This is a genomic window from Brevibacillus laterosporus LMG 15441 (genome assembly GCF_000219535.2).
In the GTDB taxonomy this organism is placed as follows: Bacteria; Bacillota; Bacilli; order Brevibacillales; family Brevibacillaceae; genus Brevibacillus_B; species Brevibacillus_B halotolerans.
Genome location: NZ_CP007806.1, coordinates 4,402,501 through 4,460,171, shown reverse-complemented (window position 1 = coordinate 4,460,171; position 57,671 = coordinate 4,402,501). Strand labels below are relative to the sequence as shown.

Below are 57,671 nucleotides of genomic sequence, written 5' to 3'. Positions count from 1 at the left end.
TATCTTTTTTTTGAAGCTCTCGTTTCCTTTTATTAACTCATCTAGTGTTACATTGTATAACTCGCTAAGTAAAATCAAATTATCAATGTCAGGATAGCTTTTGTCATTTTCCCATTTATAGACAGCTTGCCTAGTCACACCAATTTTTTGAGCTATATCTTCTTGTGAAAGAGACTTTAATTCACGGAACTTTTTCAATTGCTGACCTAAACTCATTTCATTCATCCTTTTTTGTATCATCATTGCATATAAAGAAATAATTAGTAAAGAAACCATTGGTAACAATGCATGTAAACTAGTGGTTTACATCAGCAAATCCTGCCAGTATCGACCAAGCGGGGGTTTTTTTCGTCAAAACCTCCATTTACTCGTCAAAGCATTGATAAAGCCGACATGTAATAACGTAATGAGGATTCTGATGGATACCTGTAGAAGATGAAGTAGGGATTCGTATATAATAGATTATAATCATTACTTATATGAATGTAGGGAGACCCCTTCAAAGAGCAAAAATACGCGTGAATATATAAAGTGGGAGGCTAAATAGCCCCCTCTTTATTATGTAAAATAAAGAATATTTCAACTAAAGGAGGTTCTTTTATGATAAATAACAATATTCCCAGAGTGGGTGTAGGAGCCGCAATCATAGATGACAATAGACGAATCCTGCTTGTCTTACGCAAAAAAGCACCAGAAGCCGGGTGCTGGAGTCTACCTGGAGGTAAGGTGGACTATATGGAAACCATTGAAGATGCCGTGATACGTGAAATAAAAGAGGAGCTTAATATAGATATCGTCATTGACAGCCTATTGTGTGTGACCAATCATATTGTTCAAGCAGAAAATGTCCATTGGATTGCCCCAACTTTTATCGCCCATATCAGCAGCGGCGAGGTTCAAAATCTGGAGCCGCACGCTTTAGAGAAAGTAGAGTGGTTCCCTATCGACGAGTTGCCGGATAACATTACGATAACTACCACGTATGCTATTGATCAGTTAAAAAATCGCTAAAGACTTTTCACATGTTTTCACTCTGAATATGAGTAAGGATATCATCAAAAACTTGTACATAAGGAAAGGTGATGTCAGTTGAGCGTTTTTCAGATAATGATCGCGTTACATATCTTAGCAGAGCATGCATCTAATCTAGAACAAGCATAATTTTTTATATCATTCAATAAAAAAAGGGGCCTTGCTCGCTCAGATTGTTAATTTGAGGAGCAGGCCTTTTTCTAATAGAAAAGATGTAATGATAATAGCTGTATTATATAGACTATAATTTGAAGAAGATTACAACGTATTCTACGTTTGTAATCTGCCTATTTTTTTTGCTAAAAAACTCTTTATCTAAACGAAAGGTTTACCGAATTTATAGGTAACATTGAATAGACCCTCTGTATCAATTTGGAAATACCAGCGTTAAAGACATACTATCGAATCGACGAAAACAATTTTCAAGGGGGATATAATGAAGGTCCGGGAAGTTAGGCTAGAAGATAATTTTGGTGTTACAAAACGTCGATATATACTCCTTAATTTAGATAACCAATCCATCGTACCCTGTCATAAAATATTTAAAATACCTAGACAATCTTGGAAAAGCTGAGAATACCTTAAAATCCTATTGTTATCATCTGATGCTGTATTTCAAATTCCTTAATGAGGAAAGGAAGGTTTATGAAGATGTAAGTCTTGATTTATTAAGTGATTTCATTGGTTGGTTGAGGCATGTCCAGGAGGATTTGGCACCTTGCGAGGGCGGCTTCATTTGCTCGAGCAACTGATGGACAAATTTGTAAAAGCGAATGACACATACAGGCGTAAAAACAAATCCCCACACACGTTAGCTGGGCATGGGGATTTCCACATCGGTGAGCAATTTAAATGAAGGGCCACTTTCCACTCGGAAGGTGGCTCTTTTCTTGCGTTTTTTAAGGGTCCCCAAAAATAGGCTTATGCAGGAGGAGCCAATCAAGGATGATCTTTCATACATGTAGAGTATATTCGCTGAAGGGTATTCGTGTATTGGATAGCTTCACCCGTTCGGCAAAAGTTACTAAGTAGCATATTTGGATACTGGAGGTAGTAATTATGGATGATTTCCAAAACGAACTTAAAAAGTTGAAAGTTGACAAATTCCAGGGTGGAGATGTATCGCCTTGGGAAAATGAAAGTCAGCAAGATGCAATGCTAGTTCAGAGAAGATGCGGACGGTGTCACCGCTGCTCGTGCAGTTGTTCCTGTAGCTGCTCATGCAGTTGTTCGTGCAGTTGTTCCTGTAGCTGCGTTTGCCTCTTCATCAATTGCTTCCGATGCAGTCGTTGTTCCCGTTGCTTCTAGGGTCCTAAAGGCAACTTTGAGCTACCTGAGAAAAAGAGATAGCCCCTGCATAGTCAAGGTGTTTGGCTTGCAGGGGTTATCTCTTTAAAAGTTGAGGTATGAGGGACAAATAGCCATACATAAGATTACGGTGAAGGGTGCTTACGCGTCATTTTGGGAACGGCTAACGGTAAGGAGGAGTGACATGACACGATTAGACTCTTCTATGCGTCTGAAAGTGAAAAAGGATACTTTTTTTCTCCCTGATGCAAAGGGAAATGTGTATTTTCGGAATAATGTAGGCTCATTTCGTATGGAAGGAAATGGGGTTGATCAGTGGATTGAAAAACTGTTGCCGGTGTTTAACGGGGAGAACACGTTGGGCGAGCTGACGGACAGATTGCCGAAAGAATATCGGGATCGTGTGTTTGAAATCGCAGAAAATTTATTCCAAAATGGTTTTGTTCAGGATGTGAGCCAAGATCGTCCGCATCAGCTTACGGACAAGATTTGCAAAAGGTATGCTTCACAAATTGAATTTTTAAGTAATCTGGCTGATTCTGGTGCTTATCGTTTCATGTCTTATCGTCAGGCTAAAGTGCTAGCGATCGGCTCCGGTCCGATCTTTGTCTCATTAGTTGTGGCGTTGCTTGATTCCGGCTTGTCCAGGTTCCATATGCTGATCAATCGTTCGCTGCCGACGGATCGACAACGGATAGTGGAGCTGGCGTCTCATGCCCGCGAAACGGACCCCGAGGTAGCCATAGAGGAGCTTGCGCTACAGGCGGAGGTAGTAAATACTTGGCGCGAGGTTGTGCAGCCGTTTGATGCGATTTTGTACGTTTCTCAGGAGGGCAATGTAGAGGAACTGCGGGTTCTCCAAGCCGTTTGCAGGGAAGAGGGCAAGGTGCTGCTGCCAGCGATATGTCTACAGCAGGTGGGGGTAGCGGGACCGCTTGTGCATCCAGACTCCGAGGAATGTTGGGAGTCGGCGTGGCGCCGTATACACCAATCCGTTCTCTGCAAAGACGAAAAGCTGCACACGTTTTCCTCTACAGCGGGAGCGATGCTGGCAAATGTAATCGTGTTTGAATTGTTCAAGACCATTACGGCGGTGAACGAATCGGAACCGAAGAATAAGGTCTACCTTCTTGATCTGGAGACGTTGGAAGGAAACTGGCATTCGTTCATGTCTCACCCGTTGGTGACAGGAAAAACGAAAGTCAAATGGATAGAAGATATTGATGAACACCTCGAACAAAAAAAGGACTCAAGTGATTCGAACGGTCTGATCCCTTATTTCAGCACATTGACATCAGCAGAATCAGGGATTTTCCACATCTGGGAGGAGGGGAACTTAAAGCAGCTTCCATTGGCCCAGTGCCGAATTCAGGCAACTGACCCGCTGTCGGAGGGACCGGCCGAGCTGTTGCCGGAGATGGTGTGCACAGGGATGACGCATGAGGAGGCTCGGAAGGATGCGGGGCTGACCGGAATAGAAGCGTATGTATCGCGTATGGTTCCCACGTTCTTGACGGGACAAATGCTAGAGCCACATGATTTTGTCGGAGTCGGAGCGGGGGAGACCGCAGTGGAGGGTGTCAGCCGCGGGTTGCAAAAGTGTTTGTTCCAAGAACTGAGCACGCAGCATATGGATCAAAAACCTTCTGTTAATCAGGTGCAATTGAGTACGGTAGAAGATGAGTATTGCCGGTTTTATTTGCAAGCATTGATCACCATGCAAGGAACACCGAGGATCGGAGTGGGAGCAGAAGTGTTCGGTTTCCCTGCGGTGTGGGTCGGTACAGGTGAACGCTGGTATGGCAGTGTAGGTTTAAATGTGACCATGGCGTTGCGTAATTCGTTGCAGTATGCCTTGCTAGTGGCACAAAATCAGGCGGAATTTCGCATGCCGCTTGCGTTGTCCCGTGCATCCGTTCTTTTGGAAGAACAGGAGCAAAACAGTCTTGCGATTCCCGGACTAGACGAAAAAGCGCAAACAGAGATCTTGCAGTCCGCTCTACAGGTTTTGAAACGGAATCAGAAGCGGCTCTTCCTCTTGGATTTGGCGCAGGAGTCCTTTTTGAAAAAGGAACTGGCAGGAGTATATGGGGTTTTGCTGCGGGAGGAGGAGTCCCGGTGAGTTCAGTCGTTTTGGTTGTCGGAGAAGGGCTCTTGGCGGATCTCGTGTGCAAAGAATTGTCTGGTCCATACGAGGTCGTTCGTCAGACGGATTTGAAGGCCCAAATACCGAAAACAGCGGAAATAGCTCTGGTGTTGCACGATGCTTGGAATCCTTTCGTACATCGAGAGGCGGAAGCGGTGTTGCAAACATCTGGCATCCCTTGGCTGCGCGGTTTCGTTGCGTTTGGTGAAGGCGTGGTTGGGCCGCTGGTGCGTCCTGGTACGCCGGGGTGTTCGCAGTGTGCTGATCTGCGATATCTGATGGCGGGACGTGAGCGTCAAGAGATATGGGAGCTGCAACAACGGCTGGGCGAGCAAGCGAATATCTCACGTGATGCATGGGCATCGCACACGGGGCTTTTGCAGATGACTCACGTGCTCGTGGCAGAGGTACAGCGGGTGCTAACAGGCGAGCAAGCCCACTTGGAAGGTCGGTTATTTTTGATCAACCTGAAAATGTTAAGGAGTTCTCGCCACTTCATTCTGCCTGACCCGTCATGTGAGGTTTGCGGTCAGATGCCCGAAGATTCGGCGCTTGCAGCTCGCATATCACTAAAACCTAATCCGAAGATCAGCGCCGACAGTTACCGCTCTCGCTCCATGGACGATCTCAAGAAGGTTTTGGGTAAAGAGTATCTGGATTACCGAACAGGCTTTTTGAATAAAAAACTGCGTGATCTGGTGTCGCCGTTTGCCGATGTAAGTGTAAGTCTGCCGTTGTTCACTGGGGACGAGGGGACAGCAGGGCGGACGCATTCGTATGAGGATAGCGAGATGACAGCCATATTGGAGGGCTTGGAGCGGTACTGCGGAATTGCACCTCGCGGCAAGCGGACCGTGATCCGCGACAGTTTCCACAATCTTGCGGATCAAGCGCTCGATCCCGTCAAGGTAGGGCTACACACCGAGGAACAGCATGAGAGACCTGATTTTCCGTTCGTACGGTTTGATCCTGACCGACCAATGTATTGGGTATGGGGCTACTCGTTCTTGCAAGAGCGCTCGATTTTGGTTCCGGAGATGCTTGCCTATTACGGGATGGGTGATAAGGATTGCTTTGTGTTTGAAACTTCCAACGGATGCGCGTTGGGCGGCAGTCTGGAAGAGGCGATTTTCTACGCCATTTTGGAAGTGGTGGAGCGTGATTCATTCCTGATGACCTGGTATGGGGAGCTTCCTCTTCCTCGTATTGACCCCTTTTCGATTCACGATCAGGAATTGCACTTGATGCTCTACCGTTTGCAGGCGGTGGCCGGTTATGATGTCTATGTGTTTAACGCGACGATGGAGAATGGGATTCCCAGCGTTTGGACACTGGCGAAAAACAGAAAAGAAAAGGGAGTCAATCTGATCTGTGCGGGTGGCGCTCATCCGGACCCTGTGCGGGCGTTGAAAAGCTCAATCCACGAATTGGCCGCTATGCTATTGACATTGAACGAGAAGTTTGAGGCTAACCGTGAAGAGTATGTGCGTATGTTCCACGATCCGTTTCTGGTGAAAAAGATGGAGCATCATTCTATGCTGTACGCTTTGACGGAGGCGGAAGAGCGCCTGCAATTTTTGCTGAATGATCATCGTCCATTGCGAACGTTTGAAGAGGAATTCATACCGAAGCCAAAGTATGGCGACTTAACGGATGATTTGAAGTCCCTTCTTCAGACGTTCCGCCGATTGAATCTCGATGTGATCGTGGTGGATCAGACGACACCTGAAATCTTGCGGAACGGACTGCATTGCGTAAAAGTACTGATTCCGGGGATGCTGCCGATGACTTTCGGACATCACCTGACCCGCGTTAAAGGACTTGATCGGGTACTACAAGTGCCCATGGAGCTTGGGTATACGAAACAGCCGTTAACGTATGAACAGCTCAATCCACATCCGCATCCGTTTCCATAAATCGTGATAAGGAGGGAAAAGGATGAGGCTGGATACGTTTCTGCACACTCTTCATTTCGACATAGAAAAGGCAATACCACTTGACTTCGAGGTGGACTGGGAAGACGCACCCTTGCCATTTAAGCTCTACCGTGGCTTGCCTGTCATCCCGTTGTCTGCGGAAATACCGCTTATGCTGGAGGAGCGACAAGCGAGCACGAAACCAGATCTGCGAGAAATAAGTCATTTTCTCTGGTACGTATACGGTCTGACTCAATTCAGCGGGTCTGTCTTTGATCTGAATACGATGGAACAAGCTTTTGGACCGATACAATCGTACCGACGGTTTGTTCCGTCTGGCGGTGCGAGGTATCCAAACGAAATATACGTATATCTGAAGCTGGAAGGTGCCCATACCGGTATCTACCATTATGATGTCGCTCACCAGCGATTGGTTTTATTGCGTAAAGGAAATTTCGATGATTATATGGCTCGTGCTCTTGGCAATCGCTGTGATCTATCGACTTGTTTTGCGACCGTTTTTGTGACGACCATGTTTTGGAAAAATTTCTTTAAATACAATAACTTCGCCTATCGCCTGCAAGGTCTGGATGCTGGCGTGCTGATAGGGCAATTACTCGAAGTTTCGAAACGGTTTGGCTATGAATCGGGGGTATATTTCCAGTTTCTCGATCGTGCGCTTAACCATCTGCTGGGGCTGTCAGAACAGGAGGAGAGCGTCTATGCGGTCATCCCGCTGTCGGTGGAGCCGGGGAGTACGTGGTTTGGGAAAGGAAATGGCGCAAATGAAAGCGTCACGGCCGCTGAATTGTGTCGGGAGTTGCTAAAGGTAGAGCATAATCACTACGTACGGTCGCAGCGGGTTTTGCCATACCCGATGCTGATCCAAATGACCGAAGCGTCCCAACTGGAATCTCTACAATCGTTTCGGCGGTTTGAAGGAGCAAAGAACATTACCTATGAGGGTAACACAGTGGCACTCCCTCAAGTAGGGCGGTTCTTTTATGATCTGGGCTCGGTCTGCAGAAAACGAGTTTCGCCAGAAATGGGTTTTGTTTTAGGCAAGGTAAGCCAACAGCAATTGGCTACTTTATTACAAGAGGCGACTGCTTCCTTCCAATATCGAAACGATTTGGATGAGGACCAGGAGAATCGCCAACCCCGTGTCTTCCTGTATTGCTGTTTGTACAACGTAGAAGACATTCCGGATGGTGCCTACCGCTATGACAGTGAAGCTCATGCGTTGCGGCAGATACGTCTTGGCGATCATCGGCTTTACCTGCAACAAGGCATGAATCTGGACAATGTAAATCTGTTTCAGGTACCGCTCTGCTTTCATGTGGCAGGGGATAAAGATCACCTCAAAGCAGCACTGGGGTACAGAGGGTATCGCATCCAGCAGATGGAGGCGGGCATGCTCGTGCAACGTTTACTTTTGGCGGCTACTGCTCTCGGCATGGGCGGGCACCCACTGCTTGGCTATGACGTGGAGTCTTGTGATAATCTCAATCGGATGGATTCGCATGGAAAAACCAGCTTGATCCAGATTCCGGTTGGTCCCTATCGTCCGAGGTCCCGATTGGAGGGGGGGTTGCATGGCTAGGGGTGAATGAGAAGAAGCAAAAGGTTGTCGAGACATCACTCGGCAACCTTTTTTCTGCGACCGATAATATATGGAGCCGGGTTCGATAGTTGAAAAGTGGCAGACACAACAGAGGCAGTCTAGGACTTTATTTTCTCTTCTTAGTCCGCCGTTGCGGTTATTGAAGGTTTTAGGAATAAAATAGGCTCTGTGAGGAGCCTTTTCCTTTTTAAAGTACGCATTTTATACTTTATATACATGTATCCAACGTTTAAAGCGTTGGATACATGTAAGTTATTTTAAATTAGTCATTGATAAATGATGAAATCTGTATTTTTCATTCCTGTGTCAAGCTGGAATGTTTCTGCCTGCAATGTATAAATTCCCTGAACAGACTATTCCCTCTGATTATTCATGGTTGGTGTTTGCCCGTTTCTCTGAAGCTGTAATGGTACCATCCTCTGCAATGGTAACACCTGAAGAGATTGACTCGATCCGCTTGATCAATTGACGCGAATTTTCTTCATTCATCGGAACAGCCTGACCAAGCTCTGCGTGGTATGGGATCATTTTCAGTTCCTTAACGCCTTCCTTCGTCAGGGTAGCTTGTAGCAACATGGTTTCCCAGGTTTTCGGCTGTGTGGCGCGGGTAAAGATGAAATTTCCCATGCTGTATGCAACCCATTTTCCATCAAGCTGCTCAAAGCCTTGGAGAACATGAGGATGACCACCAACAATAAGATCTGCCCCTGCGCTCACAAGAGCTTTAGCCAATTCCTTTTGGTGCTCTACAGGAAAATCTACCTTTTCCTTTCCCCAATGAGCGATGACAATGACTAGATCAGCTTCCTTTTTGGCAGCTTGTACGGCCTCCACTGCCCGTTTAGGATCATACATTACCGCTAGGCCTGTCTTATTTTTGCTGGCATACCAGCTAATTTCCGGAACGACACGACTAAAGCCGAAGAATGCCATTTTAATCCCATTACGTTCTACAAAAACAGGGGAATAGGCACGATCAGCATTAACACCAGCTCCTACATACGCGATCTTCTCCTTGTCTAACGTGTACATCGTATCTAATAATCCGTCTTCTCCCTGATCCATCGAGTGATTGTTGGCTAGATTCACGAGATCAATCCCTGATTTCTTCATAGCCGTGACTGCTTCAGGCGATGATTTATAGACAAACTGCTTGTTTGCGGCCGGAGACCCTTTTTCGGTGATAGGAGTCTCCAAGTTGCCGATTGTGTAATCGTCGGCTAGGAATATATCTTTTACATGCGTAAAGGCATGATCATATCCTTTATCCTTTAATAAAGTCTCCACATGTCCAGACATCATGATATCGCCTGCAAACGTAAGACGAACATTGTCAGGTGTAGGTTTTGTTGAGTCTGAAGATGCGCCATTTTGAGAGGAGAAGAAGTTGTCAATTTTTTCGGGAAGATAGATACAAGCGACGATTAGGAGGCCTACTGTTAACAGAACAGTGTTTGCCAAGATAAGCAGGCGGAGTCGCTTACGCTGTTCTTGTTTCTTTTTGTTACGTCTGATTTGAAGACGACTCGGTTTTTGTTGAACCATTATTCACCTCAAAAACTAGATTTATCAATTTATAAGACGGTACAGCTAAGAAAAAGTGACAAATGTAGGATGGAGAATAGATTTGGGTCACTAAACCTTTATTCTAAGAAAAAATTTATCCGGAAGGGTTACAAATATCTTACAAAATCCTTCTCTCAAAACGAAAAAAAGAGGCTTATCGGTAGCCTCTTCTCAAGCATGCTAAATCATGCATTCCTACTAGTATTTTTTAAGCTAAGCATCCTTTTTTAATCGGGCATCTAAAACAAAGGTTCCAAATGGGATAACCGATGCTAGCACAGCACCTATCGCACGAATGAATGACCATCTTAACGCAAAAGTAGCATGAGCAATAGCGAATAGATAGAGAACAAACAGAACACCATGCAAGGGCCCGATCACTTGTACACCAATTGGCAGATCAGCATAATACTTTAGTGGCATCGCGATAAACAGCAGAAGTAAGAAGGAAAGACCTTCTAAAAAGCCAACCACACGAACACGTCCCAAAACGGTTTTTAGCATAGATGGATTCGACCCTCTCTTTCTAAAATATAAAGAATATAGCTATGACTTTCGATAATTAACACTATTTTATTACAGTTTACTTTCGAAAGTCCACGTCTTGTCTGGTCAATTTGTGAAAATTTGGTGATCGGAAGAATAAGATTCCCGATAAGAGCAACAGGATAAGGCAAATGCTAAATAAGATTTCGCCACCAAAGGTAAGCAACACAATTCCGCCTAAAAAAGGACCAAATGTGCGTGAAATATCCCAGTGAATGCCGTGTAAAGAGAAATAACGGCCGCGTTCCTCTGGAGGAGCGATCTCGGAAATGTACGTATGCAAGCGTGTTAGTCCGATGGTTTCTCCCACAGTCCAAGATAGTTGAACGAGGATAAGGACGAGCATGCTTTTAGAAAATCCGTAGGCGGCCGCGGTTACCATAAAGCATGAGCAGGATAACAGCATCACACGCTGAAAGGATAATCGTTCTGTAAGCTTGACTAATGGGAGCTGTAATATCACAGCTAAAATGGCTTTAATGGTTGAGAGAGTTGCAATAATAGATACATAGTTAACAAAGCTTTCTTGCAAATAGATACGGAAGCTAGTCTCCGTTTGAGCATAGAAAAAACTGATTGGTAGAGTGTAGATCATCAGCTTGAGTACATGTTTGTATCTCGTGATCAGTGCAGTCATTCGATGGAATGAGAAGTAACGATGCTTACCCGTTCCTTTAGAAGCATGGCTTACTCCAATGCGCTCGGAAGATCTGGTTTCTTTCTCCGCTGTTTCCGACACCTCTACCTGATCAGACGAGGAAGAGGGAGCAGTAGCTGAGACAGGAGCTGTTTCGGGCAATTTCCACCAGCATACAAGCATGTAGATAAATATGGATAACGCTTCTATACCAAATAGCCAGGTAGGATCATACTGGTATAGCAGCATTCCCCCAACAGGGCCTAACGCAAGACCAGTATAGCTAATGGTATTGAGTAATCCGAACACTTCCACGCGTTGACTCTCTGTTGTTACATCAGCAATTTGGGCACGTTGGGCAGGAACAAACAATGATTGTCCCGCTCCATGCAGCATGTACAGCAAGGCAAAGCTAAGTACCGAGTCAGCGAACATAAAACCTGCCATTGCTATACTTTGCATAATCAGAGCAAGTAACATCACGGGTTTACGGCCTAATCGATCGGTAATGCCGCCTCCGAGCAGTGTAACCATGATGTCGGTTAACGGCTGTAATCCGACTATAAGCATAGGTACTAGCACAGCACCATTTAATTTATCATGCAGATATAATAATAAAAATGGGGCAAGCATTGAGCCAGATAGGCTGGTTATGAATGCTCCAAACATTCTGATCCAGATGGTGATATGATAGCGGTGAGTCCAATTTTTTTTCAATGGATGACGTAATTTCATAACTTGATCCCCCTTTGTTTTGCTGATTGTATGGCATAAGGGAGACAAGAAAAAGAGAAGAAGAGAAAGCTCTACTTTTTCCTCTTTTCGTAAGGGGGAGACCCCGAATCATTTATATCAGGAGTCAATGATGAGAAATAGAGGTTGTAGTGGTCGTTGAACAAGGGAAAAGGAAGAGTCGATATGTATATCATAGATGATTTTGTTCGATTTCGAACGGAATTGATTCATATTCCATTAAAAGAGCCTATTTCGATTTCTCTTGAGCAAATTGCTACTCTGTTGTGCTGCACTACCCGGAATAGTAGGTTTATTTTGCAGAAATGGATTGCTCTTCAATGGATTGCATGGATACCTGGCAAAGGAAGGGGAAATCGTTCACAGCTTTCCTTTCTAGTTGAGCCAGATGAAATAGTAGTCAGCCATGCGCAACAGATGATTTATTCAGGACAGGTAGCAGAAGCACTGACCCTTATGCAAAAATATACGGTTACTCTGCCAAGGGCTAATGAACGATTCCAGCGATGGTTTCGAGGACAATTTGGATTACAGTGGGAACGGGAGCAAGAGCAAGGCAAACGGATCGAGACACTGCGTCTTCCTCTAGGTGAACCATTATCTGTAGTTGACCCTATCCACGCTTATTTACGCTCCGAGTGCCATATCAGTCAGCATATTTGTGAAACGTTGCTTCGCTATAATAAGACATCTGGAAGAATGGAATCTCACCTAGCCTACCATATCGAAAAGAATGAATCTGGGGATCGCTGGACGATTTTTTTACGCAAAGGAATCTTGTTTCACCACGGGCAGGAACTACTAGCAAGCGATGTCATTTATAGCTTTCATCGCTTAGCAAGGGAGAATTCTCCTTATCAATGGCTTACGCGAGAAATAAGTGAGATGATCGAGCGCGACGATCGAGTGATTGAAATAAGGCTTACAGGTCCTAATCATTTGTTTGATCGTTATCTAGGAAATGAGCATCTTGCCATTGTTCCAAGGGATTATGTAGAGCAGGTAGGTACCGATTTTGCTAGGATGCCGGTAGGAACGGGGCCGTTTAAACTTATTCGCAACGATGATGGCCTGGTCATACTTGAAGCCTTTGAAAGCTATTTCGGTTTTAGACCCCATCTGGATCGTGTGCAGTTTATTGCGTTGCAAAAAAAGACTGATGAAAACGAACAGATAACAACGTATGGTATGTGGTATGAAATGGATGAAGTAGTTAATGTAGAGCAAACAGGAGAGGGGGACAGCGGGGAGTGGCAAAGGGCAACGAGCGATGATTGGTGTGTTCAGTATCTAAGCTGCAATCAGCGAAAAACAGGACCTACGGCAAATCTTTCCTTTCGACAGGCGCTGCAACTGATTTTATCCCCCAAACAGATGCTGCACGAACTGGGAGGGGCACGCCATGAAGTAGCTACGTGCTTTGCTTCTTGGAAAAGAGATAGCTTACCGAAAGAAGAGAGCCAACGAGAATCTGAGCTGTGTCTTTTTGAGCATGTGCGTTTGTTACTACAACAAAGCAATTATCAAGGAGAATCTCTTCGTTTACATACTTTTACCGATCGAGATCATGTGGAAGATTGCGAATGGATTAAAGAGCAGTGTGCGATGTATGGGATAAGCATCGAAGTTCATTATTATGCGGTGAGTGAGTTACTGCGGCCTACCACTATTGAGCAGGCTGATTTGATTCATGATAGCGCCACAGTGGGCGATGATACCGAGCTGTCTTTATTAGAAGTTTTTTTATCATATAACAGTTTTATTTATTCTCATATGAAGGATGAGGATCGGCACAGCATTGACAGGGCGATTACTCACCTACAAAGCCTTCAATCGGGGATAGATCAACAGAAGGCAATCGCCGAAATCGAGCAAATGCTACAGAAACAGATAGCTTATCTGCCCCTTTACCGTAATCGGATAGGGTTAATGGTTGACCCGCGTCTGCACGGAATCAGAATTAATCGCCAAGGACATGTGGATTATCGTACATTGTGGTACAAGCATAGGAGTTAAGAGAATAGGTGATACAGAAAAGGAATGAAAAGTGACAGCATAATACCAACTGCTGTGACAACTAAGAAGCCTAACACAATATATAATATTTTTTCTACCACCCAAGGCAATCCAGAGTTTTGGCAGCCTTTTTTCTCTCGGAAAAATGTCATGAGAACGACAGCACTGGTAAAGATAATGGTATATCTCAGCACACGAAGGATGTATTCCATCCAAGTCAGATCTTGAGTAGTCATCCGACCAGAATATAGCGTGATTTCGCGCTTTTCAGGCACCAAGAGAATCATGATTGCTAAGCCAACAAGAAAGCCATATGTTGCACTTTTGACTAATTTATCTTCCATGAGGGAACCTCCTAGTCTCATTGCATCTATGACCATTTTAACAGTTTTTTCCTTGGGATTCATAGGAAAATGCGAAAAAGATCGTTTTTTGTAGAATTCGAAGTGGAAGCATCGAGGCTAGGAATGTATTATGGAGTGGACATTGTTTTTGAGGCAGTGCCTGAGAAGGAGGACTTACCGTGGCGAATTATGCCGACAGACGAATTTATTCCCCTTATATGATTTTTTCAAGGGAAGAGTGGAGGGGCCTGCGAAATGAAACGCCCTTATCCATCTGTGAAGAAGATTTAGCTGATCTAGAAGGGCTTAATGAGAAACTATCACTAGAGGAAATCAGTGAAATCTATCTGCCTCTCTCCAGGCTGTTAAATTTATATGTAGCAGCATCACAAGAGTTGTACAAGGCTGCCGATACTTTTCTGGGGAATCGTTCAGAAAAGGTACCGTTTATCATTGGAATTGCTGGTAGTGTCGCCGTTGGAAAAAGCACAGCAGCACGGGTGTTGTTATCCTTGTTGAAACGCTGGCCTAATCATCCAAAGGTGGAGCTGGTTACTACGGATGGCTTCCTTTATCCAAATGAGATTTTGGAAGAACGCGGGCTGATGAAACGTAAGGGCTTTCCGGAAAGCTATGATACAACAAAGCTGATCAATTTTTTAGCAGACGTAAAATCTGGCGTAAAAGAAGTGAGTTGTCCACTTTACTCCCACTTGACCTACAATATTTTGCATGATCAGGAGCAAATCGTTTCGCAGCCCGATATCTTGATTGTGGAAGGATTAAATGTCTTGCAGGTAGGACGTACGATGGATAATGAAAATATGCCTCAGGTGTTTGTCTCTGATTTCTTTGACTTCTCCATTTATGTGGATGCCGATGAAAAAGACATACGCGAGTGGTACTTGAATCGCTTTTTATTGCTAAGACAGACGGCCTTTCAGAAGCCGGCTTCTTATTTCCATCGATATGCGCAGCTATCGGATGAAGAAGCGCTGGATGTAGCAAATAACATCTGGCGGGAAATCAATGCAGTTAATTTACATAAAAATATTTTACCTACTCGTTATCGCGCTGATTTGATTTTGACGAAGGGAAAACAACATGCCATTAAACAGGTGATGCTACGAAAGCTGTGAGCTGACGCAGGTTTTGTCACAGAATATACAACTGTACGACATGACCTTACAATGATTGTCTTTTCCAAAAGTTATCAGTAAGATAAAAGAGGGACAGGTCTCTTACAAGAAACAGGGACTTTTTGTGTATGTACATAGGCGGAGCAAAGGCTCACGCTAAACCATAAGAAGGAGTTGTGTCACATGTCAGCCAATGAAGCATTGCTCACGTTGGAAGGATGGTTTACCTATCATGACTTCCGTAAAATGAACTGGGAAAAATGGAAAAAAGCATCTAGCGAAGAACGCCAAGCGGCTCTTGACGAACTAACTTCCCTCACGCGTGTATGGAATGATGCAGAATCCGAGACTGGTGGTAGCACGGCTGTTTATTCTGTACTTGGACATAAAGCCGATCTATGCTTTATCTTCTTACGCCCTACAATGGGTGAGCTTGATGAGTTAAAAACAGCGATCAATAAAACTCGCTTTGCAGATTATACAGAGACGGATTACTCCTACATCTCCGTGGTAGAGTTAAGCAACTATGTAAACAATCCTGGTCAAGACCCTAAAGCGAATCCGCATGTACGTGAGCGTTTGTATCCAATTCTACCAAAATGGAATCACTTCTGCTTCTATCCGATGAACAAAAAACGTGGAGAAAAAGACAATTGGTATTCCATGACAATGGACGAGCGTCGTGAATTGATGCAGACTCACGGATTGACTGGCCGTAAATATGCCGGTAAAATCAAGCAAATCATTGGCGGTTCTGTGGGCTATGACGATTGGGAATGGGGCGTTACCTTATTTGCTCATGACCCAATTGAATTGAAACACATTGTATATGAAATGAGATTCGATGAAGTAAGTGCTCGTTATGGTGAGTTCGGGACCTTCTTGGTCGGTAACTATCTAAATGAAGAAGCTCTACGAAAAATGTTTGCACTTTAAATAATGAATGTTCCTTTAAAAGAAACCGGTGAGCAAAGGCTTATCGGTTTTTTGCTTTTTTACCTTTTTGCACAATATCAGGTGGTCAGACCTGTTGGAATGGGGCAAACTGGTATATGATAGATACATAAGTGAACTGACAATCAATACGGCTCTAGCTAGAGCGATCATAGGCGGGGGACTAACCATGAGTATCAGTCAAGAAACACGTCAGGAAAAAGATTTTCTGGGAACAAAAGAGGTACCATTGCATGCTTATTATGGCATTCAAACGTTACGTGCTGTAGAGAATTTTCCGATCACAGGCTATCGTATTGATGGGGAGCTAATTAAAGCACTCGGCTATGTAAAAAAAGCCGCGGCTCTAGCCAATATGGAAGTAAAGCAGCTTTCTTCCAAATTAGGTGATCCAATTGTACAAGCTTCTCAGGAATTGATTGATGGCAAATGGCACGATCAATTTATCGTTGATCCTATTCAGGGTGGTGCCGGCACCTCTATCAATATGAACGCTAACGAAGTAATAGCAAACCGTGCATTGGAAATCATGGGTGCGGTGAAAGGCGACTATTTTTCCCTAAGCCCAAATACGCATGTAAACAAAGCGCAATCTACAAATGATGCGATTCCTACAGCCGTACATATTGCGGTTCTGCGTTTGATTAATCAGCTACTCGGTACTATGGAAGCGTTGCGAGATGCATTCATAGACAAGGCAAAGCAATTTGATCATATCATTAAAATGGGGCGCACTCATTTACAGGATGCTGTTCCGATTCGGATGGGCCAGGAATTCGAAGCATACAGCAGAGTATTAGATCGAGATATTAAACGAATTGGGCAGACTCGTCAGCACCTATATGAAGTAAACATGGGGGCAACAGCAGTAGGTACAGGGCTAAATGCCGATCCAATCTATATTGAGCGGGTCGTTAAAATTCTTGCAGAGCTGACCGAATTGCCATTGGTAAGCGCAGAAAATTTAGTCGATGCAACGCAAAATACTGATGCTTATACAGAGGTATCTGCGGCTCTGAAGGTCTGTATGATCAATATGTCTAAAATCGCTAACGACCTACGCTTACTGGCTTCCGGTCCTCGTGCTGGATTAGGTGAGATTAGCTTGCCTGCTCGTCAACCAGGCTCTTCCATTATGCCGGGGAAAGTAAATCCAGTAATGGCAGAGGTAGTGAATCAGGTAGCATTCCAAGTGATTGGGAATGATCATACGATTTGCTTAGCTTCTGAAGCGGGTCAATTAGAGCTGAACGTGATGGGGCCTGTACTTGTATTTAATCTGATTCAATCCTTGACCATTATGAATAATGTATTTACCGTATTCCAGAAAAACTGTCTGGAAGGTATTGAAGCAAATATAGAGCGGTGCCGCCAGTACGTAGAAAATAGCGTGGGCATTATTACTGCACTTAATCCGCATTTAGGTTATGAACCAGCAGCGCGTATTGCCAGAGAGGCAACCCTGACTGGTAGATCGGTACGTGAGCTGTGCCTAGACTACAATGTATTGACGGAAGAGGAGCTCGACATTATTTTAGACCCGTATGAAATGACGCATCCGGGAATAGCTGGGGCATCTCTTTTAGATCGCGAATAAAACGAAAAAGCAATATAATAAAAGTAACAACGCAACAATGAATGGGCGGTCAATTCCGATAAAAAACACGGAAATGATCGTCTATTTTTGTACTTGCCTAGAATAAAAGGACAAGGAGCGAGGCCAGATGCTTACTTTACAGCAAGCAGCAGCGGTACAGGCAACATTTGCTCACGAACTGATAACCGGAACAATGGTGCATGAAGCAGAGTTTTCGATACGTCAGCAACAGCTTCGAATGACAATTCGTCCTGAGCTTGCATTGGTGATATCACTCGATCGTTATCCTGATTTAGCAGTGAATCGGCCTGCTGGCTGGCGCCAAGAAATTGGACAAGAGTTACTCGTGGTATTGCATCAGGCTTTAGCTGTTCCTTTTGTATGGTGCTGGGTCTCAGAAGGTGTTATTGTCGTATTACTGGAGCTACTCGATGAGACAAAGAATAGGCAACAGCCTTTTGCTGATCAAAAGGCACGTCAGATTGCCTCTCAGATTGTTCAGCATGCTGATGAGAAAAGGATATCCGTCTCCATTGGCATGGGGGGCTTCTATGAAAATCCGCTGTATATGCAGCATTCCTATGAAGAGGCACAAATGGCTTTAAAGGATCGTTTTTTTCAAGGAAATCAGTTGATTTTGCCCATAAGAACGAAGCGAGATCGGGATAGCGGAAGCAGAAGAAATTCCTCTATACCTAGCAAAAATCGAGCAGATGTTATCGCAAGTGTGAGAATTGGCGATGAACACGCTACGCTAGAAGCCTTGCACAGGTTGCTTCAAGATAGGACGATGGTCGATCAGCAGGATGTGGAGAGCTTTCAATCGGAGGTCGTTGAAGTAATAACAGCTATGTCGAGAACGGTTCTGGAGCTAGGGGCAGATGCTTCCACTATTTTGGCGGAGAATGCACGATTTATTCAGGATCTCTATCAAACAATCCGCTATGACACTTTCCTGAAAAAAGTCGAGCGGTACAGCATACATTTGGTTCGGCAAGTAGAACAGCTAGGCATGAAAAAATATTCCCCTGTGATTAGAAGTGCTATTACGTATTTGAAGGAGCATCTGGGTGAAAAGATAGGATTGAAAGAAGTAGCACAAAATTGCTGTTTGAGTGTCTATCATTTTAGCCATCTTTTTCAACGAGAAACGGGATACAGCTTTCTTGAATACGTTCATCGCATGAAGCTGCAAAAGGCTGTTATCTATTTGGAAACAACAGATTTATCTATTAAGGAGATTGCCTTTGAACTAGGATTTGAGGATGCCAATTACTTTAGTCGCCTATTTAAAAAGCAAATGAACATGAGTCCGCGTGAATATCGTACAGCAAGATTGTGCTAGTTTTTCGCAAATTAGGCTAGATGCAACGTAAGCGCTTTCCGGTAAACTGAAATAAATAAACAGTTTTTTAGGAAAAGTCGCATAATTACAGACGGTGCTAGGCAACCATCCTAAGGGAAAGGGCTTTGATATCATCTGCTTCGATCCACTTAAAGGCTCATGGGAAGTGACGGTACGAGCTTTCCGAAATCAAAATATGTCCTTCTAAGCGGAATGTGCCCATCAATCGACAGTTAGCGAGCCCGTTGTGTTTGTAAGTCAATGTTTGCCTATACGAAAGGGGAATGTAGTATGACAACAACCAATAAAAGAGTAGTGCGAGCTCCGCGCGGCAATGAATTAAACGCGAAAGGCTGGGAACAGGAAGCGGCTTTGCGCATGCTGATGAATAACTTGGACCCAGAGGTTGCAGAATGCCCTGAGGATTTGGTTGTGTATGGAGGGATTGGTAAAGCTGCACGTAACTGGGCTAGTTTTGACAAAATTGTTGAATGCTTAAAAGAATTAGAAGCAGACGAGACATTGTTAATTCAATCGGGTAAACCAGTAGGAATATTCCGTACCCATTCTCAAGCCCCACGTGTGCTGTTATCGAACTCGGTGTTGGTTCCTGCTTTTGCAAATTGGGAGACATTCCGTGAATTAGATCAAAAAGGCCTGATGATGTACGGACAAATGACAGCAGGTAGCTGGATTTATATTGGAACACAAGGAATTTTGCAAGGTACGTATGAAACCTTTGCAGAAGCTGCACGCCAGCATAATCATGGCACGTTAAAAGGCACCATCACTCTAACAGCAGGCATGGGCGGCATGGGGGGAGCTCAACCATTAGCTGTTACGATGAATGAAGGTGTGGTCATCGCAGTTGATATTGACGCTGCTCGCATCCAACGCAGGATTGATACTCGTTACTGCGATGTGATGGTGCATGATTTAGATACAGCATGGCGGATGGCAACAGAAGCGAAGAACGAAGGCAGAGCCTTGGCCATTGGCTTGGTCGGTAATGCCGCAGAGATTTTTCCAGAGATGGTTGCACGTGGGCTAACGCCTGAATTCGTCACCGACCAGACCTCGGCACATGATCCTTTGAATGGATATGTACCCATCGGTTATGGATTAGAAGAGGCAAAATCATTAAGAGAGAGCGATTCAAATCAATACATTCAATTAGCAAAACGTTCAATGGCTACCCAAGTACGGGGCATGCTTGATTTACAAAAGGCAGGGTCGATCGTCTTTGATTACGGGAATAACATTCGTCAGGTTGCTTTTGATGAAGGGGTTGAGGATGCCTTTCAGTTTCCTGGATTTGTCCCAGCCTATATTCGCCCATTATTTTGTGAGGGCAAAGGGCCGTTTCGTTGGGCTGCTTTGTCAGGCGATCCACAGGATATTTATAAGACAGATGAGCTTGTGTTAAAGCTGTTCCCAGAGAACGAGCATCTCCGCCGTTGGATTACGATGGCCCAGGAAAGAGTAGCATTCCAAGGCTTGCCCGCCCGTATCTGCTGGTTAGGGTACGGAGAGCGTGTCAAAATGGGGCTTGCTATCAATGAAATGGTACGAAGCGGTGAGATTTCAGCACCAATCGTCATTGGACGAGATCACTTAGATTGTGGTTCTGTTGCTTCTCCAAATCGGGAGACAGAAGCAATGAAGGACGGCAGTGATGCAGTAGCAGATTGGGCTATTTTAAATGCGCTGGTCAATACCTCTGCGGGTGCAAGCTGGGTCTCCGTCCATCATGGCGGCGGTGTAGGAATGGGGTATTCCTTGCACGCAGGAATGGTAGTGGTCGCAGATGGTTCGTTGGAAGCAGAAGAACGACTGAAACGTGTACTTACAACCGATCCGGGCATGGGAGTTATTCGCCACGCTGACGCAGGCTATGAATTAGCCGTTAAAACAGCGAAAGAGCGTGGGGTTCGAGTACCGATGCTTGATATGTAAAAAGCAACGGAGTAAAGGGGAATAGGAGGAAAGCGTGATGTCGCAAATCGATTTGCTTGTTCATAATATCAAAGCACTCGTCACAATGGCTGGGCCAGCCGGGGCACGTTCTGGGGCTGAGATGAAAGAGATTGGATTAGTTCAAGACGGGGCAGTAGCCGTGGTAGATGGACGAATTGTGGCAGTTGGACGAGAAGAGGACGTGCAAAAACAAATCCAAGGGGCTGACATTTCTACAGAATGGGATGCAAAGGGAAAGCTAGTTACACCTGGATTAGTCGAGCCGCATACGCATTTGGTGCATGGGGGCTCTCGTGAGCATGAATTATCCCTTAAATTAAATGGGGCCAGCTATCTGGAAATTTTAGAAAAGGGCGGGGGAATCTTAAGTACGGTGCGAGCTACGCGTGCGGCTACTGAAGAGGAACTGTTTGTAAAGGCAAAGAAGAGCCTGGATCAAATGCTGCAATTCGGTGCAACTACCGTAGAAGCAAAAAGCGGCTATGGCCTTAGCGTGAAAGAAGAACTAAAACAGCTTCGGGTAACCAGTGCGTTACAAAAACTGCATCCAGTCGACTTAGTCTCTACTTTTATGGGGGCGCATGCAGTCCCCACCGAATATAAGGGACGAACAGATGAATATGTTGCTTTGGTTATTAACGAAATGCTACCTGAGGTAAAACGTTCTGGATTGGCTGAATTCTGTGACGTATTTTGCGAGCATGGGGTGTTTAGTGTAGAGCAATCGAGGGCTATTATGCAGGCAGCTCGTAAGCTTGGCTTTAGATTGAAGCTTCATGCAGATGAAATTGAACCGTTGGGGGGAGCAGAATTAGCCGCCGAGCTAGGCTGCATTTCTGCTGAGCATTTGTTAGCGGCAAGCGATGAGGGATTACTTGCGATGAAGGAAGCAGGTGTTGTAGCAGTCTGCTTGCCAGCAACCTCCTTTAATCTTCGACTGAGTAAGCATGCTCGCGCTAGAAAAATGATCGAGTTAGGTGTTCCTGTTGCCCTTTCCACTGATTACAATCCAGGCAGTTCACCTACAGAGTCATTGCAGCTTGTGATGACGCTAGGCTGCCTAAATCTGGGGCTGACACCAGAGGAGGTATTGACGGCCATGACGATCAATGCCGCTCATGCGATTGGACGTGCAGAACAGGTTGGAAGCCTTGAAGTGGGTAAACAGGCGGATTTGGTCATCTATGATGCGGATAATCTTGCATATCTGCCTTATCATTTTGGCATCAATCACGTCAAAACCGTTGTGAAAAATGGGCAGATTGTGGTGCAGGATGGGAAAGTGGCTTATGAGTAAAACGGAAAACACATAAAGCTTGAGAAAAAGACGTCAATTCTTGAAAAGGGATTGACGTCTTTTGGTAGTTCTTCCTTTCACTTTCATAGCGTGTGTAGGCAACGGAGTCCCAGCTATTATCCTTTTGAGTTCTTGCTAGCTTTCTATTTTTGTGAAATCCTCTTCCAATATTACTTTTAAAAAGGTTACTTATTTTCTATGTAATAGTCGGCATATATCAGCAAAGGTTACAAAATTGCCGAAATATATTTTTTATTCCAGAAAGGCTCAGCCCGAATTGTGAACATGTTAAGAGAAAGTGTTCACTCCTCTTATGAAATAGGCAATAGGAAACAGATAGAGAAGGATATATAATTTTACTTATATCTTTTTAACATAAAGGAGCGTTTCAGTGAAAAAACAAATTGCTTGGGTAACAGATAGTACGGCCTATATACCTGCTGACCTTCGGGAAAAGCACGATATTTATGTCGTGCCACTCGAAATTATTTTCTCCGACGGTACCTACCGAGATGGCCTCGATATGACGCCTGAGCAACTGTACGAAAAAATCGAGAAAACGCAAGAAGTTCCGAAGACCTCTCAACCCTCGCTGGGCAATTTTGTGGAGTTATATGAGACTCTCAAACAAAAATATGATTGTGCGATTGCTGTACATGTATCGAGTAAGCTAAGTGGAACACTTAATGCCAGCCAGAGTGCGGCCAAGTTGGCGGAGTTTCCAGTAGAGGTCGTAGATTCTAAAACGATGTCCTATCCCATTACACATATGATTCTGCAAGGAATGAAAATGGCAAAAACGGGAGCTACACCAGAGAAGATCGCAAGCTCGTTGCGTCTTATCGCTGAGAAAACGGAGAGCTACATCCTCCTCGGAAGTCTTGATCAATTTTATCGCGGGGGACGGATGAATGGAGTACAGTTTTTCATGGGTAATCTACTTCAGATCAAACCAATTCTGCGTATCAGAGATGGTATTTTTGAAGTCTATGAAAAAATTAGAACGGAAAACAAAGCGATTGTCCGCATGCTAGCACAGCTTGATCAAGCAATGCAGAAACAACAAATTAAGAATGTACAAATTCTACACGGGAATGTAATGGAAAAAGCTCAGGCTCTCAAAAAGCGAATAAAAGAGAAGTATCAGGATGTAGAAGTGATGATTGGACCTATTAGTTCCACGATTGGTGTGCATGCCGGGCAGGGAACAATAGCGCTATCATGGATTAATGAATAGTCTGAATACAGTATATTCATGAATAGTAAAAGGGAGCGAATATGCTCCTTTTTTCTTTTGTTTTAGGCGAAATTTCTTTTATTACTTCTGATTTTATGAGACAGAATTGTCGTTATAAAGCAGTTTCTACCAGTGATCACTTTCACTTGACACCCTATCTGTGACCGGGTATATTTGTGTTGTAAGATTGTGAAACCGGTTACATTTATGAAAAAACGGAACACTATGAGATTTTATGCATGTATTTTTTGGATTTATTTGGTCTTATATCGTTCATATGAAACCGGTTACACATATAGATGGTTACGAATGTGGAGTGACGGATGATGGCAACGATTCGCGATGTAGCAAAGCTGGCAGGTGTATCTGTGGCAACCGTTTCTCGTGTGCTTAACAAAACAGGCTATGTAAATGTAGAGACGGGTCGCAAGGTTGAAAAAGCAATTCAACAGCTCCAGTATGAGCCCAACTCGGTCGCGCGAGGTCTGGCGGGTAAGCGCACAAGTACAATTGCTTTTATTTTGCCAGATATCACGAACCCATTTTTTTCAGAGATGGCGCGCGGTGTGGAGGACAAAGCCAGAGAATTAGGCTATACGGTGATCTTATGTAACTCTGATGATCAGGGGCACAAGGAAAAAACATATATTGAAGTTCTCAAGAAAAAATATATTGATGGCATCATTATCGCTTCCCAAACCTTGAGCAGTGAAGACATTCAAAAGATGCAACAGGATCAGATTCCCCTGGTGGTCATGGACCGTGCCCCCGAGAATCAACATTGTTCTGTTATTAGATGTAACAACTACGTGGGGGCAAAGGAAGCTGTAGCTCATTTAGTGGAGCAGGGCTGTCGCAAGGTTGGACACATCTATGGCCCGCAGGAATTAATTACTGCCAGGGAGAGAATGCTTGCCTATGAAGAAAGCGTTCAAGGATTTTCCTGGTACTCGCCAAGCTTAATGGAACCGGGATATTTTCAATTAAATGGTGGCCAAGAAGCAGTTAAGGAATTACTGAGAAGGCATCCCGATATTGATGGTATTTTTGTCGGAAATGATTTAATGGCCATTGGAGTGCTAAAAGGCTTGAATCAGCTTGGCAGAAGAGTGCCAGAAGATGTAGCTGTATGCGGATTTGATGGCATTGCTCTGGCCTCAATGACGATTCCAGAATTAACAACAGTAGCTCAACCGATCTACGAGATGGGGGAGCTAGCAGCACTTACGTTAACTCAGCAAATAGAGAGCACAAAGCCATTACCGAGTGTATTTGAACTAGAGCCGATTTTTATTGAGCGCAGTTCAACCAGAAGGGAGCCATTAGCATGAAACCACCACGCATAGCTGTCATTGGCAGTCTTAACATGGATGTTGTAGTAGAAGCACCTCGTCAGCCAAAAATGGGAGAGACAATCAGCGGAGATCATGTTCATTTTATCCCTGGGGGGAAAGGAGCGAATCAAGCGGTTGCTTGCGCACGTTTAGGGGCCCAGACATCCATGATTGGTTCATTAGGCAGAGATGCATTTGGAGATTCCTTGGAGCAAGCGATGAAGCAGGAAGGAATTCAGGTAAGTACGATAAAACGTGTTGAAAATGCTCCGACCGGCATCGCCTCCATTTTACTCGCTGAAGGAGATAACCAAATTATTGTAGTGGCAGGGGCCAATGCGCATACCTCTATGACGGATGTTGATCTGCATGCTGATACGGTAAAGGCGGCGGACATTGTGCTACTACAGTTGGAAATCCCCATCGAGACAGTTGTTCACACGGCAAAGCTAGCTAAAGAAGCCGGGAAAACGGTCATCTTAAATCCGGCGCCAGCGCAGAAGCTTCCAGATGAATTATTTGGCTATATCGATGTCATGACACCTAATGAATCAGAATTGTATCTTTTGACAGGGCTGGAACAAAATCAAGCGACAGACAAAGCAACAACACGGTCTGCTGCAATGAAGGCACTCCATGCAAAAGGAGTGAAGCATGTGGTTACCACACTTGGAGCCACGGGTTCTGCCTACTTAATGAATGGCGAGACCTTTGGGACGATTGCTAGTCATAAAGTGCAGGTCGTCGATACCACAGGGGCCGGTGATTCTTATAACGCAGGGCTCGCCTATGCACTAGCCTCTGGACAGAGCATTCCAGAAGCTGTTGAGTTTGCTAGCATTGTCTCGGCACTTGCTGTAACGAAGCTGGGAGCACAGCAGGGAATGCCTACAATGAAGGAAGTCCTAGCGTTTCAATCTAAGGAATAGCTTCTTGCTAGACGTGACAGGTTGGGGTCGCAACAGCTACAGCTACAGCTAGGGAAATTCTTACACAGCTAAAGGGTGAGAAACATGAAGAAAATCGGGATCATGAATAGTGAAATATCAACTATCATCAGTAAGCTGGGACATACAGACCGCATTGTCATTTGCGATGCGGGCCTGCCGATCCCAGATGGGGTGAAGCGAATTGATGTGGCCCTCAAGGCAGGCTTGCCAAGCTTTCTGGATGTGCTGCAAGTAATATTAGAAGAAATGCAGGTGGAGCGTATCCACTATGCGAACGAGATGATCGAGGTTAGCCCTGCTCTTTATGAAAAAATGAAACAGGAGCTTCCTCACGTAGAAGAAAACATCATCAGTCATGAGGAATTTAAAAAACGGACGAATGAAGCGAAAGCAATCATACGTACCGGAGAGTGCACGCCATATGCCAATGTGATTTTAGAAGCTGGAGTTACTTTTTAAAGGCGGTGTGAACGTATGACAGATCTATTGTTAGAAATGAAAGGAATCTGTAAGTCGTTTCCGGGTGTCAAGGTGCTTGATCAGGTTGAATTGACAGTGCGTCCAGGTGAGCTGGTAGCGCTAATGGGTGAGAATGGTGCAGGTAAATCTACTCTTATGAAAATCCTAGGTGGCATTTATACCAAAGATAGTGGTTCTATCACGGTTAAAGGTCAGCCTGTACCGGAGATGACCACGAAGTTAGCCGCTGAACTGGGGATTGGAATCATTCATCAAGAATTGAACCTGATTTCCCATTTATCTGTAGCCGAAAATATTTTTTTGGGACGCGAATTTACCTATGGAAAAACCAAATTTGTGAATTGGAAAAAGCTACGACAGGAAGCAAAGGTATATCTAGACAAATTAGGCATTCAGGTTGATCCCGATACCAGGGTGGGCGATTTATCGGTTGGCCAGCAACAAATGATCGAAATCGCTAAAGCGCTTTCATTGCAGGCGGACATCCTTGTATTAGATGAACCAACCGCAGCTCTTACCAATCGTGAAATCGATGCTTTGTTTGAGGTCATTTTCTCTCTTAAAAATAAAGGGGTAGGCATGATTTACATCTCGCATCGGATGGAAGAAATCTTTCAGGTTAGCGATCGCATTACAGTTCTTCGTGACGGTCAGTATGTTGGCACGAAAGTAACGGCTGAGACAAACATGGACGAGCTGGTCAAAATGATGGTAGGTAGAGAAATTACAGATCGCTTTCCAAAGGTAAAGGTGTCCCTTGGCGAAGAGAAGCTGCGCGTAGATCATCTATCTGTTAAAGGCAAACTGACGGATATCTCCTTTGCAGTAAAAGCTGGCGAAATATTGGGATTTGCCGGATTAATGGGAGCAGGCCGTTCGGAGGTTGCTAAAGCTATTTTTGGACTTGAACGGGTGGAGGCAGGGAGCATAAAAGTAGAAGGCAGGTCTGTAGCTATCAACAAGCCCAAGGATGCTATTGCGGCAGGAATTGCCTTTGTAACGGAAGATCGAAAAGAAGAGGGCTTGGTTCTGTCCTTATCGGTTCGTGAAAACATAGCGTTGCCTAATCTATCCAGTCTCTCATCCTTTGGGGTCCTTTATAAGCAGAAGGAAGTGCAACTAGCAAGAGAGACAATCGATAAATTAGTAGTGAAAACGCATAGCAGTGAGCAACGGGTTGGTTCGTTAAGCGGGGGCAATCAGCAAAAGGTTGTGATTGGAAAATGGCTGGCTACCGCTCCAAAGATTTTAATTTTAGATGAGCCAACGCGCGGAGTAGACATTGGAGCCAAGAAAGAGATTTATGATTTGATGAACCGTTTGGCACAGGAAGGTGTCGCGATCATCATGATCTCTTCAGAATTGCCTGAGGTCTTAGGAATGAGCGATCGAATTATCGTTATGCATGAAGGAAAAATAACGGGTGAATTCTCAAGAGAAGAAGCTACTCAGGAAAGCATTATGCACGTAGCAACAGGAGGAGGTCATTTCATTGCAAGCACAAACGAAACCAACGCTTACGCTTAAAGGCAACTTTTTGCAACAAATGGGACCGTTACTGGGACTGTTTCTGTTAGTGATTATCCTGTCCATCGTCAGCTCTGATTTTTTAACGGTAAGCAATATATTTAATGTCCTACGCCAGGTTTCAATTAATGCGCTGATTGCATTTGGAATGACCTTCGTTATTTTAACAGGAGGCATTGATCTGTCCGTAGGCTCTACCCTAGCTTTATCCAGCGCATTGTCAGCAGGGCTGATGGCTAGTGGAGGCGATCCGTTCCTAGCAATTGTGGTTGGACTATTGGCAGGCTTGGTAATGGGGGCATTCAATGGGATTTTGGTCGCAAAGGGAAATGTAGCTCCTTTTATCGCGACATTGGCAACCATGACAGTTTTTCGAGGATTAACGCTAGTTTATACAGAGGGCAAACCAATCACAGGACTGCCAGATAGCTTTGGATTGGTAGGAAAAAGCTTCTTTTTACAAATTCCGATGCCAGTTATCTGGATGTTACTTTCCTTTGTCGCCTTGTATTTCATTTTAAAACATACAACATTTGGCCGACATGTCTATGCTTTAGGAAGCAATGAGGAGGCAACTAGATTATCAGGGATTTCCACCACGAAGGTTAAAATTTGGGTATATTCTATCAGCGGCTTGTTCGCATCCTTAGCGGGTATTATTTTGACCTCCCGTCTTAACTCTGCTCAACCAACGGCGGGAACATCTTATGAGCTAGACGCCATTGCGGCAGTTGTTCTAGGGGGAACCAGTCTGTCTGGTGGTAAAGGCTGGCTTGTTGGTACCTTAATCGGGGCCATGATTATCGGTGTGCTAAACAACGGTCTGAACCTGTTGAATGTATCATCATTCTATCAACTGGTGGCCAAAGGGGCAGTCATTTTGATTGCCGTTTTGCTGGATCGTTCTAAAAAATAAATGAATGAGAAAAAGGAGAGGTTTCGACATGAAGAAGTACGTGAAAGTAGCATTGGCATCCACTATGCTTTTATCTGTACTAGCAGGCTGTTCCACCCAATCCAGCTTAGAGGACAACAAGGCACCAGCTCCTGATGCGAAAAAAGAAGGTGTCACCATCGGGCTCTCTATCTCTACTTTAAATAACCCATTCTTTGTAACATTAAAAGAAGGCGCAGAAAAGGCAGCCAAGGAGGCAGGGGTAAATCTGATTGTCGTAGATTCTCAGGATGATACTGCTAAGCAAATTAGTGGAGTAGAGGATTTAATCCAGAAAAAAGTAGATGTCATCTTGGTTAATCCAACCGATAGCGCAGCTATTTCCACAGCAGTTGAATCAGCCAACACAGCGAATATCCCGGTAGTTACGGTAGACCGTGCTGCAGAAGGTGGGAAAGTAACCGCACATATCGCTTCCGACAATGTGAAGGGCGGAGAAATGGCTGGTCAATTCATACTAGATTCCCTAGGCGGTAAAGGGAACGTGGTTGAGCTGGAGGGTATCCCTGGTTCCTCGGCGGCGCGTGATCGGGGTACAGGCTTCCACAAGGCGGTAGACAATAAAGATGGTCTAAAAGTCACAGCTTCTCAACCAGCAGATTTCAATCGTGCAAAAGGCATGAGTGTTATGGAAAACATTTTACAAGGAAATAAAAACATCCAAGCTGTGTTTGCTCACAATGATGAAATGGCTTTGGGCGCGTTACAAGCATTGGAGGCAGCGGGTTTAAAAGAAGTGAAGGTAGTAGGTTTTGACGCTACTGAGGATGCGGTTGCTGCTGTAAAGGATGGAAAACTGGCGGCAACTGTAGCGCAAAAACCATCTGAGATCGGTAAAAAAGCGGTAGAGACTGCCATTAAAGTATCCAAGGGTGAAAAGGTAGAAGAATTTATTCCAGTTGATTTGGAATTAATCAAAAAATAGCTGGCCCACTCTCATAGCATTTGATGATTAATAGAATAGGACACCAGGTGAAACGTAAATTTTGCCTGGTGTTTTTATTTTTGTGTAAAATGACCCTATTTTTGTTCAGCAGAAATTTCGATAAATAACGTATATACAAGAAGTTAGGAAGGGAGACACTATTACACGAATGGAGTGTCAAACAAAGAATAATCCATTGCATGCTGCAAATAGTCAAAAATGTGATTGTGATATTCAGGCACTAGAAAAAATCCTGCTGGACATTTCTACAGTAACAAAAGAAACACAGCGTTTGGCCAAACAGACTATGTTGAATAGTGAACGAATAAATGATCACGACAATGAAGCTTCTTTGGCTATAAAAGAGTCTGTGAAGCAATTGCTGGACAAGTCTGCCGTCATCTGGCACGAATGCAAGGAAGCAGTTAATAAGATTTACCTAGACATACAAACATATAGCACTCTAGTAGAACCAATGGAACCGAAGAAAAATGAAGCAAGGAACCTATTTTTACAACATGGAGTAACGACTACAATAATATATGAAATGCTGCAACAGGCACATCGGGAAATAGAGGAAATATTTCTAGCTGTGCAGAATATAACCACCAAAACCAATTTCTTGCTAAAAATAATAGAAATAAGTCAATTGGCAGCAAAGCATACTAGTAAGAAAAGAGAACTGATAGGCGCCGAGGGTTTACGTCTAAATGACTACATAAAATAGCGGTTATCGGTAATGACAAACAAGAATTACAGCCCTATCTTACAATGTTCATTTGTTGCTCAAGGAGCTTTGTCAATCAGCCAACATATCCAAAAGAGTCCCGTGTAAATAAGGAAGTATGGGTATGATAAAGGCAGAAAGATCTGTTTAACATAGCAAGGATATAATTGGTTTACGTAGTGGGAGAGAGAAATGTAGAGAAACCAAAAAGCTTTTTACAGAGAAAAAAGGAGTGGTGTGTATGGTAGCTTGGCTACGACAATCTCAAAGTGCTTCCGTTGTTTTATTATTGGTTCGTCTTTATTTGGGGTATACCTGGATTACCTCTGGTTGGGGCAAGTTAAGCGGGGGAGGCTTTGCGACAGAGGGCTTCTTAAAAGGAGCGATTGAAAAAGCGACTGGTGATCATCCTTCTGTTCAAGCCTGGTGGGCTGCTTTTCTGGAAAATTTCGCATTGCCGGGAGCTTCCTTTTTCAATTTCTTAATTCCTTGGGGAGAATTCCTGGTAGGACTTGCGTTATTACTAGGGCTGTTCACCACATTTGCTGGATTAATGGGCATTTCTATGAATTACGCATTCTTATTTAGTGGTACAGTCAGTATTAATCCATATTTGATTTTATTAACCACGTTTATTTTAGTTGCTGGTCGCAATGCTGGATACTTTGGTTTAGATCGACTAGTACTTCCATATTGGGATAAAAAACGAGGCAGAGAGCAAATGAGGCTTCGTTAAAGCATATCGTTAGCTAGAAGGTCCTATAAAGATGATAAGTTATGATTGACTTTTATCAACTTTATAGTAAAATGAATGTGAAGCGAATAATGCGTTTACAGGCGTGTTACTGTTACAGACAGGCATGAGCCACACAAAGGATTTTTCTTTCTTGTTTCTTCATGGAGAAAATCTGATGTTGGCTCTTTTTTGGCTTTATGACTGTTGCAGGATACGCAGGGATTCTCAATGCAAGTTCGTAATTCTGATCTATGGTGGTGTCTGCGTGTACAAAAGCCAAGATTATAACATAAGTCGAATTTTAAGCAATAACGTCGTCTTGGTAAGCGATCCAACTGTGAATACAGAAATGGTCTTGCTTGGTAAGGGTCTTGGATTTGGGCAAAAAGCAGGCAACCCGATTGCGAAGAATGATGAACGTATTGAGAAGCGCTTTCGAATGGAAAATGAGCTTCACTTAAATCAGTTCCAATCGCTTCTGACCCAAATTGATCAGTCGGTGATTGAAATTGCAGAAGAAATCATTTCATGGATTTGTGATGAAATGACGCCTGAGATCAATGAATTAATTCACGTTGCTTTACCTGACCATATCCAGTTTGCTGTGCATCGCTTGTCAAGCGGTATGGAAATTGTAAACCCTTTCCTATTCGAGATTCAGGCGCTGTATCCGCAGGAATTCATCCTTGCTGAACGAGCGGCGGCCTTAATCGAAGACACCTTCACGACTACGGTTCCAGAAAGTGAAATCGGATTCTTGGCTCTGCATATTCACTCGGCTGTTAGCTACATTCCAGTAGCGCAGACAGTGAAGCATACGAACCTCATCCTACAGATGATTCAGATGGTGGAAGAGCGTTTAACATTGAAGGTAACGAAGGAAAGCTTGCATTATACTCGAATGATTACGCATTTCCGCTTCGTTCTAGAACGATTGATGGAAGGCAAAACAATAGAAAATCCTTTATTGGATCGCGTGAAAACGATGCTTCCTGAGGCATATGAGCTTGCTTTGCAATTAGGAGAGCTCATTTCACGAAAGTTAGATGTTAAAGTCCCTGAGGACGAAGTGGGATACATGGCTATGCATTTGTTCCGCTTGTTTCAACTCGTAAAGGACAAAAAAGAATAATTGTCTTTTCACAGCGTGTTACTAGTTCGACTAGGCATGAGCAGTGGAGGATGGAGTATCCTAAATGATATCAATTTGTTTAGGCATACCCATTTTTCTATGCTCATGCCTTTTCTATTTGATAAAGTCAGTGAACACCTAAGGAGGCCCTATATGTTTAGCAAATTATTTTCTCGTAAAAAAGAAGTTCAGCCAACTCAACTGCTAGCTCCCCTTACTGGTAAGGCAGTTCATTTAGAAGAAGTACCAGATCCTGTTTTTTCTCAAAAAATTGCTGGTGATGGCTTAGCTATCGACCCAACAGAAGGTGTTCTGGTAGCACCTGTTGATGCGAAGGTCGTTCATTTGTTTAACACCGGACATGCAATCGGATTGCAGACAGCTAATGGTGCTGAAATCTTGATGCATATCGGTATTGATACTGTTAACTTAAACGGCGAAGGTTTCTCCGCAAAAGTAACGACCGGTCAAGATGTAAAAGCGGGTCAGACCCTGATTGAATTTGATTTAGATATCATTAAAAACGCAGGGTACCCTGTAATCACACCAATTATTATTACAAATAGCGATGCTGTTGAAAGCATGACACAATTTGTAGGTGCTTCTGTGACTCGTGGTCAGGAAAAAGTTCTTGAAGTAACGCTAAAAGCTTAATCCTTTTAAACAACTATACATCTTGTAGATAGTGAGGGATAAGTAATGAGGGTAATTGTATCAGAGAATTATCAGGAACTAAGCAAAAAAGCTGCTGAAATCATGGTAGAACAAATAGAAAACAAACCTACATCTGTGCTTGGCTTGGCTACAGGAAGCACGCCAATAGGGATGTATAAAGAATTAATCAGCATGCAGCAGGCAGGAAACGTTGATTTTAGTCAAATCACCACGTTTAACCTAGATGAATATGTGGGGCTGACTGCTGACCACGATCAAAGCTACAGCTATTTCATGTGGGATAACTTGTTCTCACATGTAAATATTAAAAAAGAACAAACGAATATTCCATCAGGTATCTTTACCGATGCGAAGGCAGAGTGCTCCCGATACGAGAAGGCAATGGAAGAAGCAGGTGGTGTTGATATCCAAATATTGGGTATTGGTCATAATGGACACATTGGCTTTAATGAACCGGCTCAAGCGTTCACATTATCTACTCATGTAGTAGAACTTGCGTCTGAGACCATCGAAGCAAATGCTCGCTTCTTCTCTGATATATCCGAGGTACCTAAGCAAGCTGTGACGATGGGGATTGGTGGGATTATGAAGGCTCGCCACGTCCTATTACTAGTAAATGACAAGAGTAAAGCGGAAGCTGTCCGTCATTTATTCACAGGCATAGTTGATCCACAAGTGCCTGTATCCATTTTACAGCTACATCCTAATTTAACCGTATTGGTAGATCGTGCAACGGCTGAGCTATTGCCTTTGCAAGACGAATCCAGAGAGGCTATTCTTCAAGGCTAACGCATACAACAAGCGATATGATGTGAAACCTTATGGACGCCATGAGGTTTCACTGCTCATATATAACTTCAAAAGGAGGAAATGATATGTTGGCTTTTCTTCAAAAGATTGGTAAAGCTTTGATGCTTCCGGTCGCAACCTTGCCAGCTGCCGCTCTATTGCTACGTTTTGGAGCGATCGACTATGTTAAAGACTTTAACATGGGCACCACTGGTGAATTTTTAAATCATTACATCGCTCCATTCCTGAAAGCAGGCGGTTCTGCTATTTTTGATAACTTACCTTTAATCTTTGCTGTCGGGGTAGCCATTGGTTTGGCAGGAGACGCAGTTGCCGCTTTAGCAGCAGTAATTGCACAATTGGTTTTACTTAATGTATTGAAAGCGGTTCCACCTGCATTCGCTTTCATTGACGATGCAATGAAATTGGACATGGGCGTACTAGGCGGTATTATGTCCGGTGGTTTGGCTGCTTACTTCTACAACAAGTACCACAATATCAAGCTTCCCGATTGGTTAGGCTTCTTTAGTGGTAAACGGTTTGTTCCAATTATTACATCCTCTACCATGGTCGTGTTAGGTTTGCTGCTTGGTCTTGTATGGGGTCCTGTCCAAGAGGCGCTTAATTCATTTGGTAATACGGTTGTAAGTATGGGGGCTGTAGGTAGTGGTATCTTTGGTATCGCGAACCGTGTACTAATTCCATTTGGTTTGCACCATGTTATTAATACGATCGCTTGGTTTGAAATTGGAACGTTTACAGATGCGGCTGGTGAAATCGTAAAAGGTGACTTGAATCGCTTCTTTGCGGGAGATCCATCTGCCGGACTATTTATGACAGGCTTCTTCCCAATCATGATGTTTGCGATGCCGGCGATCGCACTTGCAATCGTTCACACAGCGAAGCCTGAAAACCGCAAAACGGTGGCTTCTATCTTCTTAAGTACAGCAATCGCGGCGTTCTTGACAGGTATCACGGAGCCAGTAGAATTTGCATTCATGTTTGCTGCTCCATTACTATATGGTATCCATGCCGTTTTAACAGGAGCCATTGCCTTTATTATTGTTGAATTAGGCGTACGACTAGGATTTGGATTCTCGGCTGGTTTGATCGATTACGTTGTTAACTTTAAATGGTCGCAAAAACCACTTCTGCTTTGGCCGATTGGTCTTGCTACCTTCGTCCTTTACTACTTCTTGTTCCGTATCATGATTAAGAAGCTGAACCTGAAAACGCCTGGCCGCGAAGATGATTTCGCAGCAGCGGCCGATGGGAATACGGCTAAAACCAATGAGGCTATGAGAGATAAAGCAGAAAAAGTATTATCAAATATCGGTGGAAAAGAAAATATCAAGAACATTGATGCATGTATTACTCGTCTGCGTTTAGTAGTAAACGACGACCAAAAGGTAAATGATGCAGCCTTGAAGCAGCTAGGTGCAGCAGGTGTGATGCGCTTAGGTCAAGGTAGTGTACAAATTGTTTTTGGTACACAATCCGAGATTTTAAAAGATGAGATTAAAAAACTATAATCATCATAAAAATAGCACGGTAAAGAGGGCATGATCCGATAAGGGTCCTGCCTTCTCTTTTTATCTCTTTATAAACTGGTGCATGCATGGTTTGAACGAAGCCATCTCTTACATAATGATAAAAGGTAAGTCGTTGAACTCTTGCCGTTTTTGATGCATAGTAGTCAATTACCATGCTAAAGTAGAAGGAATAAACCAATAAGCGTACCAAAAGGGAGTGAAGGTAGCATGATACTCGAAGTAATTGCAACTACGCTAGATGATGCAAAGCGAGCAGAAGCAGGCGGAGCGGATCGATTGGAGTTGATCACAGGTATTAGGGAAGGAGGACTTACCCCTAGCTACGGTCTCATAAAAAATGTAGTTGATCAGGTGAAAATTCCCGTACATGTGATGGTGCGTCCTCATAGTCAATCCTTTGTTTATACGACAAACGACATAGATGTGATGCTCAAAGATATACAAACTATCAGGGAACTTGGTGCATCAGGTGTGGTTCTGGGAGCTTTAACGCCAGATCATCACATTGATTTTCGAGCATTAGAGACTTTATTAACGGAAACAGGACATATGCATGTTACATTCCATCGGGCATTTGACGAGGTAGAGGATCAAGTAGCAGCGCTTGAACAATTGCTGCATTATAAACAGATTGATCGCATTCTAACATCTGGTGGCAAGTCAAGCGCCCTGCAAGCAGTAGATCAGATGAAAACGTTGGTAGAGCGAACTGCTTCTACACACGTAACCATACTAGCGGGCGCCGGCTTAACCATTGAGACTGTGTCTGATTTTGTAAAAGAAACAGGTGTTAGGGAGGTTCATTTTGGCACGGGAGTAAGGCAGGATGGACAAGCGTTGAAACCAGTCGATACCCAATTAGTAGCGTTAGTAAAGAATAAATGAAACGGATGAAAGCTATAAAGACAGAGGGAGGGTTAACATAATGAAGAAACGACCGTTTAACATCGAAGTGCGTCGACAGATGATGGGGGATGATATCGTCTACCTGATAGGTGGGGGAGTGGTACATATTGGTGCAGTTGCGACCGCTTATTGGCAGGATGAGCAGGTAAAAGTGGAGCTTATCACTTTACCTGGTCATAAGGAAGATCAATTGGCGCTTGAATGTGCAAGTCTAGCTTGTGAACACCAAAAATGCACAGTTACCGCTATTGTAGGCATTCATATAGATCAAGCCAGCAAGGAAGAAATCATGCTGGCAGTAAAGACAGCTCGTGAAGCGATGCATGAAGAGCTTTTTGGAGAAACAAAATAGGTAGTAGTCCCCCTTTTTCCAACTGTCATAGAACTGAAAAAAGTTAGTTCCTTTTTTCACGTTATAATAGACGGATGCGAAAGGGGGATTTTGTTTTACATGAATGCACGATTTTTCAAGATGAAAAGAGGAAGCAAGCATCCTAGAGAATTAAACGTCTTCGTCTTGTTGCTAGGCATTTTATTATTAGCAACTGTACTTACGTATATAGTACCTGCTGGAGAATATGCCCGCGTTGAAGTTGATGGGCGCAACGTGATCAATCCCGCTAGCTTTCACTTTCTGCCATCTGAGCCTGTCCATCCATTTGATACACTGATTAGTATTCATAAAGGGATGGTAGAGACTGCCGACATTATATTCTTTGTCCTTATAGTCGGAGGAACATATGGAATTATTACATATTCTGGCGCAATGGAAGCTTTGGTAGTAGTCATGGCACGTAAATTGGGGAATCAGGAAAAGTGGCTCGTTCCACTGATGATGCTATTCTTTGGCGTCTGCGGTTCTTTAATGGCGATGGCTGAGGAGACCCTGCCCTATCTAGCATTGCTTATTCCGGTGGCTTTGGCATTAGGCTTTGATGTCATTACAGGCGCCGCGATTGTACTAGTAGGGGCCCAAATCGGTTTTAGTACCGCTCTTATTAATCCTTTTACTATAGGTGTTGCTCAAAAGATAGCAGAGCTTCCACTGTTCTCTGGCATGAGCTTTCGAATTGGGCTATTCGTGGTTCTATACATCGTTAGTGTTACCTTTGTATATCGTTATGCGATGAAAGTGAAGAGAGATCCGTCTAAAGGCTTCTTTGTGGAGAATAGCTTTGGTAAAGAGATGAATCATAGTCATTTTGCGACTTCTACTTTGCAGGCTGCAAAAAATCAAAAGGGTGAGGACCCTAAAATATTTCTCTTGAAGCACAAGCTTGTTCTGCTTAGCTTTATGCTGACATTAGGTACAATTGCCTTTGGTGTCATCAAGCAAGGGTGGTTTATTTCGGAGATTGCCACCATCTTTTTATGTTTAGCGTTGGTATCTGGTTTGATTTGTCGTATGAGTGGAAATGAATTTGTTACTTGCTTTATGAGAGGAGCAGCAGATTTATTAGAAGGGGCACTAATCATTGGGATGGCCCGGGCGATCTTGCTGGTTCTGACAGAGGGGCAGGTAATGGATACGATTTTGTTCTATTCAGCTCAAGCGATTCAGCAAGTACCCTCCTCTTTAACAGCTACGGGCATGTTTATTCTGCAATGCTTGTTAAACGTGATTGTCCCGTCGGGGAGTGGGCAAGCGGCACTAACAATGCCCATTATGACTCCTTTAGCTGACTTGGTGGGTATCACTCGTCAGACCGCCGTATTAGCCTTTCAATTGGGAGACGGCTTTACTAATATTGTGACGCCTACCTCTGGATATTTTATGGCTGGACTAGCCTTAGCCAAAATTCCATGGATTCGCTGGTTTAAATGGATTATGCCTCTAATTGGCTTGCAGATAGTCGTTGGGGGAATCGCTATCATTGTTGCACAGTTCATTGGATATGGTCCTTACTAATGAATTATAAATAGGCTATTAACATAAAAAGAAGGCAGTTCCAAAAGAGAAATCACTTTGGAACTGCCTTTTTAAAATAGTCAGGAGTTTATAACAAGATGGTTTACAACAAATTTAACTAGATGTGGATAACTTATTTCTTTTGTTTCTTTTTGTATTCAACGGCAATCTTAGCTGCTACCTCTGCGTTGTGGTATACAAGTGCGATGTTCGTTTCTAAGCTTTTGCCAGCAGTTAGTTCTTTTACTTTTGAAAGTAGGAATGGTGTTACTTTTTTGCCAGCGATATTATTTTCCTTCGCTTCAGCAAGTGCTTGTTGGATCGCTGCTTCAATCTGATCGTATGGAAGAGCAGATTCTTCTGGTACAGGGTTGGAGATGACCATTCCGCCCTGCATACCTAGCTTCCATTTTGTATCCATCACGGAAGCTACTGTATCAGGCGTGTCCAATGTAAAGTCAACGCCGTAGCCGCTCTTACGGGAGTAGAAGGAAGGGAATTCGTCTGTTTTGTAACCAACAACTGGTACCCCTTGGGTTTCTAAGTATTCTAATGTACGTCCGATATCAAGGATTGATTTGCAACCTGCGCATACTACAGCTACGCTAGTATTCGCCAATTCCGTTAGGTCAGCAGATACGTCCCACGTAACCTCTCCTTCGCGGTGAACCCCACCAATACCACCTGTAGCAAACATTTCAATTCCAGCTAGTTCAGCAGCAATCATCGTGCCGGCAACAGTGGTCGCTCCAATTTTACCTGATGCAAGGATATAAGGGAAATCACGGCGGCTTACTTTCTCGACGGATTTGTTAGTAGCGAATTCTTCTAGTTCTTGATCAGTAAGACCAATTTTAATTTTACCATCCATGATACCAATCGTAGCTGGCACAGCACCGTTATCGCGAATGATTTGCTCAACCTTTTTCGCCATCTCCATGTTCTGCGGATACGGCATGCCATGAGAGATAATGGTTGTTTCTAAAGCGACGATCGGTAATTTATTTTCTAGAGCATGTGCAACCTCTTCAGTAAAAGTTAAGTAGTTTTTCATTGTGCATTCTCCTTTACGAACTGATATAGTTTTTCCGGCTGTAATTCGGGAGAGACAGATTGTTCTGTGACCAATGTCAGAGCTGATGCAGCAAGGCCTAACCGACAAGCGTCTAAAAGCTCTTCACCGTGTAGAACACCATGCAACAGACCTGAGGCAAAGGCATCACCAGCACCGGTGACATCTACAACATCCACTGGATATGGTGGAAGTAAAACCTCGTGTTCAGGGGAAGAAACAAAAATACCTTGTTCACCCATGGTTACGATGACATTGAGAGCGCCGCGTTTGCGAATGAACTGGCAAGCTGTTTTTACATCCTCTACATTGTTAATCTTCATGCCAGAAAGAATCTCAGCTTCTTCCTGGTTAGGCAAAATACTTGTGACGCCCATGAGAGATTCGGGTAATTTTTTGGCTTTCGCTGAAGAGACTGGATCAATATACAAAGTAATGTTCTCATCGTGACAGCGTTTGATCATGTATGCCAACACGTCCTCAGGGAGGTTCGTATCTAGAAGCACAATGTCGGAAGCGACGATATGAGCCCATTTCTCTGCGATCATCTCAGTTGTTACTTTTTCATAAATATCCATGTTTGCTAGGGAAACGAACATTTCACCATCTACATCTAGTAGCGCTGTGTAGGTACCCGTTTGTTCAGAGGAAAGCATCCAGGATTGACTAACATCTACCCCATGCTGTTTGGTTTCTGCAAGAACCCATTCACCCTCTTTGTCATTGCCTACGCTAGTAATAAGAGAGGTAACGCAACCAAGGCGTCCCAAATTTTCAGCAATGTTTCGGGCTACCCCTCCACATGATTGAGAGATGCTAACTGGATTGGAAGAGTGCAGTTTGACTTGTTGTTTGCTGCGAGCTTTGCGATCCAGATTGGCTCCCCCAAGGCAAGTGATGGAAGCTTCTTCTTTTAAAATGTAGGCTCTTCCTTTGATTTGGCCTTGTTTCATCATAGTGGCAATATACCCTGCTACGGCTGAGCGGGAAATTCCCATTTTATTGGCTAATTCTTGTTGACTGATGAAGGGATTCAAACGGATATAGTGCAAGATTTGTTGTTCTTTATCCATGTGACACTCCTCCTTTCAAACAAAAGTTTATCACTTAAACAAAAGTTTGTAAAGTATTTGTTTATCAAGTATGATAGGAGAAAACATTTACAAAAGTGCTTGTCGGCTATTTTTAGTAAGAGTTTCTCCATGATCTAAGCAAAAGTCTATCTGAAAAACAAAAGTTGGGTTACAATAGCAAAAAGAGGCGAAAAAGGGGCGGTTCGTGTGTCATTAGTGGGAGAGGAAAGAAAGGAGCTCATCTTAGAACTACTACAACAAGAAGGAAAAGTAAAAACAACTGAGCTAGTAGAAAAGCTACAAGTCTCTTCAGAATCCGTACGTCGGTATTTAGAAGAGCTAGAACAAGAGCAGAGGCTCAGGCGGGTGTATGGGGGAGCTGTCAAAGTAAGCGGAGACATCGAGCTACTTTCTTATAAAGACGACTCAGAAGTTTGTTATAGCAGCGTAAAAGATATTGCACAGGTAGCAGCAAATTTGGTGCAGCATGGTGAAAGTGTAGCTCTAGATGATGGGATCATTTCACTATATATGTTGCCCTACTTATTAGAAAAACAAGACGTGACGATCATTACTTGCTCTGTGCGATTACTGCAAGCCTTTTTTCTTCAGGAGAAAAAGGACGAATTTACAGGAGATATCTACTTTTTAGGTGGAAAGGTCCATCAAAAGCATGCACGTGTATGCGGCTTGATGACAGAAAAAATGATGGAATATTTCCATGCAGATAAAGCTTTCCTGTGTGTAGATGGATTATCCTTACAAAAAGGAATGAGCCATCATGATGCCGAACGAGCTTTTTTGGTTCGCAAATTTATGGAGAATTCAAAGGAATGCATTGTGCTGTGTGATCAGGATAAATTAGAATTACAGACTTTTTATAAGATTGCAGATATAAAAGACATTCAGACAGTTATTTGTGATAGCGAAATACCTGAGGAATGGGCAGATAAATATCAAGAATGGCAGGTTCAATGGGTAAATGCTTCTAGGGTGTAACCGGTTACACAGAACTATCGTATATATTCATACTGTCCTAACACATAATAACAGCAAACATGAAGTTCAGGAGGCACAACATGTGGTACAGCAGTTGGATGCTTACGGTATTAATGATCGGATACACAGAATGGGGTCCAGATACGGGGAGATCTATTCAGGAGGCACAGCACGTACAGGTGATCCAAAATGAAATAAAATTTAGTTCTGTCAAGGAACTAACCAATGCTTCTCAGGCAATCATTCGTGCCACAGCATTGGAGGCTGTTCATGAACAAGCGACGGATCAAACTGTACAAGGAAGAAAAGTTGTCAAATATACACAAACCTTTCAAGTAAAAGCAACATTGAAGGGGAGCGTAGGGAGACAAGTCCGGCTTGTATTTTATGGATTGGAACCTAAGCCTGAGGCAGGAGACCCTTTAAATTTACAGTATCCAGGGGCACTTGGGGATGGTGAATATTTTTTATTCTTAAAAAAAATGGATTCCAATACCTTCACAACCGTAGAAAAATGGCAAGGAATCTACCCTGTTTTTTCGGGCAAAACGGTGGCTCTAGAGGGATCTGGAATTTCTGAATTAAACGGACTTACACCGAATCAGATGATGGATAAAATAAAACAGGTAACAAGACAATAGGAGAAAAAGCCGTTTTCTGTATAAAGAGAAAACGGCTTTTTTAGGAAGCTTTTTTTAATCAATTAGTCTAGTAATCCTAACATAGAGAGACCTTTGGCAATCCCATCCTCATTGCAGCTTGCTGTTACATAACGAGCTTTTTGTTTTGCTTCCAAAACGGCATTGCCCATGGCTACACCATGTCCAACGGTTTCCAGCATTTCTAGATCGTTTAAGCCATCACCAAAGGCATAGGTGTGCTCAAGGGAAAAATGACCGTGTTCCAGCATTTTTTGGATGCCGACTGCTTTGGAGCTGCCCAATGGAATAATATCTAAGGCATAATCATGCCAATGAATAAAGCCAAATTGAGGGAAGCGTTCCATATACTCCTTAGCAAGCTCAGGTGCGCAGAAGATAATGCTTTGATAAATTGGATTTTGCTTGTAAAAGTCTGGGTCAAGAGAAGGCTTAGCCAATTGTAGTTCACCATAAATTACGTCCAAAAGAGGATCGTTAAGATGGTTGGCGCATAGCATTTCATGATTTACATAAGTAAGGACATGACCGTGTTTGTTGGCAAGATCAGTTAAATCTGTTAGCTGCTCTATCGCTATTGGATTACTATAGATTTCTTCGCCTTCAAATACAACATATTGACCATTTATGGAAACATAAGAATGAATGTCTAATTCTCTACATATGTCTTCTAATTGCTTAGGCATACGACCAGAAGCGATAGCAGTATAGATTCCATTTTCACGCAATCGACGTACCGCATCGCGAGTGCTTGTCAGTAATTGCTTATCTTCAGTAAGTAAGGTTCCGTCTACATCAAAAAACACGATTTTTCTCTCCACGTAAATTTCCTCCGCTTTTTCTAGTTGATCTAAGGGATACCACTATGTCGTAACGCCCAACGGTCACGCCGACACCAGATGGTACTAACAAGATAAACCTTACAGTATGAAAAGCATTTCAGGTCAAGAGAATTCTTCAGATTCTCTTCAAGCTATGTGAACATGGCAACTATTCTCAGCTTATTTTAAAATGGAGAGAGGGGGGGATGACACATGGCTAATATAAAACAGATAGCCGAGCTAGCAGGTGTTTCGATTACAACTGTTTCACGCGTTCTTAACAATCATCCCTATGTGCAGGAAGCTAAGCGTCAGGCAGTCTGGGATGCTGTGCATAAGCTTAATTACTCGCCAAATAGTAACGCTGTTCATCTAGTAAAAGGGCGGACAGGAATGGTGGCGGTTCTATTGCCGTTTGTCAATCATCCCTTTGCTGGAATGGTGCTGGAGGGAATTGCCGAACAAGCATTGCTGAATAATTACCGATTAATTTTATGCCAGACCAATTATGATCAAAATGAAGAGAAGCGCGTATTGGATATGCTGAAATCCAAGCAAATAGATGGAGTGATCATTGTTTCCAGAAAAGGCAAATGGGAGATGGTAGAGTCGTATGCTTCCTACGGACCGATCGTTGCTTGCGAAAAAGTAGACAGTGAAGTCATCTCTTATGTACATGTTGATCGGTACAGGGGAACGCAGGAATGCTTTCGTTATTTAGTGGAAAAAGGCTATCGACAAATTGGCTTTTCTCTTGGGACAAGCGGCACTCATAACGGAAAGAAACGTATGCAGGCGTATTTAGAAGGGATTGGCGACTTGAAAGAACCTGTTCGACCAGAATGGATTTTTGAAAATTGCTATCAGATGGAGGATGGTTCGCAGGTTGTGCAGCAATTAGCCCGGCTAAAGGAACGTCCACAAGCAATTATGGTTGCAGGTGATTTGCCAGCAGCAGGTATGATAACAGAAGCAAAAAAACTAGGATGGCGTGTTCCTGAGGACTTGGCTATTATTGGCTTTGATAATTTACCGTTGGCGAGCATTCTTGATTTAACCACGATGAATGTACCTAGTTTTGAAGCAGGCAAGGTCGCTTTTCAATTATTTATCGACCAGATTCTTGAGCGGAGAAACAAGCTAAAGGAGAGAAAAATTGTCACTAAAAAAGTAGAGCTACCGTTGAAGTTTATCATACGTGGCAGTGCGTGATCTTTTCTGTTGAAACGAATTCAACAATAGGTTCGTCAAAGCAGGTATTCAGATAATGCGTATATTGGCAGAATGCTGAAATAGTGAGCGCATGAGTGAAAGGTGGCAATAATCATGAGAAAAAAAGCAATGAATAAAGTAGTAGCGTCATTTCTGACACTTGGATTGTTAACAGGTGGAAGTTTTTTGGCTGCTGTACCTGCCGCACATGCTCAAGAGGCACAGGTTATTCGAAACATTCATGTGACAGGAGTAGGTAGTATCTCTATTGACCCGGATGTGGCTTATCTCCAAGTAGGAGTAGAGACGAATGCGAAAACAGCAAAGGAAGCACAGGAAAAGAATGCAAAAATTTTTGCTGCAGTGGAAAAGGTGCTGAATCAGGAGGGTTTATCTGAAAAAGAAATTCAAACCATTCAATTTGCAACTAGCCCACAATACAATTACGAGGATAAAGCGGGTCCTGTCCTGACAGGCTACCAAAGCCAGCATATTGTAAAAGTAACATATCGAAATCTAAATAAGATTGGTAATTTGTTGGATAAGCTGTCAGCAGCCGGAGCTAATCGAATTGATTCCGTTCAGTTAAGTACAGATAAACAAGCCAAATATGAAGGGCAAGCCTTAACACTAGCTGTTCAAAATGCAAAAGCTAAAGCAGAAGCGCTAGCCAAGGCATCTGGAGTGACAGTGAAAAAAGTACTGACCATTTCAGAGAGCAATGTTGTAGAACGTCCCTATATCCTAGCGAAAAATGAATTATCGATGCAGGACTCAGCAGCTAAGGGTAGTTCAATCGCTCCTGGACAAATTAAAGTAGAAACAACTGTTTCGGTGCAGTTTGAAATTGAGTAGGATTATCGAATCGAAATGCCAAACGGAGGAGACGTTACCTGTCACTCCGTTTTTTTATTTCCTCAAAAAAGATTTTTCTGTCCTTTTTCAAATAAAGGAAAAAGCTTATAGTATAGTGAGGAGAAGAGGAAGAAAGGGGGCAATAAATGCCGTATATTGGTTACCGAACACTGAAAACAGCAATTGGTGCTGGATTATCAATTTTTCTTGCTCAATTACTTGGACTAGAGTTCTATGCGTCAGCGGGTACATTAACGATCCTATGCATTCAAATTACGCGAAAGCGTTCGCTTAGCGTTTCCATTGATCGATTTATCGCATGCTTAGTCGCCATGGTTTTCAGCCTTCTGTTTTTTAAATGGGTTGGATTTCATGCTTTCACAATCACGATGATGATGTTGATCTTTATTCCGACATTAGTACGCTTACGTGTAATTGAGGGGTTTATTTCCAGCTGCGTTATTATGTTACATATCTATTTGAAGCAGGATTTAAGCTGGAGCTTCTTATGGAATGAATTACAATTGGTTACGATCGGTATAGGAATGGGGCTCCTGATGAATTTATATATGCCTAACAAAGATAAGGAATTATGGGAGCTTCAGCAAAAAGTAGAAAAAAACTTCTCTGTGATTTTAAAGGAATTGGCAGGCTATTTACGTCATGGAGAAGATGGATGGCCAGGGTCAGAAATGGTAGAAACACCTGTCTTGATAAAAAAAGCAAAAGAGCTTTCCTTACTGATTGTTGAAAATAATTTGTTGCGACCTGAATCAACCATTTATCGTTATTTTGGTATACGGGAGAAGCAATTCGATATTTTAGAGAGAATGCTTCCTATTGTTTCAGGCCTCTCTTTACAGGTTCCTCAGGGAAAACAGATTGCTGATTTTCTCGATGAGCTGAGTGTAAAAATACATCCAGGCAATACGTCATATGTATATTTAGATGGCATTCGAGAAATTAGAGAACGTGTACGCCAAGAGCCTTTGCCTGTTACACGTGAAGAATTTGAAGTGAGGGCCTCGCTCTTTTATTTGTTAAGTGAAATTGAACAATATCTATTGCTCAAACATAATTACATTCGTTCAGAGAGAGAACTGGAACGAATGCATGCACGGTTAAAAGTGGGGAAAGCAAAAGCGAAAGCCAAACAGAAAGAGTAATTTTTAACCATGGGAGAGGTTTTGATGAAGAAAACAATTTTATTTTTGCAAGTAATTGCATTAATAATCATGCTTCCAGCTTCTGTAGGAGCTGTATATTCAATGAAGGGTATTCCTGTATTGATCTACCATTCTATTGCGGATAAGCCGGATAATCCCTATTGTGTACCTCCTAGAGAGTTTGAGGAACAAATGAAATGGTTGCATGACGAAGGATATCAGACTCTGACAGCAACTGAATTACTTCAATACTATAATGAAGGTAAGCAGGTGCCTGACAAGTCTGTAGTGATCACAATTGACGATGGATATGATGACAATTATCTGATTGCGTATCCTATTTTTCAGGCATATAAGCAAAAAGCGACAATTTTTGTTACAGCTGGATCAGTAGGAAGACCTTCCTTTATGACTTGGGATCACATAAAGGAAATGCACAACAGTGGTTTAATTGATTTTCAATCACATACAATGACGCATGCTCACCTAGATAAGCTATCGCCTGATGTTGTTTATCAGGAATTAGCTCTGTCCAAGGCCATGCTTGAGGCTAAACTACATAAAAATATAGACATTCTTGCTTATCCATACGGAGGATTTAATCGTGCCATGCTGCCAACGGTACGTGAAGTGGGATATAAGATGGCATTTACCACTGTTCCGAGTAAGACAACTCCAAAGCAAGGAATGCATACTCTTCGTCGCATGGAGATCCATCCTAAAGCTTCCCTTCAAGCTCTGCTTCAACCCAAGCCAATGCCAACTACACATCTTACATTTTTAAGCTCTCTGTCACGTTAAGTGATGGAGAGTTTTTTAAAAAGAAAAATGGGTGCTTATTTTCGTCCATTTTACCATCCGTTCTTATTCCCCCGGCGTATGATGAAGGAGAATGAACAGATGGGATGTGATTCTTTTGAACACGGAGTTAAGGAAAGCCGTGGAACATACGTATTGTATGCAAATCCTAGAAACGGATATTTTGCATGATACGGGAAGAACGATCGTAATCCATTTGAAAACGTCAAAGGGAGACTACGTCCTAAAGAGGATCATTCTGGATGAGGAACGATTGCAGTTTATCTTGGCAGTAGAGGATCAAATTCGGAGTACGGGTATTTCTATTCCAAATGTTTTACCTACAGTTGATGGAAAACGCTATTTTATCTGGAACAATCAATATTATTTAATGCAACAATACATTTATGGTGATCCATCTACTGATCCGGACATGGGAGAGACCAGCGTAGAAAATATATGGGAGCGCGGTGTTTTATTAGGGCAGTTGCATCGTGCATCATATGGTTTTAGCACCCCCATGAGCCCAAAATACATGGGATTGGATACTTGGAATGAACACTATCAATCAGGTCTGTATTATTTGAAACGCTGGTATGAAAAAAACAAGAACAGCTCCTCGGAACGAAAACAGGTGATGTGCGAGTATCTCCCCTATTTTCAGATGGCCGGTTATGAGATTTACCAAGCATTACAGAGGTCTAGTTATTATGCTAATTTGAAATACCGATCTGTTGGTGAACAGTGGATTTGTCACGGGGATTTTCATCGGGGAAATGTTTTTAAGCGTCGAGGGCAATTTTGGGTGATTGATTGGGAATTTACACGTCATGATTTTCCTTCTAAGGATTTGGAACGTTTGGTTAATTTGCTTGTAAAAAAACAGGCTAGATGGAGCAGAAAAGCTTTTACTACTTTAATAGACCAATATTTATCTAATAATGTTTTATCCCAAGCGGATCAGTGGATCATGTATCATGACTTAGCTTTTCCGCATGGAGTCAGAAGAATGGTTAAGCACGATCTGTATAAAAAGGGGTCTGTTAGTGATCTAGAGGAACTTTTACAAAAAGAGTGGGATCGAAGCGAGCATTTAAAACAATTAATAGATTGATTTATTTGGGATATATTGGGATAATAGAAGCAATGAGAGGGAAAGTGTCGAAAGTGTCTGTTTATTAGGAAATGCTGGCGCTTTCTCTCGAAAATAGGTAAGGAACAATCGATAAACTTTTTTTGATTAGTGAAATACGAGTAATTATGACAAGCTCTCGCATGGTTTTACATGGAAAGTCGAAAGGTTTTACTAGTAAAGAATTGGAAACATACCTATACTTAGTAAGGAAAGTATAAGTGTGGAGGGTGTTATGGAAGAAGTAACGTTAGAGTCAACAATCGAAATTTTAAGATCGGATATGATTCAAGCTTATAAAGAAAAAGGTAATTTTGTCGATTCGCGGGTAGTACATATCAGCCAGCAGCTAGATACCTACATTGTTCAACTTCAACTGCTACGTCGTCATTCGTAGGATTACGGTATTTCCTAAGAAAACATAACAGGAGAAGTTTACGCAACCTGACACGGTTAGGTTGTTTTTTGTTTGAGTTTCTTACAAGGATTCCATATTTTTTACACAAGTTCTTATTTCTTTTATGTTACACTAGGTGAAGACTAGGAAGGAAAGTATAGAATGGCAAAAGGAGTAGAATGATGAAAAAATTTGACGTAACCATGCTTACTATTGCAATTCTAGTAGTAGGTTTAGTTATACTAGGTGTGACAGGTAAGCAGGAAACACAAGAACCAGCAGTAGCTACTGTTAACGGAGAGGCAATAACAAAAGATCGTGTCATTAATGGCTTTACCCCTAAAGGTCAGCAAAAGGTTATGGAAAATGCAATCAAAGAAATTGTTATAAGACAAGAAGCGGAAAAGCTTGGGGTACAAGTTGACCAAAAAGCGATAGATGCTGAAGTAGAACAGATTAAGAAAAGCTGGGGAACGAAAGAAGAATTTGAAGAGTTCTTAAAACGCAAGAAAATTACAGAAGCAGACATGCGTAAGGATTTGGAGATGAGCGAGCTTTCCGAGAAGGCCTTTGCTACATCTATTCCATTGAAAGACGAAGAAATAAAAAAATATTTTGAACAGCATAAATCCGAATTTGGTGATAACGCTGTTTATGAGAATGTAAAAGATAAAGTAAAAGAGAAGGCAATGAGCGAGCACAAAAAAGAGTTTTTTGATCAATGGATTCATACTTTAGTGAAAAATGCAGATATTAAATACATCAGTAAAATTGAACAACCTGTCTTCGAGGAAGACGCGAAGAAGTAAAACGGCGTTTCGACGCAAGCAAAATCACTCCCCTAATTTATATGGACTAGGGAGTGATTTTTTTATAATAACACGATACAAGGGCAGGGCTAGGATCAGGCTCCTGTCTTCGAAAAGGAGAGAACCCACGTTTTCTATCATTCCTTTGTTACTTCTGGCATGTAGGGTAAAGTAATTTCAATGGTAGTTCCTTGATTCATTTCACTGCGTAGCTGAAGAGTACCATTGTGCTCACGTATAATTTTGGAACTAACCATAAGACCAAGCCCAGTTCCGGTTTCTTTGGTTGTATAGAATGGTTTGCCTACTTTTTCTAATGTAGACAGAGGTATACCACAGCCTTCATCAGAAAAGCGGATTACTACATGATGCTCTAGCTTTGTTACTTCAATATGAATACAACCTCCAGCGGGCATGGCTTCTACACTGTTTTTGATGATATTGATAAATACTTGTTTTAACTGACGGGGTTCACAGAGAAGAGAGGGGATATCCGGTTCCCAGTGAGTAGAGATCGTGACATTAGCTAATATAGCTTGCGATTCTAATAATGTAATTACATCCTGCAATAAGGAGCAGATATCATTTGGCGCTAATTGGTATCCCTGTGGTTTAGCTAACAGTAATAATTCGTTTGCAATAAAATGAATGCGATCTAATTCTTTTAACATGATGTCTGTATATTTATTGCTGTCTTCAGGATGGGTCTGCAAAAGCTGGGTGAATCCGCGCAGTGCCGTAAGCGGATTACGAATTTCATGAGCTATGCCCGCAGCCAATTCGCCAATCAGAGAAAGCTTTTCTGATTGTTGTAAAAGGTTCTCGGTTTGTTTTTGATGATGAATGTTCTCTCCGATGAGGGCAAAGCCCAGAATGTTTCCGTCTTTACTAAGCATAGGAATACAGGAATTACGAATGAAGAGAAAATGTCCGTCATGATTCCTGACCCGTAATTCTATAGGATCAGCATCTACTTGCTTTGTTTCATATATATGATGAAACCATTTGCGCAAATGAGGGATATCATCAGGATGCAGATAGTCAAATGGGTGTTGTTGATAGTAGTCTTGCAGAGGATGTCCGAATATCGTTTCATGAGAGGGGGAAACAAAGACTACTTTACCGCGTGAATCTAGAAAAGTGATGAGATCAGAAGTATAATCTGCTAGAATTTGATACTTAAGCTGGCTTTCCCATAACGCTTCTTCTAACATATGCTCGTGTGAAAATTCTTTTGCGATTCCGTGCATCCCAACGGTTTTATCGAAGGCAAGCAAGGGAAGAAACATAACCTGTAGCCACACGGGATGTCCCTTTTTATGCCGGATGGAAAGAGTAGTTGCAAACGGAGTCCCTGTTTGAAGGTGTTCATAGATATGGTTTGCTTCAGTCCAATAATCAGGATGTAGTAGGTCATAGACGTTATTTTGTAATAATTCAGATTCCGTGTATCCGGTTATTACACTACATTTCTCGTTGACATCTCGAAAATCTCCTGTAATATCTAGGGTCATGTAAGCATCATCAGGTGAAAGGTGTGAGTTGCTTTGTTTGAACTTTTCGAAAATTCTACGCCACTTCGTTTTTTTGCCTAACTTTCTAATAAGGAGGAGATGAGTCGTTTGGCCCTGCTTTCTGTAGGATTGAATGAGTGCTTTGACATAAAGAGAGCCGTTATCTATCGTGTTAATTTCATAATGCTGTTCAACAGGAGATGCCTCTTCTTCGCAGTCTCTTAATGTAAAATCAGGAAAAAACTCTTGCAACGGCCTACCAATCAATTCGGTTTCAGCATACCCTATCCATTGGAGTAAAACATGGTTCGTATAAACGATGATTCCTCTACTATCGATCTGAATGACTCCTGTTGGTAGATGATCAAGAATATCCTGATGCGATACAGAGGAAAAGAACGGGAGAGCTTTCAAGTTACTCATGTAAAAAAACCACCCTACCTTCTAAAAAACTGGAGCACACTCTTCCATTTGAGTATAAAAAAGGAAAACGTTATCTTTACTTTAAGTCATGGAAGCCTTTTGTTCAATACTTGTTCTTGATTAATTATTAGAAGGATGTTAAAAATAAGAGCCGTTCCTCTTACTCTTACAAGATTGGCGAAATCGGCTCTAATTCATTGATCATAGAGGAAACACCAAAAAAGCTTGTAATTCTGGCATGAAAGCGAGTTAGTTTGACCGCTATTTTCTTAGAGGCTGGAGGATTGAGCGAGCGGTAATCGGATTGTGATGGTTGTACCTTTGCCCACTTCACTACTAATCGACAAATTACCACGATGCTCTTTAATGATTTTTTGTGTAATCATTAATCCTAACCCAGTGCCTTTTTCTTTTGTGGAGATGAACGGTTGACCTAACTGAGAGATAAGCTCGTCGGGAATTCCACAGCCTTGATCAACTACTTGAATATAAGTACTTTCTTCTTTTGTACTTACCGTAATTTGAATAATGCCACCATTATCCATTGCTTCTAATGAGTTTTTAAGTAAATTGATAAAAACTTGTTTTAATTGGTTTTCCTCACATTCTACATAAGGATCATCATCACCAAAATCCAATAGCACCTGGACGTTGCTAATAATGGCTTGTGTTTGTAACAGCAAAACAACGCTGGTTAACAGTTGCTGTAGGCTCTTCCGTTGTAAACGTAATACCTGTGGCTTTGAAAGAACTAATAGTTCGCTAACAATCATATTAATACGATCTAATTCCGTCAGCATGATTTGAAAATAAGGCTGATAATCCTTTACGGATGAACGGAGCAATTGTACGAATCCGCGTAACGCTGCCAAAGGGTTGCGAATTTCATGGGCTACCCCAGCAGCTAGTTCACCAATAGCAGACAATTTTTCAGAGTTAAGCAGGAGTTGCTCGGTTGCTTTTCGTTCTGTTATATCTCGGGAAATAGCTGCTGTTCCCACAATTTTTCCAGTTACATCATGGATAGGAGATAAGCTCAGGCTGACATAGAGCTTGCTACCATCTTTTCGCTCTTGATGTGTTTCATAACTGGTAATGTAATTATTTTCTTCCTTATCACGGCAAACAAAGATCATTTGCTGAGAATCATTTGGCAAAAATTCATGCAAAGGTCGACCAATTACCTCTTCACTACTCCAACCATACATTTTTTCAAAAGCTCGATTAATTCGTAGCACAGTACCATCTAAATCTAAGACATAGATCGCATCCGTTGAGTTGGTAAACAGAGATTCCAGTAAATCCTTAGTTGAACGTAGCTCTTCCTCTGCTTTTTTTCGTTCCGTTATATCAATGCATGAAGCGATTACCTCGACTACACGATCATTGCGGACAATTGGACGCAAGGAGGCTACATAGCAGACACCTACTACATTTTCTTCGTAGGTAACACTCTCTCCCTGCCAAGCCCTCTCGTAGTAGCTTCGCTTACTTTGCAAATAAGGGAGGACGTCCTGCATACGTCGGCCTACTACATATTCTGGTGTTAGACCTAGACGATACAGCAATTCGCCATCTGCCATTGTATAAATAAATTCCTTGCCAGACTTAATGAATTTAAAGGTCATGCCTTTTTGCATCTGAAGCGTATTTTTTAAGTCTTCCTGAGCCATCATGAGAGCGCGTTCTGTTTGTTTTCTAGCGGTAATATCGAATCCCATAAAATAGACACCTACTACCTGTGACTCAAATACTTTAGGAAAGCTGATCAGGCAAATGTAGACAAGATGTCCTTGTTTATTGCAAAAGGGGATTTCTAGTTTGTAATGTCCGCCTTGGAGAACCCGCCGGAATCGGATACTCTCAGCGGTGCGATCTTCCTCAAACATCATTAAATCCTGATAAGAACGGCCGATTAATTCATGTGCGGAGTAGCCTAAAATCTGTTCGCTCGCATGATTTAAACTGAAAATTCTGCCTTGCAAATCTGTAGAGTATACAAGGAAAGGATTTTGCTCAAACAAGGATTGATAAAGGTCAGACTTCTGGGCCTGATTTTGTTTAATATAGATAGCAAGAATTCGTGGAGTATTATTTGTGATGATTGTTGTGTGTACATCTATGGAAAAGCTAGCTCCATTCTTGTGTAGACCAATCCATTCCTGATTGTACGTGGGAATAGATTGGTTTTCCTGCTGGAATAAAGAATGAAAGGTAGATCCATGAATGGTTGGAAATAAAATAGGAAAAGATTTGCCGATGATCTCTTCTTCCCGGTAGCCAAACGTGCTACTGGCTGCATGGTTGCAGCTAAGGATGTGACCAGTATCCGCTACGCTAATGATGCCTAACGGAGATTCGGCAATAAGTGACTGAAATAACGTATCGTTACCGGAAGAAAATAAATTCATATCATTCACGACCTGTCTCATCCAGTGTTAGTAACGTTGATAGCCTATTGTCTATCGACTTCGTTACGTTTTATATACATCTCAAATTGAGCCAATGCACTTATTTCATCGGCTCCTTCTCGCTTGATTTCCGTGTGTACTGTAAAACGTATCCGGTCGCCGGGCTGATTAAGTGTGTTACGAACCAGTTGTTCTGTCTCCTTGGAAATAGAAGCTACCGCTACAATATCACCTTGAGCTGGTGCAGAGTATTCGACAGAGCTTTTGGTTACTAGTAGCAGAATATGAGGAACTAAGTCAGAAAAGGTGGACAAAATGGAAGCAGCAGCGGCTGATTCAGCTAATGTAAAGAGGGCACCAGCATGTATGGTGCCGACATGATTTACATTAGAAGGTGAAAAAGGGAGCCTAGCACATGCTTCACCAGGTGATGATTGTGTGATGGTAACTCCAATTGTTTGGGCAAATGGTACTTGCTTGACAAAAAATTTTTGAACGGGGTTCATTTTGACACTTCCCTTCTTATAACTTTACTTTCATTACAAGGAAGAGAGTTCGGCAGGTAGGGAAAAATATCCTTTTTTGTCAGATGAAAACGATATTACTCGAATGACGGCATCTAGGTTAAGAGGACCGTAAATATGTGGATACAATTGTCCGTCTTTCGCTAGATCATATTTTAATTCCGAGCTAAGCCGAGTAGGATCAATCACTAAGAGCAGCAGATGCTGTTGTCCTTTGTAGATTCGATTAGCAACACCTTCGAATTGCTCCGGAGTAGAGCAGTGAATAAATCCTTCCGTGTCTAGGGATGGATGTAGGTATGTACCTTGCTCTTGGGCAGTATTCCATTGCTGTTCTGTAGAAATTTTAACGATCATATCCATAGCTGACATTCTCCTTTGTGGTAGAAATATACAATTGTTTATCTGTACTATTCTACAACTTTCTTTAAGGCTTGGGAAAGGAAAAACAAGAATGAGCAAGAATGAATATTCAGAAGCAAACATTTGCAGGCGGTTCGTGCAACTAGAAGAGCTCCGGTCCCAAAAAGTAAATAGAATAGGGGGAGTTTGCGATGATGAATGCACAATTAACACTTGCGCCTATGATGGAAAGAGCAGAAAAAATGTTTGGCAAAAAACAGGTAATATCACGTACATCTACTGGTATCTATCGATTTACCTACACGGAGATTGGAGAAAGAACAAGACGTTTGGCCAGTGCGCTTGAAACACTTGGTATTAAACGCGGGGAACGAGTAGGAACTCTAGCGTGGAATCACCACCGACATTTAGAAGCCTACTTCGCTATTCCTAGTATGGGGGCGGTATTGCATACCATTAATATCCGCTTATCTCCTGAGCATATCATCTATATCATTAATCACGCAGAAGATCAGGTTCTGTTGATAGACGATGACATTCTTCCCTTAATCGAGCAGATAAAAGATCACTTACACACTGTAAAGGCATTTGTACTGATGACTGATCACGATCAATTGCCTGCCTCAAATCTACAACCTCTTTATTCCTATGAACAGATATTAAAAGAAGCAGACCCTTCCTATCAATATCCAACTGACATCCAAGAGAGAGATCCAGCAGGCATGTGTTACACGTCCGCTACTACAGGGAACCCAAAGGGCGTTATCTATTCTCATCGCGGAATTGTATTACACTCTATGTCTATAGGGCTAGCAGATACACTAGGATTAGCTGAAAAAGATATCGCAATGCCAGTAGTTCCAATGTTTCACGTAAATGCGTGGGGCTTCCCTTTTGCAGCCACTTGGTTTGGTTGTACGCAAGTGATGCCAGGACCGCGCTTTACGCCTCAGATTTTAGCTGATTTGATTGAAACAGAAAAAGTAAGCATTACAGCCGGAGTGCCAACGATTTGGTTAGGTCTTTTACAGGAATTGGAGAATGGCCGATATGAAACCTCCAGTTTGCGAGCCGTTGTTTGCGGTGGATCTGCTTCTCCTCGCAGTTTAGTAGAGCGGTATCGTAAAAAATTTAATATCCCCTTCTATGTTGCCTATGGGATGACGGAAACCAGCCCGTTAGTTACTTGCTCTAAGCTAAAAAGCTATCAGGAGGAAAATTTATCGGAGGAAGAAAAATTAGATTTCCTCTGCAAACAGGGAACATTGGTTCCTGGCCTTCAGATGAAGATAGTGGGGGCGAATGGAGAAGTGAAGGCGGATGGTAAAGAGATGGGCGAGCTGTTAATTCGTGGCCCATGGATTGCGGATAGCTATTATAAAGATGAGCGGAGTGAAGAAACATTCCAAGATGGCTGGCTACATACGGGAGACGTAGCGACTGTAGATGCAGAAGGATTTGTGAAGCTAGTTGACCGCACGAAGGATTTAATTAAGAGTGGGGGAGAATGGATTTCTTCTGTGGATGTAGAAAATGCGCTGATGGGTCATGAGGCTATAGCGGAGGCATCCTGCGTGGGTGTACCTCATCCGCAATGGGGAGAACGACCAATCGCGTGCGTTGTATTAAAAGAAGGACAAAGCGTTTCAAAGGAAGAGCTGCTTGCCTATTTGAAACCTAAATTTGCCAAGTGGTGGCTACCAGATGATGTCCTATTTGTAAAAGAGATTCCAAAAACATCTGTAGGCAAATTCTTAAAACGAGCGTTACGTGAGCAAATAGTTGACCATTATGCTAAGGAACCGCAAGCATAAGGAAAGATAGGTGTACGTTATCAGTTAAACGTCTAGCCCTTCTTTTTCTCTAATGAATATGTTGAGAGAAAGGGGGACTGTCTATGGAGTGGATTCGCTGTCAGTGTCAGCGATATGCGCAGCTTTGGTGGAAGGAACAGAATTTGGACTTTCAAGGAATTGCTCTACTATTTGGATTAGGTATAGTCAGTTTGTTTGGGGTTATTTATGTCATTTTACTATAGTTGTATAAAAGTCTTCTCTGCATTCAGGAGAAGACTTTTTACTTATTGTATTTCTGGTTTTTCCTACATATCGGGCAACGTACCTTTATAGAGCTTTGTCTGCTTTCAAGGATTTGCTGTATAGGGTATAAAGTTAGGATGGTTCTAGGGGATATTGGTCCTTTGGCATTGCATGTAATAAGCATTGTTGGGATAGGCCTGTTATGATAGGCTAAAATAATGGGAGATTGATAAATAGCAGGATCAATAGGTGAGGGGTTAACGTGCGGAAATTAAAACCGAAATATAAAAAGATTATAGAAGCTGCCACTGTCGTTATTGCCGAAAACGGGTTTCAACAGGCTCACGTTTCAAAGATTGCTAAAAGAGCTGGTGTTGCTGACGGTACTGTTTATTTATATTTTAAAAATAAGGAAGACATTTTGTTGTCGTTATTTGAAGATAAAATTACAGAGTTTTTAGAAGAAATGTCTCCTGATATAGATCGGGCGAGCAAAGCGACCGATAAGCTGCGAGTATTTGTAGAAGGTCATTTTTCACGATTCTCGAATAATCCTCATTTTGCGATGGTAACGCAATTAGAATTAAGGCATTCTGATAAAGAGGTACGGCGCACAATCAACAAGATTCTAAAAGATTATCTGTCCATGATTGATAAGATATTAAAGCTGGGAATTGAGAATGGAGAATTCGACCCACTCTTGGATATTAAAGTAACTCGTAGAATGGTCTTTGGCGTTGTCGATGATTTGATGACGAATTGGGTCATGAACGATCAAAATTACGATCTCATGGAGCTTACCGATAGTGTGTATCAATTTGTAAGCCGGGGCTGTGGGGTAGTTCAGCAGGCATGAAGCGAAGCGGGTGAATTTTATTTTGATTTTTTTGATAAATAAGTTTTTTTATTCGGCTTTTATTGAATGAAGAAGAATCTAATGAGAGAATAAACTTGTTTTGTGCAAGAGTTACAAATTTAGAAGCATCGTTTCTTTTGAAGTAGCTTATGATTGATTAAAGGGGGATGAAGATGATTACTTTTAAACGACTGACTCATCTGACTTTTGACGAAGCGGTGCGGCTTTGGAACGCAGGGTTTTCTGAATATTTCGTTGATATTCAGGTTGATACTGATTCTTTTTTGAAACGTTTAGGTAAGGATGAGCTTTCTCCTGATTTATCTATTGTAGCATGTAAGGACGAGGAGCCTATCGGGTTTATTCTAACCAGTTGGCGTATGATCAAAGGGAAAAAGGTGGCCTGGAATGGCGGAACGGCAGTCAAACCAGAGTGGCGTGGACGTGGAATAGGGAAGCTGATGATGAAAGAATTGCTCAGCATTTACGAGGAACTAAATATAGACATTGCTACCT

At 42.6% G+C, this 57,671-nt stretch carries 54 protein-coding genes (2 of these 54 only partly in view); 42 read left to right on the top strand and 12 right to left on the bottom strand.

Annotated features, from left to right (window positions below; translation table 11 throughout):
- Positions 1-216, bottom strand: the 5' portion of a protein-coding gene (locus tag BRLA_RS19585; RefSeq protein ID WP_003334673.1) for a helix-turn-helix domain-containing protein. Its footprint begins 192 nt before the window's first position; the window shows 216 of its 408 coding nt (coding positions 1-216); its start codon is at positions 214-216; its stop codon lies beyond the left edge, outside the window.
- A gap of 384 nt (positions 217-600) precedes the next feature.
- Between BRLA_RS19585 and BRLA_RS19580 the strand changes: the two genes are divergently transcribed.
- From BRLA_RS19580 to BRLA_RS19565, 6 genes are all read left to right on the top strand, one after another.
- On the top strand, positions 601-1,011 hold the full coding sequence (locus BRLA_RS19580; RefSeq protein WP_003334674.1) for an NUDIX hydrolase: 411 nt from the start codon (positions 601-603) through the stop codon (positions 1,009-1,011).
- Positions 1,012-1,541: 530 nt separating this feature from the next.
- On the top strand, positions 1,542-1,784 hold the full coding sequence (locus tag BRLA_RS25355; protein ID WP_369333523.1) for a site-specific integrase: 243 nt from the start codon (positions 1,542-1,544) through the stop codon (positions 1,782-1,784).
- Positions 1,785-2,091: 307 nt separating this feature from the next.
- A complete protein-coding gene (locus tag BRLA_RS25350; RefSeq protein ID WP_081870830.1) occupies positions 2,092-2,340 on the top strand; it encodes a heterocycloanthracin/sonorensin family bacteriocin in 249 nt (82 codons plus the stop codon).
- A gap of 184 nt (positions 2,341-2,524) precedes the next feature.
- Positions 2,525-4,462 carry a putative thiazole-containing bacteriocin maturation protein gene (locus BRLA_RS19575; protein ID WP_003334676.1) on the top strand — a complete coding sequence of 646 codons (1,938 nt, stop codon included), beginning with the start codon at positions 2,525-2,527 and terminating at the stop codon, positions 4,460-4,462.
- Positions 4,459-6,402 carry a TOMM precursor leader peptide-binding protein gene (locus tag BRLA_RS19570; protein WP_003334677.1) on the top strand — a complete coding sequence of 648 codons (1,944 nt, stop codon included), beginning with the start codon at positions 4,459-4,461 and terminating at the stop codon, positions 6,400-6,402. Before BRLA_RS19575 ends, BRLA_RS19570 begins: the two co-directional genes overlap by 4 nt.
- A 22-nt stretch (positions 6,403-6,424) precedes the next feature.
- Entirely contained in the window at positions 6,425-8,005 is a 1,581-nt protein-coding gene (locus tag BRLA_RS19565; protein ID WP_003334678.1) for a SagB family peptide dehydrogenase, read from the top strand.
- A 387-nt stretch (positions 8,006-8,392) separates the two neighbouring features.
- On the opposite strand, the gene BRLA_RS19560 is transcribed toward BRLA_RS19565, so the two are convergent.
- From BRLA_RS19560 to BRLA_RS19550, 3 genes are all read right to left on the bottom strand, one after another.
- Complete coding sequence (locus BRLA_RS19560) at positions 8,393-9,571, bottom strand: CapA family protein (protein WP_003334679.1); 1,179 nt, start codon at positions 9,569-9,571, stop codon at positions 8,393-8,395.
- Positions 9,572-9,805: 234 nt separating this feature from the next.
- Complete coding sequence (locus BRLA_RS19555; RefSeq protein WP_003334680.1) at positions 9,806-10,096, bottom strand: DUF3817 domain-containing protein; 291 nt, start codon at positions 10,094-10,096, stop codon at positions 9,806-9,808.
- Between the two features lie 79 nt (positions 10,097-10,175).
- On the bottom strand, positions 10,176-11,510 hold the full coding sequence (locus tag BRLA_RS19550; RefSeq protein ID WP_003334681.1) for an MDR family MFS transporter: 1,335 nt from the start codon (positions 11,508-11,510) through the stop codon (positions 10,176-10,178).
- Positions 11,511-11,693: 183 nt separating this feature from the next.
- Between BRLA_RS19550 and BRLA_RS19545 the strand changes: the two genes are divergently transcribed.
- Positions 11,694-13,544 (top strand): ABC transporter substrate-binding protein, encoded by a 1,851-nt coding sequence (locus BRLA_RS19545; protein ID WP_003334682.1) that lies wholly within the window; start codon positions 11,694-11,696, stop codon positions 13,542-13,544.
- Here BRLA_RS19545 and BRLA_RS19540 read toward each other — a convergent pair.
- The gene (locus tag BRLA_RS19540; protein ID WP_003334683.1) at positions 13,541-13,888 is read right to left on the bottom strand and encodes a hypothetical protein; all 348 of its coding nucleotides are present in this window, start codon (positions 13,886-13,888) and stop codon (positions 13,541-13,543) included. The genes BRLA_RS19545 and BRLA_RS19540 overlap by 4 nt on opposite strands.
- Positions 13,889-14,067: 179 nt before the next feature.
- On the opposite strand from BRLA_RS19540, the gene coaA reads away from it, so the two are divergent.
- From coaA to BRLA_RS19430, 22 genes are all read left to right on the top strand, one after another.
- Positions 14,068-15,027: a type I pantothenate kinase gene (coaA, locus tag BRLA_RS19535; RefSeq protein ID WP_003334684.1), complete on the top strand. Its 960-nt coding sequence runs from the start codon at positions 14,068-14,070 to the stop codon at positions 15,025-15,027.
- Positions 15,028-15,210: 183 nt separating this feature from the next.
- Positions 15,211-15,963, top strand: coding sequence for a hydrogen peroxide-dependent heme synthase (gene hemQ, locus BRLA_RS19530; RefSeq protein WP_003334685.1), 753 nt, complete (start codon positions 15,211-15,213; stop codon positions 15,961-15,963).
- A 187-nt stretch (positions 15,964-16,150) separates the two neighbouring features.
- Positions 16,151-17,578: an aspartate ammonia-lyase gene (aspA, locus tag BRLA_RS19525; protein ID WP_003340776.1), complete on the top strand. Its 1,428-nt coding sequence runs from the start codon at positions 16,151-16,153 to the stop codon at positions 17,576-17,578.
- Positions 17,579-17,705: 127 nt separating this feature from the next.
- The gene (locus BRLA_RS19520; RefSeq protein ID WP_003334688.1) at positions 17,706-18,923 is read left to right on the top strand and encodes an AraC family transcriptional regulator; all 1,218 of its coding nucleotides are present in this window, start codon (positions 17,706-17,708) and stop codon (positions 18,921-18,923) included.
- A gap of 291 nt (positions 18,924-19,214) precedes the next feature.
- A complete protein-coding gene (gene hutU / locus BRLA_RS19515) occupies positions 19,215-20,879 on the top strand; it encodes a urocanate hydratase (protein ID WP_003334690.1) in 1,665 nt (554 codons plus the stop codon).
- Positions 20,880-20,916: 37 nt separating this feature from the next.
- Positions 20,917-22,197, top strand: coding sequence for an imidazolonepropionase (gene hutI / locus BRLA_RS19510; protein ID WP_003334691.1), 1,281 nt, complete (start codon positions 20,917-20,919; stop codon positions 22,195-22,197).
- 391 nt (positions 22,198-22,588) lie between these two features.
- Entirely contained in the window at positions 22,589-23,434 is an 846-nt protein-coding gene (locus BRLA_RS19505; protein WP_003334692.1) for a DegV family protein, read from the top strand.
- 326 nt (positions 23,435-23,760) lie between these two features.
- Entirely contained in the window at positions 23,761-24,765 is a 1,005-nt protein-coding gene (locus tag BRLA_RS19500; protein WP_041752395.1) for a LacI family DNA-binding transcriptional regulator, read from the top strand.
- Complete coding sequence (gene rbsK, locus BRLA_RS19495; protein WP_003334695.1) at positions 24,762-25,697, top strand: ribokinase; 936 nt, start codon at positions 24,762-24,764, stop codon at positions 25,695-25,697. Before BRLA_RS19500 ends, rbsK begins: the two co-directional genes overlap by 4 nt.
- Positions 25,698-25,781: 84 nt before the next feature.
- On the top strand, positions 25,782-26,177 hold the full coding sequence (gene rbsD, locus BRLA_RS19490; protein WP_003334696.1) for a D-ribose pyranase: 396 nt from the start codon (positions 25,782-25,784) through the stop codon (positions 26,175-26,177).
- Between the two features lie 15 nt (positions 26,178-26,192).
- Positions 26,193-27,725 carry a sugar ABC transporter ATP-binding protein gene (locus BRLA_RS19485; RefSeq protein ID WP_003334697.1) on the top strand — a complete coding sequence of 511 codons (1,533 nt, stop codon included), beginning with the start codon at positions 26,193-26,195 and terminating at the stop codon, positions 27,723-27,725.
- A gap of 19 nt (positions 27,726-27,744) precedes the next feature.
- Positions 27,745-28,641 carry an ABC transporter permease subunit gene (locus BRLA_RS19480; protein ID WP_187349310.1) on the top strand — a complete coding sequence of 299 codons (897 nt, stop codon included), beginning with the start codon at positions 27,745-27,747 and terminating at the stop codon, positions 28,639-28,641.
- A 28-nt stretch (positions 28,642-28,669) separates the two neighbouring features.
- Complete coding sequence (gene rbsB / locus BRLA_RS19475; RefSeq protein WP_003334699.1) at positions 28,670-29,605, top strand: ribose ABC transporter substrate-binding protein RbsB; 936 nt, start codon at positions 28,670-28,672, stop codon at positions 29,603-29,605.
- A 169-nt stretch (positions 29,606-29,774) separates the two neighbouring features.
- Positions 29,775-30,332 (top strand): hypothetical protein, encoded by a 558-nt coding sequence (locus BRLA_RS19470; protein ID WP_003334701.1) that lies wholly within the window; start codon positions 29,775-29,777, stop codon positions 30,330-30,332.
- Between the two features lie 241 nt (positions 30,333-30,573).
- Positions 30,574-31,068: a DoxX family membrane protein gene (locus BRLA_RS19465; protein ID WP_003334702.1), complete on the top strand. Its 495-nt coding sequence runs from the start codon at positions 30,574-30,576 to the stop codon at positions 31,066-31,068.
- A 265-nt stretch (positions 31,069-31,333) separates the two neighbouring features.
- Positions 31,334-32,200 carry a glucose PTS transporter transcription antiterminator GlcT gene (glcT, locus tag BRLA_RS19460; protein WP_022585738.1) on the top strand — a complete coding sequence of 289 codons (867 nt, stop codon included), beginning with the start codon at positions 31,334-31,336 and terminating at the stop codon, positions 32,198-32,200.
- A gap of 153 nt (positions 32,201-32,353) precedes the next feature.
- Positions 32,354-32,854, top strand: coding sequence for a PTS sugar transporter subunit IIA (locus BRLA_RS19455; protein WP_003334704.1), 501 nt, complete (start codon positions 32,354-32,356; stop codon positions 32,852-32,854).
- 45 nt (positions 32,855-32,899) lie between these two features.
- Entirely contained in the window at positions 32,900-33,664 is a 765-nt protein-coding gene (nagB, locus tag BRLA_RS19450; protein ID WP_003334705.1) for a glucosamine-6-phosphate deaminase, read from the top strand.
- 86 nt (positions 33,665-33,750) lie between these two features.
- On the top strand, positions 33,751-35,196 hold the full coding sequence (locus BRLA_RS19445; RefSeq protein ID WP_003334706.1) for a PTS transporter subunit EIIC: 1,446 nt from the start codon (positions 33,751-33,753) through the stop codon (positions 35,194-35,196).
- Between the two features lie 228 nt (positions 35,197-35,424).
- On the top strand, positions 35,425-36,102 hold the full coding sequence (locus tag BRLA_RS19440) for a copper homeostasis protein CutC (protein WP_003334707.1): 678 nt from the start codon (positions 35,425-35,427) through the stop codon (positions 36,100-36,102).
- Positions 36,103-36,142: 40 nt separating this feature from the next.
- Positions 36,143-36,475, top strand: coding sequence for a prenylated flavin chaperone LpdD (locus BRLA_RS19435; RefSeq protein WP_003334708.1), 333 nt, complete (start codon positions 36,143-36,145; stop codon positions 36,473-36,475).
- 99 nt (positions 36,476-36,574) lie between these two features.
- Positions 36,575-38,032 carry a YfcC family protein gene (locus BRLA_RS19430; protein WP_003334709.1) on the top strand — a complete coding sequence of 486 codons (1,458 nt, stop codon included), beginning with the start codon at positions 36,575-36,577 and terminating at the stop codon, positions 38,030-38,032.
- 133 nt (positions 38,033-38,165) lie between these two features.
- On the opposite strand, the gene BRLA_RS19425 is transcribed toward BRLA_RS19430, so the two are convergent.
- Positions 38,166-39,086, bottom strand: a complete 921-nt coding sequence (locus tag BRLA_RS19425; protein ID WP_003334710.1) for a pseudouridine-5'-phosphate glycosidase — start codon at positions 39,084-39,086, stop codon at positions 38,166-38,168.
- Complete coding sequence (locus BRLA_RS19420; protein WP_003334711.1) at positions 39,083-40,177, bottom strand: carbohydrate kinase; 1,095 nt, start codon at positions 40,175-40,177, stop codon at positions 39,083-39,085. The genes BRLA_RS19425 and BRLA_RS19420 overlap by 4 nt, the downstream gene beginning before the upstream one ends.
- Before the next feature lie 207 nt (positions 40,178-40,384).
- Here BRLA_RS19420 and BRLA_RS19415 point away from each other — a divergent pair, with 207 nt between their 5' ends.
- Positions 40,385-41,176, top strand: a complete 792-nt coding sequence (locus BRLA_RS19415) for a DeoR/GlpR family DNA-binding transcription regulator (protein WP_003334712.1) — start codon at positions 40,385-40,387, stop codon at positions 41,174-41,176.
- Between the two features lie 80 nt (positions 41,177-41,256).
- Positions 41,257-41,817, top strand: coding sequence for a hypothetical protein (locus tag BRLA_RS19410; protein ID WP_003334713.1), 561 nt, complete (start codon positions 41,257-41,259; stop codon positions 41,815-41,817).
- Positions 41,818-41,879: 62 nt separating this feature from the next.
- On the opposite strand, the gene BRLA_RS19405 is transcribed toward BRLA_RS19410, so the two are convergent.
- Positions 41,880-42,656, bottom strand: a complete 777-nt coding sequence (locus BRLA_RS19405; RefSeq protein WP_003334714.1) for a Cof-type HAD-IIB family hydrolase — start codon at positions 42,654-42,656, stop codon at positions 41,880-41,882.
- 213 nt (positions 42,657-42,869) lie between these two features.
- Between BRLA_RS19405 and BRLA_RS19400 the strand changes: the two genes are divergently transcribed.
- The 7 genes from BRLA_RS19400 (at position 42,870) to BRLA_RS19370 (ending at position 49,025) form a co-directional block, all read left to right on the top strand.
- The gene (locus BRLA_RS19400; RefSeq protein WP_003334715.1) at positions 42,870-43,868 is read left to right on the top strand and encodes a LacI family DNA-binding transcriptional regulator; all 999 of its coding nucleotides are present in this window, start codon (positions 42,870-42,872) and stop codon (positions 43,866-43,868) included.
- Positions 43,869-43,982: 114 nt separating this feature from the next.
- Positions 43,983-44,723, top strand: coding sequence for an SIMPL domain-containing protein (locus BRLA_RS19395; protein ID WP_003334716.1), 741 nt, complete (start codon positions 43,983-43,985; stop codon positions 44,721-44,723).
- A gap of 146 nt (positions 44,724-44,869) precedes the next feature.
- Positions 44,870-45,889 carry an aromatic acid exporter family protein gene (locus BRLA_RS19390; protein ID WP_003334718.1) on the top strand — a complete coding sequence of 340 codons (1,020 nt, stop codon included), beginning with the start codon at positions 44,870-44,872 and terminating at the stop codon, positions 45,887-45,889.
- A gap of 24 nt (positions 45,890-45,913) precedes the next feature.
- Positions 45,914-46,690 carry a polysaccharide deacetylase family protein gene (locus tag BRLA_RS19385; protein WP_003334719.1) on the top strand — a complete coding sequence of 259 codons (777 nt, stop codon included), beginning with the start codon at positions 45,914-45,916 and terminating at the stop codon, positions 46,688-46,690.
- A gap of 91 nt (positions 46,691-46,781) precedes the next feature.
- Positions 46,782-47,801 (top strand): phosphotransferase, encoded by a 1,020-nt coding sequence (locus BRLA_RS19380; RefSeq protein WP_236867718.1) that lies wholly within the window; start codon positions 46,782-46,784, stop codon positions 47,799-47,801.
- Between the two features lie 241 nt (positions 47,802-48,042).
- Entirely contained in the window at positions 48,043-48,216 is a 174-nt protein-coding gene (locus BRLA_RS19375) for an aspartyl-phosphate phosphatase Spo0E family protein (RefSeq protein ID WP_003334721.1), read from the top strand.
- A 179-nt stretch (positions 48,217-48,395) separates the two neighbouring features.
- Positions 48,396-49,025 (top strand): SurA N-terminal domain-containing protein, encoded by a 630-nt coding sequence (locus BRLA_RS19370; RefSeq protein ID WP_003334722.1) that lies wholly within the window; start codon positions 48,396-48,398, stop codon positions 49,023-49,025.
- 137 nt (positions 49,026-49,162) lie between these two features.
- On the opposite strand, the gene BRLA_RS19365 is transcribed toward BRLA_RS19370, so the two are convergent.
- The 4 genes from BRLA_RS19365 to BRLA_RS19350 form a co-directional block, all read right to left on the bottom strand.
- On the bottom strand, positions 49,163-50,962 hold the full coding sequence (locus tag BRLA_RS19365) for a PAS domain S-box protein (protein ID WP_003334723.1): 1,800 nt from the start codon (positions 50,960-50,962) through the stop codon (positions 49,163-49,165).
- A 269-nt stretch (positions 50,963-51,231) separates the two neighbouring features.
- Positions 51,232-53,373 carry a PAS domain S-box protein gene (locus tag BRLA_RS19360; RefSeq protein WP_003334724.1) on the bottom strand — a complete coding sequence of 714 codons (2,142 nt, stop codon included), beginning with the start codon at positions 53,371-53,373 and terminating at the stop codon, positions 51,232-51,234.
- Between the two features lie 44 nt (positions 53,374-53,417).
- On the bottom strand, positions 53,418-53,879 hold the full coding sequence (locus BRLA_RS19355; protein WP_003334725.1) for a YiiD C-terminal domain-containing protein: 462 nt from the start codon (positions 53,877-53,879) through the stop codon (positions 53,418-53,420).
- Between the two features lie 33 nt (positions 53,880-53,912).
- Positions 53,913-54,260 (bottom strand): DUF952 domain-containing protein, encoded by a 348-nt coding sequence (locus tag BRLA_RS19350; protein ID WP_003334726.1) that lies wholly within the window; start codon positions 54,258-54,260, stop codon positions 53,913-53,915.
- 191 nt (positions 54,261-54,451) lie between these two features.
- Between BRLA_RS19350 and BRLA_RS19345 the strand changes: the two genes are divergently transcribed.
- The 4 genes from BRLA_RS19345 to BRLA_RS19335 form a co-directional block, all read left to right on the top strand.
- A complete protein-coding gene (locus BRLA_RS19345) occupies positions 54,452-56,074 on the top strand; it encodes a long-chain fatty acid--CoA ligase (protein ID WP_003334727.1) in 1,623 nt (540 codons plus the stop codon).
- A gap of 83 nt (positions 56,075-56,157) precedes the next feature.
- Positions 56,158-56,298 (top strand): hypothetical protein, encoded by a 141-nt coding sequence (locus BRLA_RS24405; protein ID WP_003334728.1) that lies wholly within the window; start codon positions 56,158-56,160, stop codon positions 56,296-56,298.
- Positions 56,299-56,561: 263 nt separating this feature from the next.
- Positions 56,562-57,155, top strand: coding sequence for a fatty acid metabolism transcriptional regulator FadR (locus BRLA_RS19340; protein WP_003334729.1), 594 nt, complete (start codon positions 56,562-56,564; stop codon positions 57,153-57,155).
- Positions 57,156-57,328: 173 nt separating this feature from the next.
- On the top strand, positions 57,329-57,671 hold the beginning of the coding sequence (locus BRLA_RS19335) for a GNAT family N-acetyltransferase (RefSeq protein WP_003334730.1). 554 nt of this gene lie beyond the right edge of the window; the window shows 343 of its 897 coding nt (coding positions 1-343); it begins with the start codon at positions 57,329-57,331; the stop codon falls past the right edge of the window.

Bases quoted from the DNA above. Each gene is read 5' to 3' on its own strand.
- BRLA_RS19580 (WP_003334674.1), top strand. From the start codon at position 601: ATGATAAATAACAATATTCCCAGAGTGGGTGTAGGAGCCGCAATCATA.
- BRLA_RS25350 (WP_081870830.1), top strand. From the start codon at position 2,092: ATGGATGATTTCCAAAACGAACTTAAAAAGTTGAAAGTTGACAAATTC.
- BRLA_RS19575 (WP_003334676.1), top strand. From the start codon at position 2,525: ATGACACGATTAGACTCTTCTATGCGTCTGAAAGTGAAAAAGGATACT.
- BRLA_RS19565 (WP_003334678.1), top strand. From the start codon at position 6,425: ATGAGGCTGGATACGTTTCTGCACACTCTTCATTTCGACATAGAAAAG.
- BRLA_RS19560 (WP_003334679.1), bottom strand. From the start codon at position 9,571: ATGGTTCAACAAAAACCGAGTCGTCTTCAAATCAGACGTAACAAAAAG.
- BRLA_RS19555 (WP_003334680.1), bottom strand. From the start codon at position 10,096: ATGCTAAAAACCGTTTTGGGACGTGTTCGTGTGGTTGGCTTTTTAGAA.
- BRLA_RS19550 (WP_003334681.1), bottom strand. From the start codon at position 11,510: ATGAAATTACGTCATCCATTGAAAAAAAATTGGACTCACCGCTATCAT.
- BRLA_RS19545 (WP_003334682.1), top strand. From the start codon at position 11,694: ATGTATATCATAGATGATTTTGTTCGATTTCGAACGGAATTGATTCAT.
- BRLA_RS19540 (WP_003334683.1), bottom strand. From the start codon at position 13,888: ATGGAAGATAAATTAGTCAAAAGTGCAACATATGGCTTTCTTGTTGGC.
- hemQ (WP_003334685.1), top strand. From the start codon at position 15,211: ATGTCAGCCAATGAAGCATTGCTCACGTTGGAAGGATGGTTTACCTAT.
- aspA (WP_003340776.1), top strand. From the start codon at position 16,151: ATGAGTATCAGTCAAGAAACACGTCAGGAAAAAGATTTTCTGGGAACA.
- BRLA_RS19520 (WP_003334688.1), top strand. From the start codon at position 17,706: ATGCTTACTTTACAGCAAGCAGCAGCGGTACAGGCAACATTTGCTCAC.
- hutU (WP_003334690.1), top strand. From the start codon at position 19,215: ATGACAACAACCAATAAAAGAGTAGTGCGAGCTCCGCGCGGCAATGAA.
- hutI (WP_003334691.1), top strand. From the start codon at position 20,917: ATGTCGCAAATCGATTTGCTTGTTCATAATATCAAAGCACTCGTCACA.
- BRLA_RS19500 (WP_041752395.1), top strand. From the start codon at position 23,761: ATGGCAACGATTCGCGATGTAGCAAAGCTGGCAGGTGTATCTGTGGCA.
- rbsK (WP_003334695.1), top strand. From the start codon at position 24,762: ATGAAACCACCACGCATAGCTGTCATTGGCAGTCTTAACATGGATGTT.
- rbsD (WP_003334696.1), top strand. From the start codon at position 25,782: ATGAAGAAAATCGGGATCATGAATAGTGAAATATCAACTATCATCAGT.
- BRLA_RS19485 (WP_003334697.1), top strand. From the start codon at position 26,193: ATGACAGATCTATTGTTAGAAATGAAAGGAATCTGTAAGTCGTTTCCG.
- BRLA_RS19480 (WP_187349310.1), top strand. From the start codon at position 27,745: ATGGGACCGTTACTGGGACTGTTTCTGTTAGTGATTATCCTGTCCATC.
- rbsB (WP_003334699.1), top strand. From the start codon at position 28,670: ATGAAGAAGTACGTGAAAGTAGCATTGGCATCCACTATGCTTTTATCT.
- BRLA_RS19470 (WP_003334701.1), top strand. From the start codon at position 29,775: ATGGAGTGTCAAACAAAGAATAATCCATTGCATGCTGCAAATAGTCAA.
- BRLA_RS19465 (WP_003334702.1), top strand. From the start codon at position 30,574: ATGGTAGCTTGGCTACGACAATCTCAAAGTGCTTCCGTTGTTTTATTA.
- BRLA_RS19455 (WP_003334704.1), top strand. From the start codon at position 32,354: ATGTTTAGCAAATTATTTTCTCGTAAAAAAGAAGTTCAGCCAACTCAA.
- nagB (WP_003334705.1), top strand. From the start codon at position 32,900: ATGAGGGTAATTGTATCAGAGAATTATCAGGAACTAAGCAAAAAAGCT.
- BRLA_RS19445 (WP_003334706.1), top strand. From the start codon at position 33,751: ATGTTGGCTTTTCTTCAAAAGATTGGTAAAGCTTTGATGCTTCCGGTC.
- BRLA_RS19440 (WP_003334707.1), top strand. From the start codon at position 35,425: ATGATACTCGAAGTAATTGCAACTACGCTAGATGATGCAAAGCGAGCA.
- BRLA_RS19435 (WP_003334708.1), top strand. From the start codon at position 36,143: ATGAAGAAACGACCGTTTAACATCGAAGTGCGTCGACAGATGATGGGG.
- BRLA_RS19430 (WP_003334709.1), top strand. From the start codon at position 36,575: ATGAATGCACGATTTTTCAAGATGAAAAGAGGAAGCAAGCATCCTAGA.
- BRLA_RS19425 (WP_003334710.1), bottom strand. From the start codon at position 39,086: ATGAAAAACTACTTAACTTTTACTGAAGAGGTTGCACATGCTCTAGAA.
- BRLA_RS19420 (WP_003334711.1), bottom strand. From the start codon at position 40,177: ATGGATAAAGAACAACAAATCTTGCACTATATCCGTTTGAATCCCTTC.
- BRLA_RS19410 (WP_003334713.1), top strand. From the start codon at position 41,257: ATGTGGTACAGCAGTTGGATGCTTACGGTATTAATGATCGGATACACA.
- BRLA_RS19400 (WP_003334715.1), top strand. From the start codon at position 42,870: ATGGCTAATATAAAACAGATAGCCGAGCTAGCAGGTGTTTCGATTACA.
- BRLA_RS19395 (WP_003334716.1), top strand. From the start codon at position 43,983: ATGAGAAAAAAAGCAATGAATAAAGTAGTAGCGTCATTTCTGACACTT.
- BRLA_RS19390 (WP_003334718.1), top strand. From the start codon at position 44,870: ATGCCGTATATTGGTTACCGAACACTGAAAACAGCAATTGGTGCTGGA.
- BRLA_RS19385 (WP_003334719.1), top strand. From the start codon at position 45,914: ATGAAGAAAACAATTTTATTTTTGCAAGTAATTGCATTAATAATCATG.
- BRLA_RS19380 (WP_236867718.1), top strand. From the start codon at position 46,782: ATGAACAGATGGGATGTGATTCTTTTGAACACGGAGTTAAGGAAAGCC.
- BRLA_RS19370 (WP_003334722.1), top strand. From the start codon at position 48,396: ATGATGAAAAAATTTGACGTAACCATGCTTACTATTGCAATTCTAGTA.
- BRLA_RS19365 (WP_003334723.1), bottom strand. From the start codon at position 50,962: ATGAGTAACTTGAAAGCTCTCCCGTTCTTTTCCTCTGTATCGCATCAG.
- BRLA_RS19360 (WP_003334724.1), bottom strand. From the start codon at position 53,373: ATGAATTTATTTTCTTCCGGTAACGATACGTTATTTCAGTCACTTATT.
- BRLA_RS19355 (WP_003334725.1), bottom strand. From the start codon at position 53,879: ATGAACCCCGTTCAAAAATTTTTTGTCAAGCAAGTACCATTTGCCCAA.
- BRLA_RS19350 (WP_003334726.1), bottom strand. From the start codon at position 54,260: ATGGATATGATCGTTAAAATTTCTACAGAACAGCAATGGAATACTGCC.
- BRLA_RS19345 (WP_003334727.1), top strand. From the start codon at position 54,452: ATGATGAATGCACAATTAACACTTGCGCCTATGATGGAAAGAGCAGAA.
- BRLA_RS24405 (WP_003334728.1), top strand. From the start codon at position 56,158: ATGGAGTGGATTCGCTGTCAGTGTCAGCGATATGCGCAGCTTTGGTGG.